At 65.3% G+C, this 55,850-nt stretch carries 59 protein-coding genes and 1 tRNA gene; 16 read left to right on the top strand and 44 right to left on the bottom strand.

What is annotated here, in order from left to right:
- The first annotated feature begins 85 nt into the window (after positions 1 to 85).
- The 6 genes from OXM58_19705 to OXM58_19680 all read left to right on the top strand — a co-directional run bounded on the left by OXM58_19705 (position 86) and on the right by OXM58_19680 (position 5,291).
- Complete coding sequence (locus OXM58_19705; protein ID MDE0150589.1) at positions 86 to 352, top strand: DNA cytosine methyltransferase; 267 nt, start codon at positions 86 to 88, stop codon at positions 350 to 352.
- Positions 345 to 2,516 (top strand): ATP-binding protein, encoded by a 2,172-nt coding sequence (locus tag OXM58_19700; GenBank protein ID MDE0150588.1) that lies wholly within the window; start codon positions 345 to 347, stop codon positions 2,514 to 2,516. Before OXM58_19705 ends, OXM58_19700 begins: the two co-directional genes overlap by 8 nt.
- Positions 2,513 to 3,082 carry a hypothetical protein gene (locus tag OXM58_19695; GenBank protein ID MDE0150587.1) on the top strand — a complete coding sequence of 190 codons (570 nt, stop codon included), beginning with the start codon at positions 2,513 to 2,515 and terminating at the stop codon, positions 3,080 to 3,082. The genes OXM58_19700 and OXM58_19695 overlap by 4 nt, the downstream gene beginning before the upstream one ends.
- Before the next feature lie 28 nt (positions 3,083 to 3,110).
- Positions 3,111 to 3,536: a hypothetical protein gene (locus OXM58_19690; protein ID MDE0150586.1), complete on the top strand. Its 426-nt coding sequence runs from the start codon at positions 3,111 to 3,113 to the stop codon at positions 3,534 to 3,536.
- A gap of 92 nt (positions 3,537 to 3,628) precedes the next feature.
- On the top strand, positions 3,629 to 4,108 hold the full coding sequence (gene vsr / locus OXM58_19685) for a DNA mismatch endonuclease Vsr (GenBank protein MDE0150585.1): 480 nt from the start codon (positions 3,629 to 3,631) through the stop codon (positions 4,106 to 4,108).
- 148 nt (positions 4,109 to 4,256) lie between these two features.
- Positions 4,257 to 5,291: an ABC transporter substrate-binding protein gene (locus tag OXM58_19680; protein MDE0150584.1), complete on the top strand. Its 1,035-nt coding sequence runs from the start codon at positions 4,257 to 4,259 to the stop codon at positions 5,289 to 5,291.
- 57 nt (positions 5,292 to 5,348) lie between these two features.
- Here the strand turns inward: OXM58_19680 and OXM58_19675 are convergent, their stop codons facing one another.
- From OXM58_19675 to OXM58_19665, 3 genes are all read right to left on the bottom strand, one after another.
- Positions 5,349 to 6,155 (bottom strand): ABC transporter permease, encoded by an 807-nt coding sequence (locus OXM58_19675; GenBank protein MDE0150583.1) that lies wholly within the window; start codon positions 6,153 to 6,155, stop codon positions 5,349 to 5,351.
- Positions 6,148 to 6,915, bottom strand: coding sequence for an ABC transporter ATP-binding protein (locus OXM58_19670; protein MDE0150582.1), 768 nt, complete (start codon positions 6,913 to 6,915; stop codon positions 6,148 to 6,150). Before OXM58_19670 ends, OXM58_19675 begins: the two co-directional genes overlap by 8 nt.
- Positions 6,916 to 7,040: 125 nt before the next feature.
- A complete protein-coding gene (locus OXM58_19665; GenBank protein ID MDE0150581.1) occupies positions 7,041 to 8,405 on the bottom strand; it encodes an FAD-dependent oxidoreductase in 1,365 nt (454 codons plus the stop codon).
- A 301-nt stretch (positions 8,406 to 8,706) separates the two neighbouring features.
- Here OXM58_19665 and parC point away from each other — a divergent pair, with 301 nt between their 5' ends.
- The gene (gene parC / locus OXM58_19660) at positions 8,707 to 10,947 is read left to right on the top strand and encodes a DNA topoisomerase IV subunit A (protein MDE0150580.1); all 2,241 of its coding nucleotides are present in this window, start codon (positions 8,707 to 8,709) and stop codon (positions 10,945 to 10,947) included.
- Positions 10,948 to 10,989: 42 nt separating this feature from the next.
- Here the strand turns inward: parC and OXM58_19655 are convergent, their stop codons facing one another.
- The 7 genes from OXM58_19655 to OXM58_19625 form a co-directional block, all read right to left on the bottom strand.
- Positions 10,990 to 13,653 carry a TRAP transporter large permease subunit gene (locus OXM58_19655; protein MDE0150579.1) on the bottom strand — a complete coding sequence of 888 codons (2,664 nt, stop codon included), beginning with the start codon at positions 13,651 to 13,653 and terminating at the stop codon, positions 10,990 to 10,992.
- A gap of 36 nt (positions 13,654 to 13,689) precedes the next feature.
- Complete coding sequence (locus OXM58_19650) at positions 13,690 to 14,763, bottom strand: TRAP transporter small permease subunit (protein MDE0150578.1); 1,074 nt, start codon at positions 14,761 to 14,763, stop codon at positions 13,690 to 13,692.
- 156 nt (positions 14,764 to 14,919) lie between these two features.
- Positions 14,920 to 16,011, bottom strand: a complete 1,092-nt coding sequence (locus tag OXM58_19645) for a TRAP transporter substrate-binding protein (GenBank protein ID MDE0150577.1) — start codon at positions 16,009 to 16,011, stop codon at positions 14,920 to 14,922.
- A 382-nt stretch (positions 16,012 to 16,393) separates the two neighbouring features.
- A complete protein-coding gene (locus OXM58_19640; protein MDE0150576.1) occupies positions 16,394 to 16,612 on the bottom strand; it encodes a type II toxin-antitoxin system HicB family antitoxin in 219 nt (72 codons plus the stop codon).
- 2 nt (positions 16,613 to 16,614) lie between these two features.
- Positions 16,615 to 16,806: a type II toxin-antitoxin system HicA family toxin gene (locus tag OXM58_19635; GenBank protein ID MDE0150575.1), complete on the bottom strand. Its 192-nt coding sequence runs from the start codon at positions 16,804 to 16,806 to the stop codon at positions 16,615 to 16,617.
- 125 nt (positions 16,807 to 16,931) lie between these two features.
- Entirely contained in the window at positions 16,932 to 17,705 is a 774-nt protein-coding gene (locus tag OXM58_19630) for an arginyltransferase (GenBank protein MDE0150574.1), read from the bottom strand.
- Positions 17,706 to 17,833: 128 nt separating this feature from the next.
- Positions 17,834 to 18,976, bottom strand: a complete 1,143-nt coding sequence (locus tag OXM58_19625; protein ID MDE0150573.1) for a PLP-dependent aspartate aminotransferase family protein — start codon at positions 18,974 to 18,976, stop codon at positions 17,834 to 17,836.
- A gap of 152 nt (positions 18,977 to 19,128) precedes the next feature.
- Here OXM58_19625 and OXM58_19620 point away from each other — a divergent pair, with 152 nt between their 5' ends.
- Positions 19,129 to 19,641, top strand: coding sequence for a flavin reductase family protein (locus tag OXM58_19620; GenBank protein ID MDE0150572.1), 513 nt, complete (start codon positions 19,129 to 19,131; stop codon positions 19,639 to 19,641).
- A gap of 3 nt (positions 19,642 to 19,644) precedes the next feature.
- Entirely contained in the window at positions 19,645 to 20,187 is a 543-nt protein-coding gene (locus OXM58_19615) for a DUF962 domain-containing protein (protein MDE0150571.1), read from the top strand.
- Positions 20,188 to 20,220: 33 nt separating this feature from the next.
- On the opposite strand, the gene OXM58_19610 is transcribed toward OXM58_19615, so the two are convergent.
- A complete protein-coding gene (locus OXM58_19610) occupies positions 20,221 to 21,603 on the bottom strand; it encodes a pyridoxal-phosphate dependent enzyme (GenBank protein ID MDE0150570.1) in 1,383 nt (460 codons plus the stop codon).
- A gap of 161 nt (positions 21,604 to 21,764) precedes the next feature.
- On the opposite strand from OXM58_19610, the gene cimA reads away from it, so the two are divergent.
- From cimA to OXM58_19595, 3 genes are all read left to right on the top strand, one after another.
- Entirely contained in the window at positions 21,765 to 23,378 is a 1,614-nt protein-coding gene (cimA, locus tag OXM58_19605) for a citramalate synthase (protein ID MDE0150569.1), read from the top strand.
- Positions 23,368 to 24,123, top strand: a complete 756-nt coding sequence (locus OXM58_19600; GenBank protein ID MDE0150568.1) for an RNA methyltransferase — start codon at positions 23,368 to 23,370, stop codon at positions 24,121 to 24,123. The genes cimA and OXM58_19600 overlap by 11 nt, the downstream gene beginning before the upstream one ends.
- 106 nt (positions 24,124 to 24,229) lie before the next feature.
- Positions 24,230 to 25,027 carry a DUF3800 domain-containing protein gene (locus OXM58_19595; protein ID MDE0150567.1) on the top strand — a complete coding sequence of 266 codons (798 nt, stop codon included), beginning with the start codon at positions 24,230 to 24,232 and terminating at the stop codon, positions 25,025 to 25,027.
- Positions 25,028 to 25,091: 64 nt separating this feature from the next.
- Here OXM58_19595 and OXM58_19590 read toward each other — a convergent pair whose 3' ends face one another.
- The 13 genes from OXM58_19590 to OXM58_19530 form a co-directional block, all read right to left on the bottom strand.
- The gene (locus OXM58_19590) at positions 25,092 to 25,361 is read right to left on the bottom strand and encodes a hypothetical protein (protein ID MDE0150566.1); all 270 of its coding nucleotides are present in this window, start codon (positions 25,359 to 25,361) and stop codon (positions 25,092 to 25,094) included.
- Positions 25,348 to 25,503, bottom strand: coding sequence for a hypothetical protein (locus OXM58_19585; protein MDE0150565.1), 156 nt, complete (start codon positions 25,501 to 25,503; stop codon positions 25,348 to 25,350). The genes OXM58_19590 and OXM58_19585 overlap by 14 nt, the downstream gene beginning before the upstream one ends.
- Positions 25,504 to 25,624: 121 nt before the next feature.
- Entirely contained in the window at positions 25,625 to 26,563 is a 939-nt protein-coding gene (locus OXM58_19580) for an IS1595 family transposase (protein MDE0150564.1), read from the bottom strand.
- 256 nt (positions 26,564 to 26,819) lie between these two features.
- On the bottom strand, positions 26,820 to 27,236 hold the full coding sequence (locus OXM58_19575) for a PaaI family thioesterase (protein MDE0150563.1): 417 nt from the start codon (positions 27,234 to 27,236) through the stop codon (positions 26,820 to 26,822).
- Positions 27,233 to 27,820, bottom strand: coding sequence for a 2-hydroxychromene-2-carboxylate isomerase (locus tag OXM58_19570; protein MDE0150562.1), 588 nt, complete (start codon positions 27,818 to 27,820; stop codon positions 27,233 to 27,235). Before OXM58_19570 ends, OXM58_19575 begins: the two co-directional genes overlap by 4 nt.
- 40 nt (positions 27,821 to 27,860) lie before the next feature.
- Positions 27,861 to 28,625 (bottom strand): SDR family NAD(P)-dependent oxidoreductase, encoded by a 765-nt coding sequence (locus tag OXM58_19565; GenBank protein MDE0150561.1) that lies wholly within the window; start codon positions 28,623 to 28,625, stop codon positions 27,861 to 27,863.
- A 111-nt stretch (positions 28,626 to 28,736) separates the two neighbouring features.
- Positions 28,737 to 29,912, bottom strand: coding sequence for an ABC transporter substrate-binding protein (locus tag OXM58_19560; protein ID MDE0150560.1), 1,176 nt, complete (start codon positions 29,910 to 29,912; stop codon positions 28,737 to 28,739).
- A 90-nt stretch (positions 29,913 to 30,002) separates the two neighbouring features.
- Positions 30,003 to 31,853, bottom strand: coding sequence for a long-chain fatty acid--CoA ligase (locus OXM58_19555; GenBank protein ID MDE0150559.1), 1,851 nt, complete (start codon positions 31,851 to 31,853; stop codon positions 30,003 to 30,005).
- 37 nt (positions 31,854 to 31,890) lie between these two features.
- Positions 31,891 to 32,676 carry an ABC transporter ATP-binding protein gene (locus tag OXM58_19550; GenBank protein MDE0150558.1) on the bottom strand — a complete coding sequence of 262 codons (786 nt, stop codon included), beginning with the start codon at positions 32,674 to 32,676 and terminating at the stop codon, positions 31,891 to 31,893.
- A gap of 4 nt (positions 32,677 to 32,680) precedes the next feature.
- The gene (locus OXM58_19545) at positions 32,681 to 33,442 is read right to left on the bottom strand and encodes an ABC transporter ATP-binding protein (protein MDE0150557.1); all 762 of its coding nucleotides are present in this window, start codon (positions 33,440 to 33,442) and stop codon (positions 32,681 to 32,683) included.
- The gene (locus OXM58_19540) at positions 33,439 to 34,521 is read right to left on the bottom strand and encodes a branched-chain amino acid ABC transporter permease (protein MDE0150556.1); all 1,083 of its coding nucleotides are present in this window, start codon (positions 34,519 to 34,521) and stop codon (positions 33,439 to 33,441) included. Before OXM58_19540 ends, OXM58_19545 begins: the two co-directional genes overlap by 4 nt.
- 7 nt (positions 34,522 to 34,528) lie before the next feature.
- Complete coding sequence (locus OXM58_19535; protein ID MDE0150555.1) at positions 34,529 to 35,428, bottom strand: branched-chain amino acid ABC transporter permease; 900 nt, start codon at positions 35,426 to 35,428, stop codon at positions 34,529 to 34,531.
- A 129-nt stretch (positions 35,429 to 35,557) separates the two neighbouring features.
- Positions 35,558 to 37,219 (bottom strand): sulfatase-like hydrolase/transferase, encoded by a 1,662-nt coding sequence (locus OXM58_19530; GenBank protein ID MDE0150554.1) that lies wholly within the window; start codon positions 37,217 to 37,219, stop codon positions 35,558 to 35,560.
- A gap of 498 nt (positions 37,220 to 37,717) precedes the next feature.
- Here OXM58_19530 and OXM58_19525 point away from each other — a divergent pair, with 498 nt between their 5' ends.
- Together OXM58_19525 and OXM58_19520 are read left to right on the top strand one after the other, a co-directional pair.
- Positions 37,718 to 38,314 (top strand): type II toxin-antitoxin system HicB family antitoxin, encoded by a 597-nt coding sequence (locus tag OXM58_19525; protein MDE0150553.1) that lies wholly within the window; start codon positions 37,718 to 37,720, stop codon positions 38,312 to 38,314.
- Between the two features lie 20 nt (positions 38,315 to 38,334).
- Complete coding sequence (locus OXM58_19520) at positions 38,335 to 38,547, top strand: type II toxin-antitoxin system HicA family toxin (GenBank protein ID MDE0150552.1); 213 nt, start codon at positions 38,335 to 38,337, stop codon at positions 38,545 to 38,547.
- Between the two features lie 34 nt (positions 38,548 to 38,581).
- Here OXM58_19520 and OXM58_19515 read toward each other — a convergent pair whose 3' ends face one another.
- The 11 genes from OXM58_19515 to OXM58_19465 form a co-directional block, all read right to left on the bottom strand.
- Positions 38,582 to 38,950 (bottom strand): FixH family protein, encoded by a 369-nt coding sequence (locus OXM58_19515; protein ID MDE0150551.1) that lies wholly within the window; start codon positions 38,948 to 38,950, stop codon positions 38,582 to 38,584.
- On the bottom strand, positions 38,947 to 39,666 hold the full coding sequence (locus OXM58_19510; protein MDE0150550.1) for an ABC transporter ATP-binding protein: 720 nt from the start codon (positions 39,664 to 39,666) through the stop codon (positions 38,947 to 38,949). The genes OXM58_19515 and OXM58_19510 overlap by 4 nt, the downstream gene beginning before the upstream one ends.
- On the bottom strand, positions 39,659 to 40,420 hold the full coding sequence (locus tag OXM58_19505; protein MDE0150549.1) for an ABC transporter ATP-binding protein: 762 nt from the start codon (positions 40,418 to 40,420) through the stop codon (positions 39,659 to 39,661). Before OXM58_19505 ends, OXM58_19510 begins: the two co-directional genes overlap by 8 nt.
- Complete coding sequence (locus tag OXM58_19500; protein MDE0150548.1) at positions 40,401 to 41,324, bottom strand: branched-chain amino acid ABC transporter permease; 924 nt, start codon at positions 41,322 to 41,324, stop codon at positions 40,401 to 40,403. Before OXM58_19500 ends, OXM58_19505 begins: the two co-directional genes overlap by 20 nt.
- Positions 41,325 to 41,347: 23 nt before the next feature.
- On the bottom strand, positions 41,348 to 42,214 hold the full coding sequence (locus OXM58_19495) for a branched-chain amino acid ABC transporter permease (protein ID MDE0150547.1): 867 nt from the start codon (positions 42,212 to 42,214) through the stop codon (positions 41,348 to 41,350).
- Positions 42,215 to 42,311: 97 nt separating this feature from the next.
- Positions 42,312 to 43,025 (bottom strand): ABC transporter ATP-binding protein, encoded by a 714-nt coding sequence (locus tag OXM58_19490; protein MDE0150546.1) that lies wholly within the window; start codon positions 43,023 to 43,025, stop codon positions 42,312 to 42,314.
- Positions 43,018 to 43,779 (bottom strand): ABC transporter ATP-binding protein, encoded by a 762-nt coding sequence (locus OXM58_19485; protein ID MDE0150545.1) that lies wholly within the window; start codon positions 43,777 to 43,779, stop codon positions 43,018 to 43,020. The genes OXM58_19490 and OXM58_19485 overlap by 8 nt, the downstream gene beginning before the upstream one ends.
- Complete coding sequence (locus OXM58_19480) at positions 43,772 to 44,683, bottom strand: branched-chain amino acid ABC transporter permease (protein MDE0150544.1); 912 nt, start codon at positions 44,681 to 44,683, stop codon at positions 43,772 to 43,774. Before OXM58_19480 ends, OXM58_19485 begins: the two co-directional genes overlap by 8 nt.
- Before the next feature lie 4 nt (positions 44,684 to 44,687).
- On the bottom strand, positions 44,688 to 45,602 hold the full coding sequence (locus OXM58_19475) for a branched-chain amino acid ABC transporter permease (protein ID MDE0150543.1): 915 nt from the start codon (positions 45,600 to 45,602) through the stop codon (positions 44,688 to 44,690).
- 103 nt (positions 45,603 to 45,705) lie between these two features.
- Positions 45,706 to 46,902 carry an ABC transporter substrate-binding protein gene (locus tag OXM58_19470; GenBank protein MDE0150542.1) on the bottom strand — a complete coding sequence of 399 codons (1,197 nt, stop codon included), beginning with the start codon at positions 46,900 to 46,902 and terminating at the stop codon, positions 45,706 to 45,708.
- Positions 46,903 to 47,196: 294 nt separating this feature from the next.
- A tRNA-Gln gene (locus tag OXM58_19465) sits at positions 47,197 to 47,270 on the bottom strand.
- Between the two features lie 214 nt (positions 47,271 to 47,484).
- Between OXM58_19465 and OXM58_19460 the strand changes: the two genes are divergently transcribed.
- Positions 47,485 to 48,522, top strand: a complete 1,038-nt coding sequence (locus OXM58_19460) for a Ppx/GppA phosphatase family protein (GenBank protein ID MDE0150541.1) — start codon at positions 47,485 to 47,487, stop codon at positions 48,520 to 48,522.
- A 99-nt stretch (positions 48,523 to 48,621) separates the two neighbouring features.
- On the opposite strand, the gene OXM58_19455 is transcribed toward OXM58_19460, so the two are convergent.
- The 9 genes from OXM58_19455 to OXM58_19415 all read right to left on the bottom strand — a co-directional run bounded on the left by OXM58_19455 (position 48,622) and on the right by OXM58_19415 (position 54,617).
- Positions 48,622 to 49,023 carry a type II toxin-antitoxin system VapC family toxin gene (locus OXM58_19455; GenBank protein ID MDE0150540.1) on the bottom strand — a complete coding sequence of 134 codons (402 nt, stop codon included), beginning with the start codon at positions 49,021 to 49,023 and terminating at the stop codon, positions 48,622 to 48,624.
- Positions 49,023 to 49,256, bottom strand: coding sequence for a type II toxin-antitoxin system prevent-host-death family antitoxin (locus OXM58_19450; GenBank protein ID MDE0150539.1), 234 nt, complete (start codon positions 49,254 to 49,256; stop codon positions 49,023 to 49,025). The genes OXM58_19455 and OXM58_19450 overlap by 1 nt, the downstream gene beginning before the upstream one ends.
- A 155-nt stretch (positions 49,257 to 49,411) precedes the next feature.
- On the bottom strand, positions 49,412 to 50,203 hold the full coding sequence (locus OXM58_19445; protein MDE0150538.1) for a hypothetical protein: 792 nt from the start codon (positions 50,201 to 50,203) through the stop codon (positions 49,412 to 49,414).
- Positions 50,204 to 50,375: 172 nt separating this feature from the next.
- A complete protein-coding gene (gene hemB / locus OXM58_19440; protein MDE0150537.1) occupies positions 50,376 to 51,365 on the bottom strand; it encodes a porphobilinogen synthase in 990 nt (329 codons plus the stop codon).
- 95 nt (positions 51,366 to 51,460) lie between these two features.
- Positions 51,461 to 52,423, bottom strand: coding sequence for a hypothetical protein (locus OXM58_19435; protein ID MDE0150536.1), 963 nt, complete (start codon positions 52,421 to 52,423; stop codon positions 51,461 to 51,463).
- Positions 52,420 to 52,881 carry a nuclear transport factor 2 family protein gene (locus tag OXM58_19430; GenBank protein ID MDE0150535.1) on the bottom strand — a complete coding sequence of 154 codons (462 nt, stop codon included), beginning with the start codon at positions 52,879 to 52,881 and terminating at the stop codon, positions 52,420 to 52,422. Before OXM58_19430 ends, OXM58_19435 begins: the two co-directional genes overlap by 4 nt.
- Entirely contained in the window at positions 52,878 to 53,879 is a 1,002-nt protein-coding gene (locus OXM58_19425) for a fumarylacetoacetate hydrolase family protein (GenBank protein ID MDE0150534.1), read from the bottom strand. The genes OXM58_19430 and OXM58_19425 overlap by 4 nt, the downstream gene beginning before the upstream one ends.
- Before the next feature lie 115 nt (positions 53,880 to 53,994).
- Entirely contained in the window at positions 53,995 to 54,315 is a 321-nt protein-coding gene (locus OXM58_19420; GenBank protein MDE0150533.1) for a putative addiction module antidote protein, read from the bottom strand.
- A 2-nt stretch (positions 54,316 to 54,317) separates the two neighbouring features.
- Entirely contained in the window at positions 54,318 to 54,617 is a 300-nt protein-coding gene (locus OXM58_19415) for a type II toxin-antitoxin system RelE/ParE family toxin (GenBank protein MDE0150532.1), read from the bottom strand.
- Positions 54,618 to 54,694: 77 nt separating this feature from the next.
- On the opposite strand from OXM58_19415, the gene mnmA reads away from it, so the two are divergent.
- The coding region (mnmA, locus tag OXM58_19410) for a tRNA 2-thiouridine(34) synthase MnmA (GenBank protein ID MDE0150531.1) at positions 54,695 to 55,850 on the top strand (1,156 nt) is incomplete at its 3' end.

Genomic DNA, 55,850 nt, shown 5'->3' with positions numbered 1-55,850 from the left:
CAAGTCGAGGCTTCGGTACGGCTCGCTTCCTCCACACCTGAAGACGCATCGCAATGGGGTTTCGTTCACCGACAGATTCAAGGTGGTGGCCGCAGATCTTCCGTTCTCGCAGACTGTGGTGGCTCACATCTGCAAGGACGGGCACTACTACATACACCCCGACATTGAACAGAACCGGTCGATCACGCCTCGGGAGGCAGCCCGCCTCCAGACTTTTCCGGACGATTACTATTTTGAAGGTGCGAGTGACCGTCCGGCCCGGACCGAAGCGTTCCGGCAGATCGGCAATGCCGTCCCGGTTCTCCTTTCACGCAGAATCGCGGCCAAGATAAGGCAGGACTGGGATGCCTGAGGCTGGCACGTACACGATTCGTCCCGCAGGCAGGCACATTCTGACGATAGGTCGGGACCTGATTCAGGATCCGCACGCGGCCGTGATTGAATTGGTCAAGAACGCCTATGACGCGGACTCGGCGGACGTCACGGTCGGTTTCGAGAGAGGCGAGGACAGACAGTACCGGATTTCGGTGGCCGACCATGGACACGGCATGTCCCGCGACACCGTAATCAACAAATGGATGGTTCCGTCGACCTCCGACAAGGAAGATCGAGGGGGCAAAAGCCCTAGCGGCAGAACCATGCAGGGGCGGAAGGGGATCGGCCGTTATGCCGCTTCGATCCTTGGGACGGATCTGCTGTTGGAGACGACGACGCCGTCTGGCGAGAAGACGACGCTCTACCTGCAGTGGGGAGACTTCGAGGATGCGGACTTTCTCGGCGACGTGGAAATTCTCATAGAAACGACGGAGGTGGACGAGCCGGCTGGCACGACCTTGGTCATAGTGATTGACGAGGATCGTCTGAAGGCTTGGAAGGACTCACAGTTTACGAAGCTTCAGTTCGAACTCAGGAAGCTTATGCCGCCATTTCCGACGATGGCGATGGAGCAGACGTTTGAGGTGATACTGCGCATCACAGAGGTTCCGGGCGTCAATGACATTGACGCGCTCGTGGAACCCTATCCGCTGGTGGAGCACTTCGATTACAGGATCGCCGGGACCATAGAGGCTGGCGGGACCGGGAGCCTCGTGTACTCGCAGCAGAAATCCCGCAACGCATCAACCGAAGAGATTCCAATTAACCTCGGCGGACCCACGGGATGCGGAGACCTCGAAATCGACATCCGCGTCTATGACCGCGATTCCGCATCGATCGAACAGCTAATCCAACGCGGGTTGAAGGACGACGTGGGCAACTACCTGGGCAAACTTCAGGCGCGTCAACTGCTCAATGAGTACAACGGGATCGGGGTGTACCGAAACGGCTTCCGCCTGCGGCCTCTGGGCGATCCCGAATTCGATTGGCTGAAACTCAACGAGCAGCGGATACAGGCGCCGGCGCGTCGGATCGGAAACAACCAGGTCATAGGCTACGTGCAGATCCAGTCGGAAGAGCACTCGCAGCTCATCGAGAAGAGCGCGAGGGACGGTCTCATCGAGAACGACGCTTTCGGAAGGTTGAAAGAGATCACGAAGACGGTAATCGGCCGGCTGGAAGAAAAGCGGTACGTTTACCGCCAGCGCGCGGGTCTCAGCAGAAGGACGCTGAAGGTAGAGCGCGAACTGGAGCGGCTTTATTCCTTCGACACCCTGAAACGCGACGTCCGGTCCACCCTTACCGGAGCCCGGGTGAGTCAGAGGACGACATCCAAGGTGATCGCCCTGATCGAGACGGACGAGCGGCAACGGGGCGAAGCCGTCGGTCGACTGCGTGACGCGATCGCTGTGTACCAGGGTCAGGCCACGCTCGGCAAGATCATCAATGTGGTCCTCCACGAAGGCAGGCGGCCTCTGAGCTACTTCCGCAACCAACATCCGCTGCTCCGCAGGGCTGCGGATGCGTTTGCAGAAACGCGTGACCCAAGCAAGGCTTCAAGAATCGTCGAGCTGGCCGAGGGAATAGCGGACAGCGCGGCCGATTTCGTCACTCTTTTCGGCCGGCTGGACCCGCTCGCCGCGCAACGACGGTCGAAGAAGAAGTCCGAGGCGTTGAGAGCGATCGTCGAGAGGGCGGTGGAGACATTTTCCGGAGAAATGAAGGAAACGGGCGTTACCTGCACGATCAACGGCGACAGGGCCTTCACATTCCTATGTTGGCGACAGGACATCCAGGCGATTTTCACCAATTTGATCGACAACAGCCTCTACTGGTTGGCGACGAGAGAGTTTCCGGAAAGGCGGATTGCCATCAATTTTTCGACGGATGGAGGGCGGCTCCTGCACATCGATTACAGGGATACGGGACCGGGCATCGAGCCAGACCACATCGAAACCGGCGTGATCTTCGATCCCCAGTTTTCGACCAAACCGGAGGGGATGGGCTTGGGCTTGGCGATCGCCGGGGAAGGGGCGACGCGTAACGGCTTGGAGCTCAGAGCGCTGGAACACGACGGTGGCGTGTGGTTCCGGCTACAGCCGGTGGAAGTCGACGGGCCAGCGAAAGGGGAAACGACGTGACGGCACTTCAGTTGCTTCTGGTCGAAGACGAAGACACTCTCGTAAGCCAGTACAAGGATGTATTGGGCGAATACGTCCAGCAGCATGGCAGGGACATCGAGATGCATGTCTGCAGGACGCTGGACGATGCCAAGAGTAGTTTGAATGCCTCTATCGACGCGGCCATCGTGGATCTCAATCTCGGCAAGGACACGACTGAGGGTGGGGAACTGATCGATGAGATTAAGGAGCATTTTCGCGTTCCCGTCGCGGTCTTGACGGGGACTCCGGATGATGCTGACGACAATCCTCCCGTGATCGAGGTGTTCACGAAGGGAAAGGACGGATTCGAAGACGTTCTTCACCGTCTTTGGGAGCCCTACATGATCGGTCTAACGCGGATCATGGGTGGACGTGGACTGCTTGAGGAACGCTTGAACAGGGTCTTTCTCAAGAACCTGCTGCCGACTCTCGACACTTGGATCGGTTACGGACGCTCGAACGCCGACCGAACGGAAAAGGCGTTGCTGCGCTATGCGTTGGGCCACATGGTAGCGGACCTCGAAGGAGACGAGACGCCCACTTAATCCCGAGGAGGTCTACCTTGCGCCTCCCTTGGACCATGCGCTGACGACGGGCAGTCTGGTGAAGCGAAGGAATGACGGCACATGCCATGTCGTCATGACGCCGGCGTGCGATTTGGTGTTACGCAAGGACGGCAGGCCAAACGTCGACTCGATCATCTTGGCGGAAGTCGTGCCGGAGGAGACGGTGTACGTTTCCCTCAAGGCAAATGCGGACCGAAAAAGGAAGCTTAAACGGAACAACGACAAGTCCTGCTATCACTGGTTGCCGAACTCAAAAGTGGCTGACGGCGGTTATCTCGATTTCCGCAAACTTCAGACCGCGCGATTGGACAGGATCGGAACCGAGTACGAGCGTCTGGACGCAAGGATCGCGCCGGGCTTCATCAAGGATATCGTGTCCCGCTTTTCCGCGTTCTATGCGCGGCAGGGTCAGCCTGTGATTGGAGAGACCTAGCCGACGGAAACAAGCGGGCTCAAGTACATCAAGCGTATGGAGGCAAGTACCGCGTACCCATCGCGCTCTTGGCTGTTCTGGAGGCGTCGACGTTGGCTGATACCGTGGATCCCATTACCCGAAGCCGGATGATGGCTTCGGTACGCAGCCGGGACACCGGGCCGGAAGTCGCAATACGAAAGGCTCTGCATAGGCGGGGATTCAGATACCGTACGAACGACCCCAAGCTGCCGGGAAGGCCCGACATCGTATTTCCAAAGTATCGCGCGGCAGTTTTGATTCACGGCTGCTTCTGGCACGGACATGACTGCTCGCTGTTTCGTCTACCGGCCACTCGGCGCGAGTTCTGGGCAAAGAAACTGCAACAGAACAGAGAAAGGGATGAGAAAGTGAGACTGGCGCTGTCCGAAACCGGATGGCGGTGCCTCACGGTTTGGGAGTGCGCGCTTCGGGGACCGGAAAAACGAGACTTTATTGCACTGATTGAGGAGGTTATCCGATGGGTAACTACCGGCAAAACGGCGTATGAATTGCGCGGCGGCGCGCCCTTCGGCCGGAAAGGAGCGGCATGAAGCGTCGAACTTTCGGAGTACAAATCGAGTCTTCCGGCGTTGCCGTTTGAAAACCGGTGCAAAGTCGTTTAACACGCGCGCTTGCAGCCGAAATCGACGACTGTCGATCCGACAGAAATCCGACCGTTATCCAAGGGAGAGAAACGACATGACGATGCGAAACCGCCTCTATTTGCGCCGTGCGCTTCTCGGCGCCGGGGCAGCGCTGATCGCAACAGCGGGAATCGCGCAGACCGCGCTAGCTGCCGACAAGCTGGTCGTCGGCGCCCTGCGCTTCACGTCGCACAGCGCCGGCTTCGTCGCGCTCGAAAAGGGCTATTTCAAGCAGGAAGGCCTGGACGTCGAATTCCGGTTCTTCCAGGCGGCGGCGCCAACCGCGGTCGCCGTGGCGGCGGGCGATGCGGATTTCGCCATTGCCGGCATCACCGGCGGCTTCATCAACCTCGCCGGCAAGGGCGCGATCAGGGCGGTCGGCGGCGTGCTGCACGAGCGCAAGGGTGTCGACGGAATGGCCCTTCTGGCGTCCAAGAAGGCGTATGAGGCCGGGCTCACGAAGCCGGCGCATCTGAAGGGCAAGTCGCTGGCGCTGACCCAGTTCGGCTCCACCTTCCACTATATGGGCGCCGTAACGGCGGAGAAGTTCGGCTTCTCGATCAAGGACATCCGCGTGCGGCCGCTCCAGAAGGTCGGCGCGATGATCGGGGCGCTCAAATCCGGCCAGGTCGACGCCATGTTCATGGTGCCCCATATCGCCAAGCCGCTGGCACGGGGCGGCGCCGCAAAGATCGTCGGCTGGCTGCGCGACTGGCATCCCGACTACCAGATCACGGCGCTCATCACCTCGACACGCAACATCGAGAAAAGACGGGGGCTCGTGGAGAAATTCCTGCGCGCCTACGCGAAAGGCATGGCGGACTTCAACCGCGTCATGCTCGACCAGAAGAAGGACCCGGCGGCGGTTGAGGCGATGGTCAAGACGATCCACAAGTACGTCTATACCTCGCGGCCCTACGCCAAGGCGGCGCGCTCAATCAAGGCCGGCGCCATGTTTCTCAACCCGGGCCTGTCGCTCGACCTGAAGAGCATCAAGCATCAGCTGGAGTGGAACCAGTCCCAGGGCTTCGTGAAAAAGGACATCACGATGGACCAGGTCGTCGACACCAGCTTCGTCAAGACCAACTGACGGCAGCGCCGGCGGACGGCGCAACGGGGCCGGTCCCGCGGGGCCGGCCCTTTTCGTTTACGACCGCCAGCGCAGGAAGTAGCGCTCGGCGCGGCCGATCAGCCAGGATACGACGAGGCCGAGCACCGACAGCATGGCGACTCCGGCGATCAGCTGGTCGGTCGCCGCCAGATTGCCGGCCAGCAGCACATAGGCGCCGATGCCGTATTCCGCGCCGATCATTTCGGCCGCAACCAGCAGGATGATGGCGATCGAGGCGGAAATGCGCGTCCCCGACAGGATCGCCGGCAGCGCCCCCGGCAGGACGATCTTGCGCACGATCGAGAGCCAGCTCAGCCCGAACGACTGGCCCATGCGGATCAGGCTGCGGTCGACATTGTCGACACCCCCGTAGGTGGCGATCACGGTCGGGAAGAAGGTGCCGAACAGGATGGTCGCGATCTTCGAGCCCTCGCCGATGCCGAACCAGACGATGAACAACGGCAGCAGGGCGATTTTCGGGATCGGGAACAGGGCGGCGACCACCGGCACAAGCCCCGATCGCGCGATGGAGAACAGGCCGATCGAGAAGCCGACGGCGACGCCGAGGATCATGCCGGCGCTCCAGCCGATCACGAGGCGCGAGACCGATGCTTCCAAGTGCCGCCAGATTTCGCCGGTCTCGACCAGATAAGCCAGCGCCGCGAAGGCTTCGCTGGGCGCCGGCAGAATCAGCGGCGTAATCCAGCCGATCTGCGAGCCCAGTTCCCACAGCCCGATCACGACGATGAACACCGCCGGACCGAGCGGGCCGACCGGGCGCGGCGCGAAGCCGCCGCCCCGGAACGCAACCGGCCGCCCGGCATGGGTTCGTGCATCAGGCATCGGCAAGCTCCCGGTCGGCGGCCTGCGCCTCCTCGCGCAACATTTCCCACAATCGGCGCTGGATCTGCGCCAGTTCGGCCACCGCGTCGGACCGGTCCTCGAGCGGCATGTCGATCGCCACCTGGTCGCGGATGCGGCCCGGCCGGCGCGACAGCACGACGATCTTGTGGCCCAGGCGCACAGCCTCCTGGAGATTATGGGTAACGTAGACCGCCGTGAAGGGCTCGCGCGTCCACAGGCCGATCAGGTCGTCCATCAGCAGGGCGCGGGTCTGGCCGTCGAGCGCCGAAAGCGGCTCGTCCATCAGGAACACCGCCGGGTTGACGGCGAGCGCCCGGGCGATCGCCACGCGCTGCTTCATGCCGCCGGATAGCTGGCGCGGAAAGGCGTTGCCGAACTCCGACAGGTCGGTCCGCGCCAGCACATCGTCGACGATCCGCCCGGTCTCGCGTTCGCTCAGGCCGTGGTCTTCCAGCACCAGGCTGATATTGCCCCGCGCCGTCCGCCAGGGCAGGAGGGCGAAATCCTGGAAGATGTAGGTCAGCGGGTTGAGGCAGCCCTCGGGCGGCTCGCCGACCTGCCGGACCGCGCCGTCAGTGGGCTGCTCAAGGCCCCCGATCAGCCGGAGCAGGGTGGACTTTCCGCAGCCCGACGGCCCGATCAGGCAGACGATCCGGCCGCTCTCGATCCGAAGATCGATGCCGTCGAGTACCGGCATGTCGCCATAACGGTGGTTCAGTCCGTCAATGTGCAGGTCCATGGTTGCCGGTTTCTCGTGACGAGGTCGGCTTGCTGCCGACTTTCTGGCGATCCATCTGGCCGAAATCTCGCGCAAACAGAAGCCTCAACTGCCGGGAAATGCAAATTTTGTGCATCAAATGAGGATCAGGTGGGAGATACGCCGCTTCCCGAGGCCTCCGGCCCGGTCTCGCTGACGACTTCCCCGGCCCAGGGGTCGGTCGTCTCGAGAGCGAGATTGTCCTTCACGGCGTCCTGGAGGGCGGCCATGTCGATCTGGTGCAGCGAGCCGCTGCGGTTCAGATGCGTTGCCGCGGCGGCGGCACGGCCCATGGCGAAGCACGGTCCCATAACCCGCAGGCTCGCCAGCGCCGCCGGCTCGGCGTCGATGCAGCGTCCGGCGACCACGACATTGTGCAGGCCCTCGGGCAGCATGGCGCCGAAGGGGATGTAGTGGATGTGGTCCTCGTCAAAGATCGTCCAGTGCGCGCCCGCCATGTCGCCGTGCAACTCGATCGGCCAGGTTGTGCGCGCAATGGCATCGGGCGGCCGGCGGCCGGTCGCGACATCGTCCACCGTAACGTGGCTGCGGCCGACGATGGTCCGGGTCTGGCGGATGCCGGCGTTGCCGTAGACCGCAACCTTCGCGTCGCGGAACGCTTCGGGCAGTTCGCGCTTGAACAGGCGGAGCAAGGCGTCGACCTGGCGCCGCCCCTCGATGCCGGCGAGCGCGAGGCCCGCCGTTTCCATCGGCGTTTCGATATGGGTGAGGTTGAGCAGCAGCTTGCGCGTGCCCGGCACGACGAAGACCGGCCCCTCGGCGCGCACCAGGCCGAATTCGCGTCCGTATTTGCGGATCAGGTCGTGATAGAGCGAACGGGGGTATTCCGCGCACAGGCCGGTATCGACGTCTTCCAGGATCGCCATGACCGTGCCGAGCACCTGTTTATCCGATTCCCGCATTGCCTGACCGGCCAGCCAGGGGAGCACGGCGTCGCCGGAGGCATCGATGAACCGGTCGGCCTCGACCCTGGCGTCGCCGAACCGCGTGCTGAGCTGGAGTGCCTCGATGATGCCGTCGCGCTGTTCGACCCGGCGCACGATGGCGCCGGGCAGCGGGACGATGCCGGTCTCGACGATCTGCCGCTCGGCCCAGCGCATCCAGGCGTTCGGCACATAATCGATGATGAAGGTGCCGCGCACCCGGCGCAGGGCTGCGTCGCCCTGGGCGAACAGGGTTTCGAACAGGTTGTCCATGACGCCATGGGTCAGGCGCCGCGGCGCCGGCCCGTTGCGGAACAGGCCGCAGATCGTGCCCAGCGCAGCACCGACCGCCTGGCCGCCGATATGCGGCGCGGCATCCACGATGACGACCTGCCGGCCCAGCCTCGCCGCTTCCAGCGCCGCCGAGAGGCCGCCTGCGCCCGAACCGACCACGCAGACATCGCCGCGGTAAATCTGCGCCGCCCGATGCTGAATTCGGACAGTCTTCATGCCGGGATAGTCGGTCATGGCGGAGAAACCGGTGTCCGATAGTCAACGCTTGTCATTTATCGGCGCGGCGCCGCCATGCCGATTGCGGCTTCCGTTCGCGGAAGTGCAGGCCGAACGCTTCCCGCGGATCATAGGGCCAAATATTTTATCCGTATACTGATAAAACGGACCGCCGGCCGAGACTGTTCGACCCCAAGGGGCCCCACGCCATTCCGGGGGCGCTATCGAGCGCCGAACACGACAGAGGGCGCATTCGGCTACAATTTGTTGACGGTATTTCCAAGTCAGCTACTATATCTGCCACAATCGGGAACGTCAGATGGCCGATACCCCCATAGCTGCGGAAGTCCGCGACACGCCGCTGGCGGATGCGCTGGGCCAGCGCTACCTGTCCTATGCCCTGTCCACCATCGTGTCGCGCTCGCTGCCGGACGTGCGCGACGGGCTGAAGCCGGTCCACCGGCGCCTGCTCTACGCCATGCGCGAGTTGCGGCTCGATCCGGAGGCCGGCTTCAAGAAATGCGCCCGGATCGTCGGCGACGTCATGGGCAAATACCATCCGCACGGCGACCAGGCGATCTACGACGCCATGGTGCGGCTGGCGCAGGAATTCGCCGTGCGCTATCCGCTGGTCGACGGACAGGGCAATTTCGGCAATATCGACGGCGATAACCCGGCCGCCATGCGCTACACCGAAGCGCGGCTGACCGAGGTTGCCGAACGGCTGCTCGAAGGCATCGACGAAGACGCGGTCGATTTCCGCGAGACCTATGACGGCGAGGGCAGCGAGCCGGCGGTCCTGCCGGCGAATTTCCCGAACCTGTTGGCCAACGGCGCCAGCGGCATCGCAGTCGGCATGGCGACCAATATCCCGCCGCATAATGTCGCCGAAATCTGCGACGCGCTGAAGCTGCTGCTGCGCCGGAACCCGGAGAACCGCGGCAAGGTACCGGTCGCCGACCTGATCGAACGGATGCCCGGCCCGGATTTCCCGACCGGCGGCGTGCTGGTCGAGACCCGGGAGGCCGTCACCGCCGCCTACGAGACCGGCCGCGGCAGCCTGCGCATCCGTGCGCGCTGGCAGGCGGAGCCGCGCAAGGGCGGCGGCAGCACGGTCGTCGTGACCGAGATCCCCTACGGTGTCCAGAAGGGTCGCCTGATGGAGAAGCTCGACGAGCTGCTGGCGGCGAAGAAACTGCCGCTGATCGGCGATATCGTCGACGAATCGGCCGAGGACATCCGCATCGTCATCCAGCCGCGCAGCCGCAACGTCGATCCGGCGGTCCTGATGGAATCGCTGTTCCGCGCAACCGAACTGGAAAGCCGGTTCGGTCTGAATTTCAACGTTCTGGACGCCGGGCGGATACCGCGGGTGATGAGCCTGCGCGACGCCTTGTGCGCGTTTCTCGACCATCGACAGGCTGTCCTCGTGCGGCGCACCGGGCACCGCCTCGGCATCATCGCCCGGCGGATCGAGATCCTGCAGGGCTTCATCGTCGCCTACCTGAATCTCGACGACGTGATCCGCATCGTCCGCTTCGAGGACAGCCCGAAGCAGGAACTGATGGGCCGCTACGACCTGAGCGACGTCCAGGTCGAGGCGATCCTCAACATGCGGCTGCGCGCCCTGCACAAGCTGGAAGAAATCGGCATCCGCAGCGAACTGGAAGCGCTGGAGGCCGAACGGGCCGATCTGACCGGTCTGCTCGAGGACGAAGGGCGCCAGTGGAAATGGGTTGCCGACGAGGTCGACCGGCTGCGCGAGACCTTCGGGCCGGAGACCGCGCTGGGGCGGCGCCGGACCGAACTCGGCGATGCGCCGGACGCCGGGATCGTCGATTTCGAAGCCCTGGTCGCGAAGGAACCGTTGACCGTACTGTGTTCGGAGAAGGGCTGGATCCGGACGGTCGGCGGCCATGTCACCGACACCAGCGCCCATCGCTACAAGGAAGGCGACCGGGAGCGCTTCGTCCTGCACGCCACGACCGCCGACCGGCTGGTCCTGTTCGGCACCGACGGACGCTTCTACACCATTCCGGCGGACAGGCTGCCGCGCGGCCGGGGGTTCGGCGAGCCGATCCGCCTTTCGATCGAGCTCGGCAACGATAGCGAGATCGTCTCGCTCATGGTGCACGATCCGGCGCGCAGGCTGCTGGTCGCGAGCAGCGACGGCCGCGGCTTCCTGGTGCCGGAGAAGGACGTCGTGGCCCAGACGCGGGCGGGCAAGCAGGTGCTCAACGTCGCCGGCGACGTCGAGGCCGCGGTCTGCACCGATGGCGCCGGCGACCATGTCGCCGTTCTCGGGGAGAACCGGAAGCTGCTGGTCTTTCCGGCGGCGGATCTGCCGGAGATGGCCCGCGGCAAGGGCGTGATCCTGCAAAGATACCGCGGCGGCGGACTGGCGGACGCCCGCACCTTCACGCTCGCCGAAGGGCTCGAATGCCGGACCGGGGCCAGGACCCGCACCTTTTCGGCAGACGAACTGGCCGGCTGGCTCGGCAAGCGCGCCCAGGCCGGCCGCCTGCCGCCCAGGGGCTTCCCGCGCGGTGGGCGGTTCTAAGCCGGCTGCCGCAGGGGAGGGCGGCCAAGGCGGCCGCCGGTCCTAGAAATTCAGCGAAATGTCCCGGTGATCGGCCAGGCAGCCGGCGACGTCGGTGGCCTGGTCGCTGCTCAGCCGCGGCTGAAGGCGCAGGCCGATGGTCTGGGCGATCGCCGCATCGTATTCGGCAAGCGGAGCGACGAGCCTGGCCTGGGCGGCCGTCCGCCAGGCGACTTCGCCGTCGAGTTGCTTCAGCGCGTCGGCAAAGGATTTGAGCGCCCGGTCGCGCTTCAGCCGGGTCGGCCGCAGATTGCGGCGCGCATCGCGCAGGCGCGAGCGGATCTTGCTGGTGCCCGGCGCCGCGCGCAGTTCCCGCTCCAGCGCCCGCAAGGCGCCGCTGGCCTTCTTCGGGTCGCCGGATTCGATCGCCGGTTTCAGCGCCGCCAGTTTCGGTTTGAGGGCGCTCAGTGCGGCGGCGCCGACGATCAGCTTGCGGGTCTCCACGATCGGCCCATAGGCGTTGTCGACCGTCCGGCGATAGCGCAGTCGGGCCAGACGCTCCTTCTTGGCGAGATCGAGGAACCGCTTGCGCCGGGCCTGCCAGTCGGCCGGCACCTGCGCCAGCAGCGCCTTCTTCTCGGCCTGCAATTCCGCCATGTCCCGCGTGAGATCGTCGATGGCGGCGCGGTCCGGCCGCTCGGCGTTCTGCAGCCGGCGCAGGTCTTCCGCTTCCTGGCTCAGTTTGCCGTCGATGATCAGCACCTGGCGGTTGATCGACCGCACCTTGCGGTGCAGCGGCCGGTAGGTCGGAATGTAATCGGCCACGGTTTTCTCCGCGGCGCGGACGTCGCCGATCCGCACAAAGGTGTCCCGTGCATCCTTGAAGGCCCGGTTCAGCGTTCCGCGCCGTTCGGCCGGGAGATAGGAAATATCCGTCTTCGATACCTTGTCGATCGCTGCCGTGAGGGCTGCACGCTGCTCCATCATCAGCGCAAAGTTGCGCTCTTCGATGCAGGCCTGGAGCCGTGGATTTCGCGGCGGCGGTGCATTCTCGCCGCTGAGCGAGATGCGGTTCGGCAGGTAGTTCACCAGCGACGGGTACAGGCCGACGATGCCGAGGGCGACCAGCTGCAGGGTGATGAACGGGACCACGCCCTTGTACATCGAAATGGTCTTGACCGATGCCGGCGCCACGCCGCGCAGGTAGAACAGGGCGAAGCCGAAGGGCGGCGTCAGGAAGGATGTCTGGATGTTGACGCCGATCATCACCCCGAGCCACACGGCGGTGACGTTGGCCGACGGATCGGCAAGCAGGATCGGCGCGATGATCGGCACCACGACCACGGCGATCTCGATGAAATCGAGGAAAAAGCCGAGGATGAAGATCACCGCCATGACCAGCGCAAACTTGGCGAGGAAGCCGCCCGGCAGGCCGAACAGGAAATCGCGGACCAGATCCTCGCCGCCGAAGGCCCGGAAGGCGGAGGTCAGCATCGCGGCGCCGATCAGGATGATGAAGACCAGCGACGTGGTCTTTGCCGTCTCGACCATGACGTAGCGCAGCGTGTCATCGGTCTTGTAGACCCGCCAGCCGCTCCACACGAGCGACGCCAGCAGGGCGAAGACGGCGACCGACGCCAGGATGAGCGCCGTCACGTCGTCGGCGGTGACGACATTCTTGACATTGATCGTGTAGATCGAGAGCAGAAACAGGATCGCGCCGATCGACAGGACGGCGAGCACGGCCGGGTAGAACGCGCTCCTCCTGCCCTGGTAGAGGCGGTAGCCGGCCATGATCATGGCGCCGGAGGCGCCGATGGCGCCGGCCTGGTTGACGGTTGCGATACCGCTCAGGATCGAGCCCAGCACGGCAAAGATCAGGGTCAGCGGCGGGACCAGGACGATCAGCACCCGTCTGGCGAAGGCCGCATCGAATTTCCCTTCCCGCGCTACGGGCGGCGCGAGCGCGGGCCGCATCAGCGCCGTCACCAGGATGAACGCGATATAGAGCCCGACCAGCACCATGCCGGGCAGAAAGGCGCCGAGGAACATGTCGCCGGCGCTCGCCGAGGTCAGGCCGTAGTCGCCGGGCATGGCGCTCGATCCGGTGCCGGCCTTGTATTCCGCCTTGCGCAGGGTCAGCGCCTGGTCGGTCGCGTTCGAGAGCTGGTCCGCCAGGATGATCAGCACGATCGACGGCGGAATGATCTGTCCCAGGGTGCCGGACGCGCTGATCGTGCCGGTGGCGAGCGCCTGGCTGTATCTGTTGCGCAGCATCACCGGCAGGGAAATCAGCCCCATGGCCACGACGGTCGCGCCGACGATGCCCGTCGTCGCCGCCAGCAGGGCGCCGACGAAGACGACCGAGATGCCGAGGCCGCCCGGGATCCGGCCGAACAGCTGGGCCATGGTTACCAGCAGGTCCTCGGCGATCTTCGACCGCTCGAGCATGATGCCCATGAACACGAACAGCGGAATCGCGATCAGCGTGTCGCGGTCGGGATCCCAATAGACGCCCCGGAAGTTGGAGACGCCCGAATTCAGCCATTCGATGGGCCCGCCGGTATGGAAGAAGCTGCCCTCGTCGCCGGTGAAGATGAGGCCGGCGACAGTCGCGAGCAGGATGGTGAGGATGGCCGAGCCGGGCAGGGCGAAGGCAACCGGATAGCCGGACGCCAGCGCGCCGGCCATCAGAAGCACCAGAAGCAGCAGGAAGAAGAATTCCATCAGCCGCCGCCCTGCCGCGCCGCCCTGCTGCGGCCCCTAATGGTGCACATCGCTCTCGCCCGTGCTCTTCGGCGCGTCCGCTTCCTCCAGCAGCACGCCCGCGTTGGACAGCAGCGACGCCATGAATTCCAGCAGCATCGTTACGGCAAAGACCAGGAGATACCCGGCCAGCATGTATTTGACGTAGAGGCCGAAGCCGGCCTGCGTGACTTCGAAGCTCAAGAGCGGACCGCTGACGACGCTGAACTTGTTGGCGAGGCCCATCGTCATCACGATCCAGCAGACCGGCGCGCCCAGAATCGCCGCGCCCACCGCGTTGACCCAGGCGCGCCGGCGCGCGCCGAACCCGGAATACAGCACGTCGACCCGGACATGGCCTTCGTGGAGCAGCGTATAGGCGCTCGCGAACAGGAACAGGGCGGCGTACCAGAAGCGCACCAGGTCGGCCATGAAGGCCTGTTCGTAGGAATAGAGGAAACGCAGGATGACGATCTGGAGTTCGGCGACCACGACCAGCAGCGCGAGCCAGGTGAAGCCGACGGACCGGGTGAACAGCGAGATCGCTATGGCGACCGCCATCAGGGGCAGGTGCATCACCTGGGCGCGGAATGCCGACTTGCCGAGATCCTGCGCCAGGCTCTTGCCGACGACGTCTACGAGCAGCCCCTCGACCCGAAGGAAGGAAACGACCGCGTCGGCAAGACCGACCAGAAGCACGCTCCAGAAGGCGGCCCGGGCGATGAACGCACCGATGGCACTCAGGCGTTGTGCGTCCGAATAAAGGGTGCGCTGCCGCGTCCGCAAGACGTAGACGACGATCGCAACGACGGTAAGCGGATAGAGCGCGATCTGAAGGAAGGCGAGGGTGACGCTGCCGCCGAGCGGCTCTTTCGGCGCAACGAAACCGAGCATTCCGGCATCGCCGAGCAGGGCGACGACGCCGGGCCATTCGAGCCAGAAAACCAGATAGGCGTTCGCCAGATAGACGAAGCCGAGATAGGAAACGGAGAGCGCCAGGATGCGCAATGCCGGCTGCATCCGGCCGGACGCCGCCGCTGCCGCCGTCAGATCCGACAGGGTGCCGGAACCGGCCGTCGCCGCAGTGCTCATGCAGTGCTCATGCTGGTTCGCTCGACAGGCTGGGCCGTCTGCCCGGCGCCCGTTCAGCGCGTCACCGAACGGGGCGTTACCGAACGGGGCCGAAAGAACCGGGAGCAGCCGATGGCGCCATCGGCTGCTCCCGATCCTGTCCGGACGACGACTCGGCTAGAGGCCGAGCACGCGGTTCCGCTGGGCCAGATAGGCCTGGTCGGAAATCTGCGTCCAGGCGCCGAGTTCGGCCCGCGCGGCGCGGAAACCGTCGTCGACTTCCTTGGCGAGCGGGCTGTGCGAGCGGGTCGCCTCGAAGACTTCCTCGGCCGCCTTGCCGAACGCGTCGTAGACATCGTCGTTGAACTGGCGCAGCTTCACGCCGTGATCCCGGAGGAGTTCCTTCAACGCCTGTCCCGACTTGGCGTTGTATTCCGCCATCATGATGTCGTTCTCGGCGGCTGCCAGAGCTTCGATGATCGTCCGATCATTGCTGCTCAGCTTGCCCCACCAGGACGCGTTCATGCCCAGCGCCAGCATCGAGCCCGGCTCGTGCATGCCGGGATAATAGTAGTAGCTGGCCGCCTCGTAGAACTTCATGAACTTGTCGTTCCACGGGCCGACCCACTCGGTGGCGTCGATTGCGCCGGAGACCAGGTTCTCGTAAATCTGGCCGCCCGGCAGGGACACGGGCGATGCGCCCAGCTTGGCCATGACGTCGCCGCCCAGGCCGGGGATACGCATCTTCAGGCCCTTGAGATCGTCAGGCGACTCGATCTCCTTGCGGAACCAGCCGCCCATCTGGACGCCGGTGTTGCCGCCACGCACGCATTTAAGGCCGAATTCGCCGGCGACCTTGTCCCAGAGCTGCTGGCCGCCGCCCCACTGGATCCAGGCGTTCATCTCGGTATAGGTCAGGCCGAACGGCACCGCCGTAAAGTAGGCCCAGGCCGGGTGCTTGCCTTTCCAGTAATAGTCGGCGGCGTGATAGATCTGGGCCTTGCCGGAAGCGACCTCGTCGAACGAGGCAAAGGCGCCGACCTTCTCGCCGGCGGCGTAGTAGGTGACCTTGATCTTGCCGTCGGTGGCATCGTTGATTCGCTTGGCGAGGCGCTGCGCACCCGTGCCGAGGCCCGGGAAGTCGCGCGGCCACGTCGTCACCATGACGGCTTCGACCTTTTTCTGCGCCAGCGCCGGCTTCGGCAGTGCGCTGGCGGCAACGGTGGCGCCGGCCGCAGCCGCGCCCGACAGGAAAATTCGACGTTTCATGAAGCGTCCTCTTAGACTGGTGTGGCTCCCTTGCGCCTCCTGACTATCCGGACGGGCAGGATCAGGCTCACAGGTGCCGGATAGTCGGCGGCGGCGGAAATCCGGTACAGGCGCTCCACCGCCCGGCGGCGTAGCGGCATTATATGCGCACAACACGCATTGGCAACATGCGCGCTATTGGCCGGTGACTTCTCGAAACTTCGATCTGGCGGATTTCCTGCAATTCGTCCGGGCTATTGCAACACCGAGTGCCGACCGCCGTTCCGGGGGCTTGCGGCGGCGCGCCCCGGTCACCATTCCTGCGGCTCCTGTCGGTCGCTCCGCAGCCGACAGGGCAGGTGTCGAGTCGCCACTCGTCGCGAAGATCGGTCCTGGTGGCCAGTCATGCGGCGACTTCCACCACCGCCGCCGAACATTGCGGCGCCGGAACCGGCTCTCCGTGCTCGCGCAGGCTCTCAATGTGCAGAGCGATGGCCATTCCGATCTCCCGGATCGCTTCGTCGCGGGTTGCCCCGGTCGCCACGCATCCGGGCAGATCGGGTACATAGGCGGCGTAGTTCTCCGGCGCCTTCTCGATCATGACCGTGTATTCCATCTCCATCCTCACTTCCTCAACCCTGCCTGCTTTACGATGCTGGCCCAGGTTCCTGGCGGAAGGTCGTCCCGAGCCTTGCCGGCGATGGTCACGGTCCCCGGTCTCTCGGGATGCCGGTACTGGCGATGGCTGCCCCGAATCCGGACCAGCGACCAGCCCTCCCGTTCGATGAGGCGGATTGCATCACGCACCTTGGGCATTGGATACAGACATCGACTGCGGCATATGACGTAGTCCCGCGCCCGGGTCCCGGGCTTTGCCTCTCGTCAACAAACTGCGCCGTTCCGGGCAGCCGACGCAGCAGGGTCCTGCGGTTTGCGAATCTTCAGGCCGCGAAGAGATCCCGTTCTTCGGCCGGGCGCAGGTCGAGCGGGCGCCAGCCGTCCGAAGTCAGCCCTTCGAGCGGCCGGAAACGCCATTTGTAGGACATCTTCGGGCTGCCTTCGATCCAGTAGCCGAGATAGAGGTAGGGCAGGCCGAGCCGCCGCGACTTTGCGATCAGGCGGACGATCGTGAGCGTACCGAGGCTGCGCTGGTCGAGGGCCGGATCGAAGAAGCTGTAGACCGCGGAGAGGCCGTCTTCCAGCCGGTCGACAAGGGCGCAGGCGCGCAGCCGGCCCCGCGGGTCGCGGAACTCGGTGACGAAGGTGCGCAAGGGGCTGTCCTGCACCATCGCGGCATATTCCTGAAAATCCATGCCGGCCATTTCCCCGTCGCCGTGGCGCGAGGTTACGTAGCGCAGGAACAGTTCGTATTGCTCGGCCGTCGCCCGGGCCGGCAAATCCTGTTCGGTAAGGTCGCTGTTGCGCCGGGCAATGCGGCGCAGACTGGCGCCCGGTGCGAAAGACGGCGCGACGACCCTGACCGGCACGCACGCCCGGCAGCCGGGACAGGCCGGCCGGTAGGCGACGTTGTGGGACCGCCGGAAGCCCGATTGGGTCAAGGCGTCGTAGAGGCCGGCCGTGTCGGGACCGTTCAGCTCGGTGAAGATATTCTGCTCCGTCCGCCCCTTGAGATAGGGGCACGGCCGGGGCGGCATGCGGTAGAAGAAACGGGGCAGCCGGGCAGGTTTCGCTGTTATCGCAGTCGGTCCGGCCAATTTCCCGTCCAATCCGTCAGTCCGCTCAATCGCGGGCATGATGGCCAAGATGCCCGGCCATTGCAAGCCGGCCGCCGCGGGCCGGCCGTAACATCTTGAGCAGGAAATCGCCGCCGCGCCGCGCCGGCTCAGGCTCCGGCCAGCGCCCGGTCGAGGTCGGCCAGGATATCGTCGCAATCCTCGATGCCGACCGAAAGGCGGACCAGCCCGTCGGTCAGGCCGCGGGCGTGGCGTTCCTCCGCCGGCACCTCGGCGTGGGTCATGGTCGCCGGGTGGGTAATCATCGTCTCGACCGCGCCCAGGCTCTCGGCCAGCGCGCACAATTCGACCGAATTCATCAGCGCCTTGCCCGCCGGGATGCCGCCTTTCAGTTCGAAGGAGATCATGCCGGAGAAGCCATCCATCTGGGCGGCGGCGATGTTGTGCTGCGGATGCGAGGGCAGGCCCGGATAGCGCACCCGGGCGACCTTGTCGTGGGCCTCCAGAAAGCGCGCGATTTTCATGCCGCTGTCGTTGTGGCGGGCCATGCGCAGGTGCAGCGTCTTCAGGCCGAGCAGCACCAGCCAGCAGTCCATCGGGCTCGGCACGGCGCCGATGGTTTTCTGGATGAATTTCATCTCCTGGAAGATGTCTTCCCGGTTGGTCAGCACCGCGCCGCCGATGATCTGGTTGTGGCCGGAGAGATATTTGGTCGTGCTGTGGACCACGATGTCCGCGCCGAGTTCCAGCGGCCGCAGGAACACCGGCGTGGCGAAGGTGGAATCGACGCCGAGCAGGAGGTCGTTCTCTTTTGCGATTGCCGCCATCGCCGCGAGGTCGGTCACCTGGAGCAGCGGATTGGTCGGTGTCTCGACCCACAGCATCCGGGTTTCCGGGCGGATCGCCGCGCGCACGGCGTCGGGGTCGGCGGTGTCGACGTAGGTGAAATCGAGGCCGTAGCGCGACAGCACCCGGTTGAAGTGCCGCGAAACCCCGCCGTAGACGTCGTTCGAGGAAATCGTGTGATCGCCGGCCGACAGCAGCTTCATGACGCTGTCGACGCTCGCCATCCCGCTGGAAAAGCAGATGCCGTATTGCGCGCCTTCGATGGCGGCGAGGTTGTCCTCCAGCACCTGGCGCGTCGGGTTGGACGACCGCGTATAGTCGAACCCCTTGTCCCGGCCGACCTCCTCCAGAACGAACGTCGCCGTCTCGTAGATCGGCGGCAGGATGGCGCCGGTGGTCGGATCGGGCGAAATGCCGGCGCGGACGATGCGGGTGTCGAGCTTCACGGATCGGGCCTCCGGGCAGGGATGGATCGACGTCGGGCGGCGTCTAACTGGCACAGCGGAGCCGTCATGGCCAGACTGCGCGCGTGCCGTTTTGACGCCCGCCTGCCGGGCCGCTAGGCTGATGCGCAGGCCGGAAATTCAGGAGCGAATGCGTGACTGCCGCCAGGGATTCCCTCGATTATCGGAGCGCGCTGGGGACCTTCGCGACCGGCGTGACCGTCATCACCACCATGTCCGAAAGCGGCGAGCCGGTCGGCTTTACCGCCAATTCTCTCAGTTCCGTTTCCCTCGAGCCGCCCCTGCTGCTGTTCTGCCTCGACCGGGGCAGCTATTCCTTCAACCATTTCGAGAAGGCGAAGCATTTCGCGGTCAACGTGCTGACCGATCGGCAACAGGACGTGTCCGCCCATTTCGCACGGCCGTCGGAGGATAAATGGCGCCACGTCGGCTATGACCTGTGCGGCGTCGGGTGCCCGGTGTTTGCGGAAACGCTGGCGGTCTTCGAGTGCCGGACCCACGCCGTTCACGACGGCGGCGACCATATCATCATCGTCGGCGAAGTCGTGCGCTTCGTCCACGAGGCCGGGGGCGATCCGCTGCTCTACTATCGCGGCCGGTACGCCCGGATCGCGCCCGAAGACGATCCCGGTAACGCCGGGCGTTGAGCGATGGGCGCCTGGTTCGTCGAGCAGATTTCGCGCTATTCGTCCTACCACCGCGACGGCCGGAACAAGGCGATCCATTTCATCGGCGTGCCGGCAATCGCCGTCTCGCTGCTCCTGCCTCCGGCGCTGGTGAAATTCGGCACGACGGGCTGGTACGATATTTCCCTCGCGACGGCGTTCGCGGCGGCCGTCTGGGTTTACTGGATCGCCCTGGACCGGCCCTTCGGCATCGTCACGTCGCTCGCCTTCCTCCCGGCGTTGCCGTTTGCCGACTGGCTGGCGGCGCAGGGTGAGGCCGCCGTCGGGATCGTCTTCGCAATCCTGTTCGTCGGCGGCTGGGCCGTTCAACTGGCCGGCCATGCTTTCGAAGGGCGCAAACCTGCCCTTGTCGACAATTTCATCCAGGTCTTCATCACGCCGATGTTCCTGATTGCCGAAGTCGCCTTTGCGCTCGGACTGCGCAAGCCGCTCGCCGCCGAGGTCGAGGCCCGCTGGCGGGACTATCTGCCCGAAAGCGCGAAAAGCGACACGGCACAGGCGTTGTAACCGGGGCAGGCGGCGTAACCGGCCCGGCCCGGTTCAGGCGGCGCGCTGGCGCAGGTAATTCAACAGGTCGATCCGCGTGATCAGGCCGAGGAAACGGTCGCCCTCCATCACGATGGCGACCTTGTCGCCGGCGAACAGGCCCGGCAGGGCATCCACGGGCGCGGCCGGATCGATGGTCTCCAGGTTCGCGGTCATCGCGTCGCGCACCGGCCGCTCGAAACGGGCCGAATCCTCCAGCACCGACAGCAGGATATCGCTCTCGTCGATGATGCCGGCGATCTTCCCGCCGTCCATGACCGGCAACTGCGAAACGTCGTGCAGCTTCATCCGGGCGAACGCCGCCGCCAGGGTTTCGCCGGGCTCGACGGTGACGACCGCGCGCTCGGCGTGCTTGCGGCCGATCAGGTCGCGCAGGTCGCCCGCCGGCTCGGTGCTCAGGAAGCCCTGATCGGCCATCCAATAGTCGTTGTAGGCCTTCGAGAGATATTTGGCGCCGCTGTCGCAGACCAGCGTCACGACCCGTTTCGGTTCTGTCTGTTCGCGGCAGTAGCGCAACGCCGCCGCGATCAGCGTGCCCGACGACGTGCCGGCAAAGATGCCGTCTTTCAGCAGCAGGGTCCGGATGGCCGCGAATGCCTCGGAATCCGGGATGGAATAGGCCCTGCCCGCCAGGCCGAGATCCGCGACCGGCGGGACGAAATCCTCGCCGATCCCTTCGACCAGCCACGCGCCGGGCTCGTTGCCGAGCGTCCCGCTGGTGACATAGTCGGCCAGGATCGACCCTTCGGGATCGGCCAGCACCATCTCCGTTTTCGGCGAGTGCGCGGCCATGAACCGGCCGATGCCGGTGATCGTTCCGCCCGAGCCGACGCCGCACACGACGGCGTCCACATCGCCGCCCATCTGCTCGAATATCTCCGGCCCCGTGCCGGTCTCGTGCGCTGCGGGGTTTGCCGGATTGCCGAACTGGTCGGCCCACCAGGCGCCGGGGATTTCCTTTACCAGGCGGGCCGCGACATCCTGGTAATAGTCCGGATGGCCCTTGTTGACGTCGGAGCGGGTCAGGCGGACATCGGCGCCCAGGGCCTTGAGATGAAAGATCTTCTCCTGGCTCATCTTGTCCGGCACGACCAGAACGCAGCGGTAGCCCCGAAGCACGCCGATCAGGGCGAGGCCGAGACCGGTGTTGCCCGCCGTCGCCTCGATGATCGTGCCGCCGGGCTTGAGCTGGCCGGCGTCCTCGGCGGCGCGAATCATCGAGAGGGCGACCCGGTCCTTGATCGAGCCGCCCGGATTCTGGCTCTCCAGCTTGAGGAACAGGCGGCACGGCCCGGTGTCGAAGCACGCGGCCTCGACCAGCGGCGTGTTGCCGATCAGGTCGAGAACGGAAGTAACGGGCGCGGGGGCTTCGGGCATGGGACCGGTGGCGGCGGAGTCTCCTGGCCCGCTACTTAGCAAGGCGGCCGCAGCGGGGAAAGCCGAGCCGTCAAACGCGCCCTGTGAGGCCGTGTCGCAGCATTTCGGCCGCCTGCCGGTGGTAACTGTCCGGCCTGACGGTTTCGGTTCGGAGAGCCGGTGTGAGCGCCGACGACACGCGCATCTATCTGTTCGACACCACGCTGCGGGACGGCGCCCAGACCCGGGGCGTCGATTTTTCGGTGCGCGACAAGACGACGATCGCCGAAGCCCTGGATACGCTCGGCGTCGATTACATCGAAGGCGGCTGGCCGGGCGCCAACCCGACCGACGACCTTTTCTTCGAGGCGCCGCCGGCCCTGAAGACGGCGAAATTCACTGCCTTCGGGATGACCCGCCGGCCGGGGCGTAGCGCGGAGAACGATCCGGGGCTGACCGCCATCCTGACGACGAAGGCGCGCACCGTCTGCATGGTCGGCAAGACCTGGGATTTTCACGTCGATATCGCCCTCGAAACGACGCCCGGGGAAAACATCGCGATGATCGCCGAGAGCATCGCCCTGGCGACGCGGCGGCTCGACGAAGCGATGTTCGATGCCGAGCATTTCTTCGACGGCTACAGGGCCAACCCGCAGTTCGCCCTGGATTGCCTGAAAGCCGCCTACGACGCCGGCGCGCGCTGGATCGTGCTGTGCGATACCAATGGCGGCGCCCTGCCGGACGAGGTCTACCGCGTCGTCTCCGAGGTTGCGCGGCATATCCCCGGCTCGCATCTCGGCATCCACGCCCATAACGATACCGAGAACGCCGTCGCCAATTCGCTGGCCGCGGTCGAGGCGGGGGCGCGGCAGGTCCAGGGCACGATCAACGGGCTGGGCGAGCGCTGCGGCAACGCCAACCTGATCTCCCTGATCCCGACCCTGGCGCTGAAGACGGACTACGAGACCGGCATTGCGCCGGCGCAGCTCGAACGGCTGACCTCCGTGTCCCACATGCTCGACGAACTGCTCAACCGCAGCCCGGACCGCAGCCAGGCCTATGTCGGCGAAGGCGCGTTCAGCCACAAGGGCGGGCTGCACGTCTCGGCCGTCCAGAAGGACCCCCGGACCTACGAGCATATCGACCCGGCCCTGGTCGGCAACCGGCGGCATATCGTGGTATCGGATCAGGCCGGCCGCTCGAACGTCCTGGCGCGGCTGGCCGATGCCGGGATCGAGATCGCCGCCGACAACCCGAAGATCGGCCGGCTGGTCGAGGACGTGAAGGCGCGAGAGCACGACGGTTATGCCTATGACGGCGCCGAGGCGAGTTTCGAACTGCTGGCCCGGAAGCTGCTGCAGGGCCTGCCGAAATTCTTCACCATGGAGAGCTTCCGGGTCGAGACCGAGCGCCGCTACAACGCGCGCGGCAGCCTGACCACGGTGTCCACCGCCGTGACCAAGCTGGATGTCGGCGGCGAGCCTTTCCTGGAAGCGGGCGAGGGCAACGGGCCGGTCGACGCGCTGGACGACGCCATGCGCAAGGCCCTGCTGCGCGCCTATCCCGAACTCGCCGATATGCGCCTGACCGACTACAAGGTGCGCATCCTGACGCCGCAGGAGGGCACCGCCGCGGTGACGCGGGTGATGATCGAATCGACCGACGGCAGCGGCCTGCGCTGGTCGACCGTCGGGATTTCGGCGAACATCATCGAAGCCTCCTACGAGGCGCTGCGCGACGCGATCTACTGGAAGCTGCTGCGCCACGCCGACAGCCGCAACGGGAATGGCCGATAGCGAACCCCCCGCGATCATCCTGGTCGAACCGCAACTTGGCGAGAATATCGGTACGGCCGCGCGCGCCATGATGAATTGCGGCCTGTCCGACCTGCGGCTGGTCAATCCGCGGGACGGCTGGCCCAGCGAGACCGCCGTTACGGCCTCTTCCGGCGCCGAACCAATTCTGGAAACGGCCCGGCTTTATGAGTCTGCCGCTGCGGCGCTGGACGGCCTGCACCATGTCTATGCGACGACCGCCCGGCCGCGCGACATGAACAAGCCGGTGCTCGGCCCGCGCGAGGCCGGCATCGCGATGCGCCGGGCCGAAGCGGCGGGCGCGCGCAACGGCATCCTGTTCGGCAAGGAATCCAAGGGGCTGCACAACGACGACGTCGTCCTGGCCGGCACGATCATCGAGGCCCGGCTCAATCCGGCGCACACGTCGCTCAACCTCGCCCAGGCCGTGCTGCTGGTCGGCTGGGAATGGTGGAGCGCCGGTCCGGCGGCAGCGGAAGCGGCCAGGCCGGGTTCGGGTGCCGGGACGCCCGACGGGCCGGCGCTGCAAAGCGATCTGCTCAACATGTTCGCGCATCTCGAAGGCGCGCTCGACGAGGCCGGTCATTTCATTCCGGCGGAGAAACGCCCGGTCATGGTGCGCAACCTGCGCAACATCTTCCACCGGGCGGAGCTGACCGATTCGGAAGTCCGCGGCCTGCGCGGCGTCATCGAATCCCTGTCGCGGGAACGCAAGCGCCGGCGGTAGGGCGCTTCGCCCGGGATGCGCTGCCTGCCCTTTCCGTCATTTCGACCGGAACCCCGGATTCAATCGGCAACGTTACACTTGCCGTACCAAATCCGGGGAGAGTAAAATGAATTTACCATTGGTGCGAGCGTTTGACGGCTCGCCATTAGCGGGGCGGCGGCTCGTGCGCGTTGTCTACTTGGATGAAAGCGGCACTTCAAGGAAGGAGCCGTTGGCCGTGGTCGCTGGCGTTATCGTTGACGGCGACCGCCAGATGATCGCTGTTGAAGAACATCTGGCATATCTAGTTAGAAAGCATATACCGGAAGCGGATCGAGACAGTTTTTTCTTTCACGCCACTAACATTTGGAGTGCAACGAAATACTTTAAGGATCGTGATGTGTGGCCTCTTGATCGTCGGCTCGAAACTTTGCTCGACCTAATCGAGACCCTCGGAAGATTCGACCTGCCGGTTGTTTATGGCGATTGCCCGCGCGACGAACTAATTGCGACGCCGCCAGATGTTACTATTAACGAACGAGGGCGTGACGCTGTTGTCCACTCTCTTGCATTTTTCCAGTGTGTGTGTGTGGTTGAAAAAGTACTAAGAGACATTTGGCCCGACGAAATCGCGCTCCTTATTGCGGAAGATCGCCCTGAAGTTAAGAAAGTTGTACGTGACGTTCAGTTATGGGCGCAAAATAAAACCTTATCACGCCGCGGCTGGCACAGGAAGTATTTACCCCTTCGCCACATTCGGGATACGGTGCATTGGGCAGAAAAGAAACAATCTCCGCTTCTTCAACTAGCGGATATCTGTGCCTTTGTCATAAGGGGCCACTTAATCAATCATCCTCATAATCCGCCGCTATACGACAAACTGTCTCCTATGATGGTTGCACATCCGAAGACCGATTACCAATAGACTATCGGCGTCTTGGGTATTAAGGAAAGTCCCGGCTCAGTAAACGTTTGCCGACGGATGATCGTTAGCAGCCATCGATAATGCCCAACTCAAGGTTGGCCAGCCGCTTCTTGGTATCCCGGAGGGCGCGCGCCGTTGCCTCAAGTTCCTCATGGGAGGGGCTGGACATGGGGCGCTCGACGCCGTCGCCTTCGGCCTCAAACCAAGCGATCCATTTCCGAAGCGTTCGGAGGTGCTGCGCCGCGTCGCACTGTGCAGTCTTCAGATCCTGCTCGGTCTCCGCTCTCAGGCGAATCAAGCGGCCAACGGCCATATCCCTTTCATCGTCTGTCATGGGCGGCAATCTCTGCGAGGGCTTTGTCCAGTACCTCAGCGTCGCCATCTGCCTCGACCTCTTTGGCGGTTTCGATAAACCGTCTGTATTGTTCGGGATCGTCGGGCTTCGGGCGCGGCTTCGGTGTGGGTTTCTTGCTCATGGCGAGACAATACCCGACAGCCCTTCAGTCCTCAAGGACGAAGAAGAAAGCCATCTGCGGGTCTTGCGCCGGCAGCCGCGCCCATGCGCGCCAGTACCGGGTTTTCTCGTTCGGCGATCGCTTACGCGTTAGCTGTTTCGTAGGTGAGGCGCTTGCCACGGAAGCCCTTCAGCGCCGCCTCGGCGCGCGCCGTATCGTCCACACCCAAGCCCTCGCGGTTGCTGTACCGGAAATCGAACTCTGCCAAATAGCGATGCAGGTGCGCTTCGCTGACATGGAAATAGCAGCCGGTGATTCCGCGCTTCAGGATGCTGAAATAGTTCTCGACGGTATTGGTGTGCGCGTCTCCGCGAACGTATTCCTTGGCCTTATGGTTCACATGCTCATGGGCGAAATCCCGGCCCATGTGGCGATACTGGCCTGCGTCGTCGGTGTACAGTTTCGATTTGCCGTCAACCTGGCCCACCAAGATCGGCCGCAGATTAGCGGCGGTGACGCTGGCAACGTGCATGGAGCGGACGCGGCCGTTGCGCTCGACCAAGGACAGGACGGTTTCCTTGCCCCAACTGCCGCCGAGGCGGACATTGGCGCGCTTGCTGCGATGGCGGTTCTTTTCCTTGCCGCCGATAAAGGTTTCGTCGGCTTCGACGGCCTTGCCTTCGCCACCCAGCCGTCCAAGCGACCCGTCTTTCATGGCCTCGCGGATACGATGGGTCAGGAACCAAGCGGTTTTCATGCTGCACTTAAGCATCCGCTGTATCTGTCGGGTCGAAATACCCTTTTTGCTGGCGCACATCAGATGAATGACCTGCAACCACATGTGTAAGGGCAGGTGCGACGACTCGAAGATCGTCCCGATCCTGACGGTAAACGGCTTCCGGCAGGCGTAGCACTTGTGCAATCCCTTCCGGGTCGTCTTGCCCTTCAACCTGCGGATATGATCGCCCGTAGCGCCGCAGCGCGGGCAATAGGGGCCGTCCGGCCACAGGGTCTTTTCAACGTATGAGAAAGCCGCATCTTCGTTGTGGAAGTGAGGGGCGGAAAGGATTGAACGGGCCATAGGTGACTACCTCCTGACCCTAATATGGGGTTATTTTTGGTATGTCAAGTGTAACACTGCCGATTCAATCCGGGGCGGAGCGGAGAAATCCTTTTCCTTCGGCGCGCCGGTCCCGGCATCGCGGGTGAAAGATTTCTCCACTCGCTTCGCTCGGTCGAAATGACGGGAAGGAGGGTAGGCGCTCCGGTCGAAACGACAGACAGAGGAACCGCCTCCGGCGGACACGAAGCGTCAAACCGGAACAAGACCCGCCGCGTTACTCCCCTTCCGGGTACAGCACCATCTGGGTCTGGGTAACCAGCGCCGCCAGCTTGCCGTTCTCGCCGGTCAGCCTTGTCTGCCAGACCTGGGTCGTGCGGCCCTTGTGCAGCGGCGTCGCTTCGGCGGTGAGCGTCGAGCCGACCGGGATCGCCCGGAAGAAGTTGGTCTTGCTCTCGATGGTGGTGGTGCGCGCGCCGCGCGGCATGTTGGCGACCGTGCCGATGGCGCCGAGCGTATCCGCCAACGCCATGATCGCGCCGCCGTGCATGGCGTCTGCCGACGTGCTCAGCTCTGCGCGCGCCTCGACCTTTGCGACGACCCTGTCGGGATCGACATCGACCAGTTCGATTCCGAGGGTCCGCGCCATCGGGACGGTATGCTCGGTGAACAGCTTCGTCAGTTCGGCGCTCACGCCGCCAGTTCCTCTTCGACCCAGTCCAGCCGGTCCTGGCCCCACCACATCTTGTCGCCGACGAAGAAGGTCGGCGCGCCGAACACGCCTTTCCCGACCGCCTCCTCGGTGTTGGCGATCAGCCTGTCCTTCACGGCCTGCTGCTGGATGCCTTCGACATAGGCGCCGGCGTCCATGCCGGCCTCTTTGAGGGTCTCGACGATGACCGCCGGATCGCCGAGATTTTTCGCGTCGCGCCAGATGCCGTAGAAGATCGTGTCGTTGTAGAGATCCAGCTCGCCGCGCTGCTGGGCCAGAATCGCCCCGCGCATAAGGGGCAGCGAACTGAAGACGAAATAGGGATTGGACTTCAGCGGCACGCCGTATTTCCGCGCGTAATTAAGCATGTCGAAGAACATCCACTTGCCCTTGGGCTTGACGTTGACCGGCGTCTGGTTGCCGGTCGCCTTGAACACGCCGCCCAGCAGCATCGGCCGGTAATCGATCGTGGCGCCGGTGCGCGCGGCGATTTTCTTCAACTGCCAGTGGGCCAGGTAGGCCGTGGGGCTCTGCACGTCGTACCAGAATTCGACGGTCTTGCTCATGCGTGCGGTCTTTCCTTTTCTGCAGGCCTTTTCTGCGGGGCTACCAGGGTTCGGCCCAGGGCCGCATGTCCATCTCGAAGGTCCAGGCCGTCCGCCGCTGGCAATGGATCTGCCAGTACATTTCCGCGATATGGTCGGGCTGCAACAGGTTGTCGTCCCAGTCCCGCTCGGCGATCAGGTTCGGCATCAGTTCGCGGGTCCAGGGCGTGTCGATCGGGCCGTCGATCACGGTGTGGGCGACGTGGATGCCCTTCGGCCCCAGTTCGCGCGCCATCGCCTGGGCCAGCGCCCGCTTGGCCTGCATGGCGCCGGAGAAAGCGGCGAAGCCGGCGGCGCCGCGGACGCTCGCCGTAGCGCCGGTGAAGACGATCGTGCCGCGGCCCCGAGGCACCATCCGTTGCGAGACCTCGCGGCCGAGCAGGAATGCGCTGAAGGCCGCCATTTCCCAGACCTTGTAATAGACCCGGGAGGTCGTCTCGCCGATATCGAAGCGCACATTGGCGCCGATATTGTGAACGCAGACCTCGATCGGGCCGACGGTGCCCTCGATCGTGTCGACGAGTTCGACGACCGCCTCTTCCTTGCGGGCGTCGGAGGCGAAGGTGTGGATTTTGGCGCCGAGCGCTTCGATGTCGGCGGCCAGGTCCTTCAGGCCGTCCGCCCGGTCGCGCCGGGTCGCGCAGATGGTAAAGCCCTCGCGGGCGAAGCGCCGGGCGATGGCGCTGCCGGTCGCCACCCCGGCGCCGACGATCAGGGCGACGCCGGATTGGGCGGCTTGGGGGCCGCCGGCCTGCGGATCGGTCATGGTTCCTCCGCTGCGTAATGGAAGCGCGGCGGAGAGTAGGGGCCGCCGCCGGCCGGATCAACCGGCCGGCGGCGCTGCGTCAAGCCGCATGCGCGGGGCGCAGGGCGGGCGTCAGTAGGAGAGCGGCCTGGTCAGCGTCTTCCAGCGCGCGTTCTCCACGACGGCCAGGTAGGCGTCGGTCGAACCCTGGTGGTCGTTCGGACCGAAGGTGAGCGGCGGGCCGCCGAGCGTCATCTCGAAGCTCTTGATGCTCTCCATCGCCTTGATGAAGCCGTCGGTCGTCAGGTTCCTGCCGGCGCGTTTCAGGGCCTCCAGGAACAGAATGCCGCTGCCGTAGCCGAGCTGGGCCGCGCCGTTGTGCGGTTTGCCGGCGTATTTCTGGTAGGCGTCGGCCCACGCCTTGTGGTCCGGGTTGGTCGTGTCCGGATAGATCATCTCGAAGGATGTCATGGCGTAATAGCCGTTCATCAGGCCCTTCTTGAAGCCCGAGACGATCAGGTCGTAGGTCGCGATGTTGCCGACGAAGGTCGTCTTCCAGCCAAGTTTCTTCGCGGTCAGGAACGGGCCGATGGTGTCGGTGATGATCGTTCCCATCATGGTGACCTGGCAGCCCGCCTTGCGCAGCTTGGTGATCGCGCCGACGAAGGACTTTTCGCGCGGGCTGTGCGCGGACTCGCCGGCGAGCTTCAGCTTCAGCGCCTTCAGCTCATCGTTCACCGCCTGGGAGATTTCGCGCCCGTAGTCCGTGTCCTGGTACATGGCGCAGACTTTGTTGAAACCTTTTTCCTTGACGAAATAGTTCGTCGCGGCGCGCATCTGGTCGTAGTAGCTCGCGAAAGCCAGGAACTTCATCTTGTGAAAGGGGTCGATCATCTGCCGGGACGCCGTGAACGGCACGAAATTCGGCACGTTCGCCTTGATCTGGCGCGGCAGGACGGCGTTGTTCATCGGCGTGCCCAGCGCGCCGACCATCGCAAAGATATTGTCGCGGTTGAGCAGCTTGTTGGCGGCCTGGACGGCCTTCGGCACCTGGTAGCCGTGGTCCTCGACGATAAACCTGATCTTGCGGCCGTGGACGCCGCCTTTCGCGTTCGCTTCATCGAACGCCATCCGCGTGCCGGTGGTGGCGCCGACGCCCCAGGGCGCGACCGGGCCGGTGAGCGCCGTATGGCTGCCGACGACGACTTCCTTGTCGGTCACGCCGCGGGTCTGCGCGGTGGCGCCGGCGGAGGCGACCAGCGCGACGCCGGAAACACCGGCCAGCAACGCTTTCATCCTGATTTTCATGATGTTTCTCCCTGTGGCAGGCTTGTTCAGGAGCGGGCGGCGCAACGGTTCGCTCGGCCGGATTTCGCCGCACGGTCTGCGGTTTTCAGGTTACGCCGCCTCATACATCGAGTCGATCAATTCCTTGTATTTGGCGCTCACGAAACTGCGCTTGAGTTTCATGGTCGGCGTCAGCTCGTCGTCCTCCGGCATCAGCACCTGTTCGATCAGCCGGAAGGCCTTGATCTGCTCGACCCGGGCGAAATCCCGGTTCACGGCGTCGATCTCGGCCTGGATCAGCCGCTGCACCGCATCGGCGCGGCACAGGCTGGCGTAATTCGAGAAGGGCACGTTGTTGTCCTGCGCGAATTTCATCACCGTGTCCTCGTCGATCATCACGAGGCAGGACAGAAATTTGCGCTGGTCGCCGACGATAACCGCGTCGGCGATATAGGGCGAGAATTTCAGCTGGTTCTCGATTTCCGACGGCGTCACATTCTTGCCGCCGGCCGTGATGATGATGTCCTTGATGCGGTCGGTGATGCGGAAATAGCCCTGGTTGTCGACCGAGCCGACGTCGCCGGTGTGCAGCCAGCCGTCGACTACGGTTTCCGCCGTCTTTTCCGGGTTGTTCAGGTAGCCCTTGAAGACGTGGGGCCCCTTGATCAGGATCTCGCCGCGCTCGGAGATTTTCACTTCGGTGTTCGGCAGGGCCAGGCCGACGGTGCCGACCTTGAATTCGTCGGGCCGGTTGCTCGTGGCGACCCCGGTATTCTCGGTCTGGCCGTACAGTTCCACCATGTTGATGCCGAGGGCGAGATACCAGCGGATCAGGTCCGGCGAGATCGGCGCCGCGCCGGTGGCGGTCCAGCGCGTGCGGCGCAGGCCGATCATGGTCTTGACGTTGTTCAGCACCAGAAATCCGGCAATCGCGTAAAGCAGGCGGTCCCGGACGCCCGGCGCCGTGCCCTCGATCCGGTGTTCGGCCATGCGCATGCCGACGCCGATCGCCCAGTCGTACAGTCGCTTGCCGGTCCAGGTCGCGTCCTGCATCCGGATCGTGAAGGTGGAATAGAATTTTTCCCACACGCGCGGCACGGCAAACAGGTAGTGCGGCGCCACTTCGCGGACGTTTTCCGCCACGGTTTCGGGGCTTTCGGCGAAATTGACGACCGTCTTGTAGGCGATCGACAGGAACATCGAGAAGCCGCGCTCGGCAATATGGCACAGGGGCAGGAACGCCAGCTGGTTGTCGCCCTCGCGGAAGTGCAGCATCGCGTTCGCGTTGCTGACCTGGAAGATGACGTTCCGGTTGGAGATCATGGCGCCTTTCGGCGGGCCGGTCGTCCCGGACGTATAGACCAGGATCGGCGTATCGTCCGGCGCGGAGCCGTCGATCCGTTCGTCCCAGGCGGCCGGGTTGTCGCGTCCGAATTGCCGGCCGAGTTCGAGCAGCTCGTCCCAGCTCATGGTCATCGGATCGTCGAAATCCCGCAGGCCTTCGAGATCCATGATGATGACCTTCCGCAGCGTGGGCACCCGGTCCCGGACCTGGAGGTACTTGTCGAGCTGCTCCTCGTTCTCGACGAACAGGAAGGCCGAGCTTGAATCGTTGACGATATATTCGAGTTGCTTGGCCGAATCCGTCGTGTAGACGCCGCTGCTCGACGCGCCGGCGCAGATCGCGCCCAGATCGGCGAACATCCATTCCTTGTTGGTTTCGGACAGGATCGAGACGACGTCGCCGCGCGCCAGCCCCATCGCCATCAGGCCCTGGCCGGCGTTGCGGGCCGCCTCGCCATAGTCCGCCCACGAGATCGAGCGCCAGATGCCGAGGTCCTTCTCGCGCATTGCGACCTTGCCGGCCTCTCCCGTGTAGCGCTTGCGGAACAGTCCGGGCAGCGTATCGCAGCCGTCGAAGACGATGCTCTCTGGTGTCGTCGTACCGGTTGGGCCGTCCATGTCGTCCTCGTCTGTCGTCCTCGTCCGCCGCGCCGGCTCAGCGCCAGGTTTTCTTGCGGCGCCAGCGTTTCTTGCCGCGCACCGCGTCTTTCTTGACGCCGAGATAGAACTCCTTGATGTCGTCGCTCTCGAGCAGGCGGCCGCATTCGTCGTCCATCACGATGCGCCCGAGTTCCAGCACATAGCCGTAATTGGCGGTCTGCAGGGCCATGTTGGCGTTCTGCTCGACCAGCAGCATCGTCACACCCTGTTCCTCGTTCAGGCGCCGCACGATCCCGAAAATCTCCTTGACCAGGATCGGCGACAGGCCGAGCGACGGTTCGTCGAGCAGCATGAGCCGGGGACGCGCCATCAGGGCCCGGGCGATGACGAGCATCTGCTGCTGGCCGCCGGAAAGATAGCCGGCCTGCTGTTCCGACCGCTCCTTCAGGATCGGGAAGTAGCCGTAGACCATGTCCAGGTCTTCGGCGACGGCCGGACGGTCGGAGCGGGCGAAGGCGCCCATCAGCAGGTTCTCGCGCACCGTCAGGAAGGGAAACACCTCCCGGCCCTCGGGGACATGGGCGATGCCGCGGCGCGCCACCCAGTCCGGGTCGCGGCCCTGGATTTCGGCGCCTTCGAAGGTCACGCTGCCCTTTTGCGGGTCCATGACGCCGCTGATCGTCTTCAGGATCGTCGTCTTGCCGGCGCCGTTGGCGCCCAGGACGGTGACGATCCGGCCTTTCGGCACGTCGAGGCTGACGCCGCGGATCGCCATGATCGGGCCGTAGTAGGTCTCAATATTGCGTACGCTCAACAGGGGGTCGGGCAGGGCTTCGGCCATCGCCTCAGGCTCCCAGATAGGCGCGCAGCACATCGGGGTGGTTCTGGACCTCGTCCGACGTGCCTTCGGCGATGGTCCGGCCGTCGTTCATCGCCATCACCCGGTCGGAAACCTCCGTCACCAGCGACATGTCGTGTTCGACCATGAGGATCGCGATTCCCAAGTCGTTCTTGATGTCGTCGATCCAGAAGGCGACGTTTTCCGTTTCCTCGACGCTGAGGCCCGAGGCCGGCTCGTCGAGCAGCAGCAGCTTCGGTTCGGTGCACAGCGCGCGCGCCAGCTCGACGACCTTGCGCACGCCATAGGGCAGGTTGGCGATATACTGCTCGCGGTAGGGCTGGAGATCGAGGAAGTCGATCACCTCCTCGACCTTCTCGCGATGCTCGTATTCGGCCCGGCGCACCTTCGGCAGGAAGGCCAGTTCCTCGAACACGTTGGTCCGGCTCTTGCAGTGGCGCCCGACCAGCAGGTTGTGCAGCACGGTCGCGTGCTCGAACAGTTCGATATTCTGGAAGGTCCGGGCGATGCCGAGGCCGGCGATCCGGTGCGCCGGCATTTCGGTGATGTCCTCGCCGCCGAAGCGGATCCGGCCCTCGGTCGGGTCGTAGATCCGGCTGATCAGGTTGAAGATCGTCGTCTTGCCCGCGCCGTTCGGGCCGACGATCGTGTAGACCTCGCATTCGCGCACCTCGAACGACACGCTGTCGACCGCGGTCAGGCCGCCGAAGCGGATCGTAAGATCGTCGGCCGACAGAACCGCACTCACCGCATCCGCTCCGTCTTCAGGTAGGCCTTCTGACGCCGGAACGTCGCCTTGCGGTAGACCGGGAAGATATCGAAGAACAGCTTGATCTTGCGCCAGCGGCCGTAGATGCCCATCGGCTCGAACAGGATGAAGGCGACCAGGATCAGGCCGAAGATGCCGGGCTCCAGGCCGGGCTGGTGGCCGATCGACGGCGGCAGGTAATCCTTCATGATCGTGATCGCCTGGGGCAGCAGGATCACGACCAGCGCGCCGAGAATCGCCCCCTGCAGGGAGCCGAGCCCGCCGACGACGATCATCAGCAGGAAGGTGATCGAGATGATCAGGTTGAAACCGTCGGGCGCCAGATATTGCAGCTTGTGGGCGAACAGGGCGCCGCCGAGGCCGGTGATCGCGGTGCTGATTCCGAAGGCGGTGATCTTGGTCCGGGCGATGTTGACGCCCATGCTGCGCGCCGAGACCTCCGAATCGCGCACGGCGACCATGGCCCGGCCGGTCGGGCTGCGCAGAAGGTTGGCGCACAGCGCCAGCACCAGGATCAGGATCGCCAGGGCGACATAGTAGAAGTCCCAGCTGTCCGGGTTGAACTGGTAGCCCATAAGGGAGGCCGGTTCGACCGCCTTGCCGTCGAACCCGCCGGTGACCGATTTCCACGACTTCAGGATCTGCTCGAGCACGATGGACAGCGCCAGCGTCCCGATGGCGAGATAGATGCCCGTCATGCGCAGGAGCGGGATGGCCAGCAGGAAGCCGACGATGCCGGTGAAGACGGCGGCGATCGGCATGGCGACGAGGAAGGCGATGTCGAAGGTGGCGAGCAGCCAGGCCTGGGCGTAGGCGCCGATGCCGAAAAAGGCGGCGTGACCGAGGCTGACCTGGCCGGTGAAGCCCACCAGCAGCATCAGGCCCAGCCCGGCGATGGCGAAGCTGATCGCCTGGGTCAGCTCGGAGATTTCGAAATTGCCGAGATAAAGCGGCGCGGTGACCGCGGCGATGAACAGGAAGCCGTAGGATTGCCAGTAGCCCGCATGCTTGAAAAAGCGGACGTCCTGGTCGTAGTCGGTCTTGAAGACGAATCGCATGGGCCGGCTACACCTTCTTGCGCTGGATCTGCGCAAACAGGCCGTCGGGCCGGATCAGCAATACGACCAGCAGGATGATGAAGCCGGAAATCGGCGCGATGCTGCGGGCGTATTCGCCGGGCAGGTAGGCCTGGGCCAATTGCTCGGTTATGCCGATGATGAGGCCGCCCAGAACGGCGCCGGGCAGGCTGCCGAAGCCGCCGATCACCGCCGCCGCAAAGGCCGTGATCGCCAGAAAGCCGACGTCGGGATCGAAGGTGGCGATCTTCGGCGCCAGCAGGATGCCGGCGATGCACGAAACCGCGGCGCTGATGCCCCAGATCAGCGAAATCACATACTTGACCGGGATGCCCATATAGTAGGCCGCAAGCTGGTTCTGCGACGACGCCTGCATCGCGACGCCGATCCGGGTGAAGCGGAAAAAGGCATAGAGCGCGCTGACCAGAACGACGGTGCCGAGGATGATCGCCAGTTCGGCGACGTCGAGGACCGTCCGGCCGGTCTCGTTCTCGTCGATCGTGATGACCATGCCGCCGTAGGGCGTGTCGAAGGAAACCGGATCGGCGCCCCACACGCCGCCGGCGACCGACCGGAAGATGAACCCCACGGCGATCGTCAGGATGATGACGGCAAACTGGGGCTGGCCGATGATCCGGCGCAGCACGGCTGCGTCGAGGAGGAAACCGAACAGACCCGTTATCGCGATGCCGATAAGCGCGCCGAGCCACCAGGGAAAGCCGGCGATCGCGATCAGCGTGAAGGCCGCGAACATGCCGAGCATCATGATGTCGCCCTGGGCGAAATTGACCTGCTCGGTCGCCTTGTAGATCAGCACGAAGCCGAGCGCGATCAGGCCGTAGACACAGCCTTGCGCAATTCCGGCAACCAGAACCTGGATCAGTTCCAAACAAGCGCCTCCCGATACGGCCGCCGCGGCGTTGTCGGGCCCGCCGGTGCAGCGCGCGCAATTAAGCCGAGGCCACCGGCACTGTCTAGGGCAGTTTCGGGGGCAGCGGAGCGGCCAACGGGATTGTGACTACGGCTTTGCCGCCGGCGCCTTCCGGAATCCCGGACGCTCGTCGAACGGGTGGCCGAATGCGGCTTCGTAGTCGGCTTCGTCCCAGATGCCGATCAGGATGTTGCGCGGTTCCCCGCCGGCGATCCGGTCGAGTTCGGCATGGGTCTTCGTGGTGCGTGCGTGGAAGCGGGTGGCCCACTCCAGGATCGCTTCGGTCATGCGGGCGCGGACCTCGGCATGGTCCGGGTCGCCGCCCAGATCGACCAGTTCCTTCGGATCGTTCTCCAGATCGAACAGGATCGGCCGGTGCGCCTTGCACCAGACGAATTTCCAGCGCGCATCGCACACCATGACGAGCCGGGAGTCGTTCGCATGTTCGCCCAAGGCAACACGGGCCGGGCGGGTGGCATAGTCGTATTCGGCGAAGGCGTATTGCCGCCACGGTGCCGCCGCGCCGCGCAGAAGCGGCGACAGCGAGCGGCCTTCGAGGATATGGGGCAGCTCCGGGCCGCCGAAATATTCCAGGAAGGTCGGGACCAGGTCGATCCCTTCGACGAGGGCGCTGCTGGCGCTGCCCCGGGTCGCGTCCGCCTCCGGGCGGGGATCGTAGAGAATGAGCGGCGTGCGGATCGACGGCTCGTGGAACAGGTCCTTTTCGCCCATCCAGTGGTCGCCCAGATAGTCGCCGTGATCGGAGCAGAACACGATCATCGTGTTCTCCATCAGGCCCTTTTCCTCCATCCAGGCGAACAGCCGGCCCAGTTCGTCGTCGATCTGCTTGACCAGGCCCATATAGGCCGGGATGACCGCGCGCCGGACCTCGTCGCGCGCCATCGTCTGGCAGATGCGCGAATCCTGATAGGCCCGGTAGAGCGGATGGTCGGTCTGCCGCTCGGCGTTGGAGCGCACCGCCGGCAGGATATCGTCGGCGCTGTACATGTCGTGGTAGGGCGCCGGCGCGATATAGGGCCAGTGCGGCTTGATGAAGCTGAGATGGAGCAGCCAGGGCCGATCCGGCTCTCTTGCTTCCGCTTCCGCCATGAACTCCATGGCGCGGTTCGTCATGTAGGCGGTTTCGGAATGCTCGGCCGGGATGCGCGCGGGCAGGCCGGAGTTCTTCAGCAGCCAGCCCGAGAGAATCTCGCCGTCCGGCCCCTCGCCGGAATTGGCCCATTCCTCCCACGGATTGTCGGCCTCGAAGCCGAGCCGGCGCAGATATTCGTTGTAATCCGGCGCCTTGTCGACCGAGGCGAAGGGGTGCAGCCCGTCATCGCGCTCGAACGGCTCGAAGCCGCATTCGGCGATGCTGCGCCCGATCGGCGAGTCCGGGTCGATGCCGAAGCGCGCCATTCCCTCCCGGTCGGGAACCATGTGGGTCTTGCCGACCAGGGCGCAGCGCACGTCCAGGTCGCGCAGATGGTCGCCGAGCGAGGGTTCGCCGACGCGCACCGGAAAACCGTTCCATGTCGCGCCGTGGGACCGGCAGTAGCGCCCGGTGTAGTAGCTGGCGCGCGACGGGCCGCAGAAGGGCGACTGGACATAGGCGCGGTCGAAACGGACGCCGCGCGCGGCGAGCGCGTCCAGATGCGGCGTGTCCAGCGTCGGGTGCCCGGCGCAGGACAGATAGTCGAACCGCAACTGGTCGGCCATGATCCACAGGACGTTGCGTTTTCCGCTCATGGGCGCCCTTCGGGTCGGTCGTCGGGAAACGTGGCAGGGCCGGCAATCGCACCTTCGGCCGGGAAGGGCAAGGGCGCGTATGGCGCCGGTCCCCGACCGGTTCGGCAAATGAGAAGAGTCGAGCCGGCCGGTCGTGTGTAGGTTTGAAAGAACAGAGTGTGCGGCGGCACGAAAACGCTCGCCCCTCCGCGCCCCGCCCCGTCATTTCGACCGGAGCGGCGCAGCCGCCCCCTACCCGTCATTTCGACCGGAGCGGCGTTGCCGCGCAGCGGAGAAATCTTTCCAGATCAGTGCCTTGGACCGGGCTCCGCAGGTGAAAGATTTCTCCGCTCCGCCCCGGATGAATCCGGGGCTGCGGTCGAAATGACGGATAAGGGATCGGCTCCGGCCGATGCTGAAATCCAAACCGGTGCACGACCGGGCCGGCCGGTGACTTGTAAATTTATATTACATGTTGTAAATAATGCGGGTTCAGTTTTCCTTTCGACCGGAGGCGTTATGGCCGATCGCATCGGAACCGGAACCCGGAACCCGCCGATCCATGCCGAGGTGCTCGCCGCGGCGCAACTCTTGTGCGGGACGGCGGATTGGACATTCAGGCTTGTCGATGTCGTTCGCGCTCTTTCCCACCTGAACGAACGCTCGGTCCGCACGCATGTCGCCAGCCGGTGTTGCGAGAACGCGCCGGAGAATCATGCCCACCGCTGGCCTTATTTCCGCCGGGTGCGCAGGGGCGTCTACGAGATCCTGCCGGCGTATCGCGGAAGCGCGCCCGGCGGCCCGGTAACCTATGACCGGTCCGCAACCGGCGACCGAACGGGCGATCCGCTCACAGCGCGCGATTCGGCGCAAAGCGAGGGCATGTCGGCGATCCACGCCGTCGTCGCAGAGAGCGAGGGATGGTTCGTCGTCGAATGCCTCGAAGTCGCGGTCGTAACGCAGGGCCGGTCGCTCGATGAAACGCTGGCGAACCTGCGAAGCGCGTTGGCGCTCCATCTCGACGAGGAAGAACTTGCGCGGACCGGCCTCTCCCCGGCGCCGCGTCTCGTGGTCAGTTACGAAACCTCCGCCTTCGCTCCCGAATGGCGCGCCTGAGGCGGCTGACTTCGCGGGCGGTGCTGCGCATCCTCCGCGGCTTCGGTTTCGAGATCGTTTCGATCCGTGGCAGCCACGCCAAGCTGGTGCGGGTGACGGCATCGGGGCAACGGCAGGTGTTGACGGTTCCGGTCCACGCCGAATTGCAGGTCGGCACGATCCGGGCGATCTACCGGCAGGCTTCCCGGTTCATCGATAGCGCGGAATTACAGCGCAAATTCTATTCCGGTTGAGCCGCGGCAGCGCCCGGCGGTTTTGGGCCGGCGGCTATTTCCGGAACTCGATCTTCTGCACGACGATGTCGCGCAGCGGGCCGGTGACGGTCACCTTCAGGGCCCAGATGCCGTACATGTCCAGCTTCATCCGGAAGCCGTAGGCGCCGGGCGTGCCGGCCGGGGTTGCGGTCGACGCGCGGATATTGTGGGCGCCGGGCATGGTCGGCATGTCGGGTTTCACGGCCACCCTGGCGCCTTCGACAGGCTTCTCGCTCTTCTTGCCGCTCAGGTGCAGCATGCAGTCGTAGACCAGGCTCGTCTCGGTTTCCTTGCACTCGATCTTCACCGCGGCCCGCTCCTTCGCAAGAGCCGGGCCCGTCACAAGGGCGGCGGCGGCCAAACCCGCAAGAACGAATCTCATGATAAATCCTCCCTGCTGACGCCGAGATAGGCGTCGTGAAGACGGCGGTCGGCGGCCAGTTCGGCGGCCGTGCCCTGCAGGACGATCCGGCCGCTCTCCAGCACATAGGCGCGGTCCGCGATTTTCAGGGCCTGGCGCAGATTCTGTTCCACCAGCATGATCGTCAGACCGTCGGCGCGCAGCCGGCGAATGATCGCGAAGATTTCGCCCGCCGTCTTGGGCGCCAGACCGAGCGTCGGCTCGTCCAGCATCAGGAGGCGCGGCCGGGCGATCACGCCGCGGGCCAGCGCCAGCATTTGCGCCTGACCCCCGGAAAGTTCCGAGCCCGGCGCATCCAGCCGGTCCTGCAGGATCGGAAAAAGGGCGGCGACCTCGGCGATGGCGGCGTCAATCTCGTCGGCCGAACGCAGATAGGCGCCGAGGCGGAGGTTCTCGCGCACGCTCAGCCGGCCGAAGATCTGGCGGCCTTCCGGCACCTGGGTGATCCCGGCGGCGATGATCTCGTGCGGCGGGCGGCCGGCGATGTCCCGGCCCTCGAAACGGATCGTGCCCCCGGTCGGCTTCTCGATGCCCGAGATCGCCCGGAGGGTCGAGCTCTTGCCGGCGCCGTTGGCGCCGATCAGGGCGACGATCTCGCCCGCCGCGACGTCCAGGTCGATGCCCAGCACCGCCCTGATGTTGCCGTAGCTGACGGCGAGGCTGCGGACCTCAATCATCGCCGTCCTCGCGGCCGAGATAGACGTCGAGGACTTTCGGGTCGCTGAGCACGCGGCCGGGCGGGCCCTCGGCGATCTTGCGGCCGAAATCGAGCACGCACAGCCGGTCGCAGATTTCGGCGATCAGGTCCATCTTGTGCTCGATCACGATCAGCGTCCGTCCCGGCGCCGCCACCGTGCGGATCAGGTCGGCCATCTCGCGGGTTTCCAGCGGTGTCATGCCGCCGGCCGGTTCGTCGAGCAGCAGCAGCCGCGGCTGGCGGACCAGGGCCCGGGCGATCTCCAGCCGGCGCTGGTCGGGCAGGGGCAGGTCGCCGGCGAAGGTATCGCGCCGGGCGGCCAGGCCGGTCTGTTCCAGCAGCGCCTCGACCTCGCCGCGGCGCGCGCGCTCCTTGCGTCCGCCGACGGCGAGGATATCGCGCATCCCCATGCCGGGGCGCCGGTGCTGGGCCAGCCAGACATTGTCGAAGGCGCTCATATGCGGGACCAGGCGCAAATTCTGAAATGTGCGGGCGAGGCCCATTCCGGCGATGCGCTCGGGCCGGACACCGCCGATCGGCGCGCCGTCCAGGCGGATTTCCCCCGCGCTCGGCGGATAGACTCCGGTCAGCACGTTGAACAGGGTGGTCTTGCCGGAGCCGTTCGGCCCGATCAGCCCGAAGACTTCGCCTTCCTCGACACTGAGGTCGATCGCGTCAAGCGCCTCGACCGCGCCGAACCGCCGGCCGATCCCGCTAATTTCCAGCAGCGCCATGGGTTTCGGCCCGCCATCCGCGCAGCATCGTCCGCAGCCGGTGCACGCGGCGCTCGTCGAGGATCCCGCGCGGCATGAAGATCAGAAGGACGGCCACGAGTCCGCCGAACACGATCATCCGGTAGCCCTGGACCCATTCGACGGCTTCGAGAAACCCGACGTCGAGCAGCACGCCGAGGATCGGTCCGACCGCCGTGCCGAGGCCGCCGATCAGCCCGTAGGCGAGGCTGTGCACGCCGAGCATGACATCGAAATTCTCGGGATAAACGGTCGTCTGGATATGGGCGTAGAAGGCGCCGCCGATCGCCGCAATGGCGCCGGCAAGCCCCGCCACCAGGATCTTGTACCGCGTCACGTTGATGCCCTGGGTCTCGGCCAGCAGCCGGTCCGCCCCGATGGTCCGGACGATCGAGCCGAGGCGGCTGCGCTCCATCAGGAAGAAGAGAAGCAGCACGATGCCCAGCGAGCCGTAGATCATCCACAGGAAGTCGACCGGCTCGTATTCGTTGTCGAAGCCCCAGCGGATGTTGCCGAGCCCTTCCGAGCCGTTCGGGCCGACCGGTTCGCCGTCGACCTCGACCTGCCAGGTGGTCGCGACCAGGATCAGGCGGATCGTTTCCGCAAACGCAAGGGTCGCGATGGCGAAATAGAGGCCGCGCAGGCGCAGCGTCAGGCCGCCGACGAGGGCCGCCGCCAGCCCCGAAACGATCATGGCGAGCGGCAGGGCGAGCCAGAAGCTCATGCCGAACATGGCCGTCATGACCCCGGAGGCATAGGCGCCGATGCCGTAGAACGCCTGCTGGCCGAAGGAAATCTCGCCGCTGAGCAGAAGCAGATAGGCGGACAGCGCGATGAACGAAAATCCGCCGATATTGTTCAGCACCGTGATGACATGGTCGTCCATGACCCGGCCCTGCGCCTGTCGCCCTACACCCGCCTGAGCGCGGCCAGGTCGCGGGCCGCCGCCCCTTGCGCGAGCAGGCCGCCCGGCCGGAAGATCAGGAACACGAACAGCAGCATGAAGGCGGCGATGTCGCGCCAGACCGCGCCGGCATACCACTCCGCCTGTTTCTCGACGACGCCGAGCAGCAGCCCGCCGGCGATGGCGCCCGGCACCGATCCCATGCCGCCCAGCATCATGGCGATCAGCCCCTTGAAGGTCGCCTGCAGGCCGAATTTCGGCGTGATGACCTCTTCGGTCGCCATGATGAAGTAGCCGGCGACGCCGCCGATAGCCGACGCCAGGATGAAGGCGAGAAAGATCACCCGCCCGGTGTTGACGCCCATGAAGAGCGCGGCATCGGGATCCTCGGAGACCGCCCGCACTGCCAGACCGAAGCGCGTGCGGAAGAGCAGCTGGTGCAGCGCGAAGACGAGGAGCGCCGCGATGCCCAGCATGATCAGGTGCTCCTGGCGGACCGAAAGCTCTCCCAGCTCGATGAGCTCGAAATCGCCCAGCGCGGGAAATTCGTAGGTCCGGTCGGGAAAGGCGATGGTGACGGCCTCTTCGAGCTGCATCCAGACGGCGAAGCTCGAGACCATCGAGGCCACAGCCGCGCCCTTCTTGATCGCCCAGAAGCACAGGCGTTCGACATAGGCGCCGGCGATCACCGCGCCCAAGACGGTCGCCACCAGCACGGAGTACCAGCCGGCCTGGAACTGGAGGAACAGGAAGGTCCCGAAGAACACGCCGACCATGATCGACGGGCCGTAGGACAGGTTGAGGCGGCGCAGGACGCCGAAAATCAGCGTGAAGCCGATGGCAAGCAGGGCGTAACCCGAACCTACGGTAATGCCGTCGAGGGTGTTCTGGATGAAATCGAGAATCCGGTTTCTCCCCCGCCGGTTTCTCCCCGCCGGCTACTCCCCATCCCCCGGGGCTGCGCCCGCGCTATGTCTGTTCGGCCGACCCCAGATAGGCCCGCTGGATCACCTCGTCTTCCTCGAGGTCGCCGGGCGATCCGCCGAAGGTCACGCGGCCCTGTTCCAGCAGGTAGAAATGGTGGGCCACCTTGAGCGCCTGGTGGACATTCTGCTCGACGAGGAAGATCGACACACCTTCGGCGTTGAGATCGCGGATGATCCGGAAAATCTCCTCGACGATCAGCGGCGCGAGGCCGAGCGACGGCTCGTCCATCAGCAGCAGCTTGGGCCGGGCCATCAGGGCGCGGGCGACCGCCAGCATCTGCTGTTCGCCGCCCGAAAGCGTCCCGGCATGCTGCAACTGGCGCTCGTGCAAGCGCGGGAACCGTTCGAACATGTGCTCGATATCGTCTTCGATCTCGTTGTCCGAACGGCTGTAGGCGCCGGTGCGCAGATTGTCGTGAACCGTCATGTCCGGGAAGACCAGCCGGTTTTCCGGGACCAGGGCGATACCGCTCTGCACGATATGGCCGGGATCGCGCCCGGTGATGTTCCGCTCTTCGAACGTGATGTTCCCGCGGCGCGGCTTCAGCAGGCCGGAGACGGTCATCATCGTCGTGGTCTTGCCGGCGCCGTTCGGGCCGAGCAGGCAGGTGATCTTGCCAGGCGCAACGGAAAGGGAAACCCCTTTCAGCGCCTCGATCTTGCCGTAGGAGGTGACGATATCCGTGATCTCAAGCATCGGACCCGCCTTCGCCGGCGCCGAGATAGGCGTCCATCACGGCCTGGTTCTGTTGCACCTCCGCCGGAGTGCCCTCGGCGATCTTGCGGCCGAAATTGAGCACGGCAATCCGGTCCGTGACCTCCATCACCAGCTCCATGACATGCTCGACCAGCAGGATCGTGACGCCGCGGTCCCGAAGCACGCGCAGGCGCTCGTCCAGTTCCTTGACCTCTTCCAGGTTCATGCCTGCGGCCGGCTCGTCGAGCAGCAGGAATTTAGGCTGCGCAGCGAGCGCCCGGGCCACCTCGAGCCGGCGCTGCTCGCCGAAAGCCAGGTTGCCGGCCAGTTCGTCGCGCTTGTGGGCGAGGTTGGAAAAGTCGAGATAGTCCTCGACCGCAGCGGCGGCGCGTCGCGACCCGCCCATCCAGCGCGCGAGCGGATTGCCGGTCCGCTTCTGCTCGGCCGAGTTCTGGGCGACCCAGAGATTTTCCCAGACCGTCATGTTGTTGAACAGGCGGATATTCTGGAAGGTCCGCGCGATGCCGGCGTGCAGCGTGACGTGCGGTGGCGCTTCCGTGATGTCCTCGCCGTCGAAGAAGATCTTGCCGTCGGTCGGCGCGAAGATACCGGCGATCATATTGACGGTCGTGCTCTTGCCCGAACCGTTGGGGCCGATCAGGCCGAAGATTTCCCCGGCCTCGACCGTGAAGTCCAGTTCGTCGACGGCGCGCACGCCGCCGAAATGTTTGGAGAGGTTGGCGACTTCAAGCATCGGACGTCTTCCCGGCGCCGATCCATTCCTTCAGCTTGCGCACCACCTGGGCGCTGAACAGGCCCCGGGGCAGGAAGTTCATCACCAGGATGATCAGCGCACCGAACATCAGGTTTCGAACGTCGCCAAGGTCGCGGAGCACTTCGATAACGATCACCTGGATGAAGATCGCGGCGAACAGCGTACCCCAGACATTCGCGAGGCCGCCCAGGATCGGATAGGCGATCGCGAAAGTCGCCATGAGGATGTCGAAGTTCAGATGCTCGATGTGGGTCGTGTAGTGGGCATACAGGGCGCCCGCGGTCCCGGCGATGAAACCGCCGGCGGTAAAGGCGGACACCTTCACCACGGTCAGGTTGATGCCCACGCTCTGGGCCGCCATCTCGTCTTCGCCGACTGCGCGCAGCACCTTGCCGGCGCGCGAACGGTCCATCCACCAAAGGGTGGCCAGGATGATCGCGGCGACAATCCATATGAAGGCTGCAACGTCCTGGGTCGTCCATCCGTTTTCCGGGAAGAAGCGGATCTGCTTGAAGCCCTCACCGCCTTCCGGGCCGACGATGATATCGCCCTTGGCGATCCGGTAGTCGAAGTTGAACCAGAACAGGCGCACGAATTCGCCGAACGCGATGGTCGCGACGACCAGCATGAGCCCGCGGACCCGCAGCGCGGGGAAGCCGACGATGCAGGCCAGCACGGCCGCAGCGAGCCCGCCGGTGATCATGGACGGAACGATGTGCCATTCGGCGAGCACCGTGAGCATGCCGGCGACATAGGCGCCGATCGCCACGAAGCCGGCCTGGGCCATCGAGACCTGGCCGGTCAAAAGGATCACATAGGCCGACAGGCCCAGGATGGTGTGGACCCCGACGATCTGGACCAGGCCCCAGGTAAAGTCGTCCATCGCCTCAGTCCCTCAACACCTTCTTGCCGAACAGCCCCTGCGGACGGAACGCAAGGAACAGGAACAGCAGGAGCATGACATACATGTCGCGCTCGGTGATGCCGCGCAGGGCAAGAAACACATTTTCCAGCCCGCCGACCAGCAGGCCGGCGACGATCGCGCCCGGAATGCTGCCCAGGCCGCCCATCACGGTGACGATCAGGCCCTTGACGGTTAGCGGAACGAAGAGCAGCGGCGACAGGACGCCGACAGCCGCGCCGATCATGGCGCCGGCCAGGCCGCCCAGAACGCCGGCGATGATGAAGGTCGTCGCGTTGGTCCGGTCGACGCTGATGCCGCAAAGCTGCGCTGCGGTCCTCTGCTGCGCGACCGCCCGGGTCGCCAGGCCGAGCTTGGTCCGGTACAGCAGCGTGAGCAGCAGCCCCATCGCGATCAGGGCGAGCAGGAAGATCGTCAGCAGGTCGCCGCGGACCGCGAAGGCGTCGCTGAATTCGATCATCGGGTCTTCGATGATGCCCTGCAGCACCTCCGGGAAATCCATCGGTTCCCCGTCGGTGGCGTGGACGGCGATCTCTTCGATCAGGAAGAATGCGCCGACCGTCGCCATCAGCGTGGCGAGTTCGTAATGGTCCGGCGTGAATCGGAAGCAGATCGTATAGACGACCCAGGCGAACAGGCCCGCGGCGATCGCCGATACCAGGAACATAAGCAACGGCGGCAAGCCGAAATCGTCGCCGGTGCCGATCAACGCCGCGACGCCGAGGCTGGCGTAGGCGCCGCCGAACGCCGCCGCTGCATAGGCCAGGTTGATCTTGTTCATCACGCCGAAGATCAGCGTGAAGCCGATTCCGATGAGCGCGTAATACGCGCCCTGCATCACGCCGTCGGTGACCGCCTGAAGATAATCGACAAATTCCACGGGGCCGCCCTTCTTCCCGAACGGGAGCGGATGGAGTGGAGATTAAATGCGAGAGAAATCCGCCGGCGCCGCACGGGCGCCGGCGGGATTCTAGACCGTCAGCCTATTTGCGCGGGTCGTGGAGGATCTTCCACTCTTTCCCTTGCGCATGGACATAGACATACGGCTTGACGGCTTCGCCTTCTTTCGTGCGCTGGATGCCGCCGATCAGGCCGCCGGTCGACTTCAACGCGGCCAGTCCGTCGCGGATCTTGCGGCGGTCGGCCTGCACCGTGTCGCCCTTGGCCATGACGCCGGTTTTCTCGATGACGCTCTTCAGGATGAACATGTTCTCCCAGGCCGCGGCGCTGTGCAGGTCGGCGCTGCCGTTATACTTGGCTGCTCCGGCTGCCGCTTCCTTGGCCGCCGGGGTTACCGGCGCGTAGCTGGTCGGGATGATGATTCCGGCAGCTTGGCGCGAGCAGCCCCTGAGGGTCTCCATGCTCGACGAGCTGGTAAGGCCGATCAGCATCTTATACTTCACGCGCTGGCGCTTCATCTCCTTGAGCACACCGCACAGGGTGAAGGGGTGCGAGGAAATGGAGATGACGTCGGCCTTGGCCTTCTTCATCTGCCGCACCTGGGTGGTGAAGTTGGTGTCGTTGAGCAGCCACTTGACCCGGCCCTTAACCTCGAAGCCGGCTTCCGCGGCGCGCTTTTCCATGACCTGGTACCAGGTGAAGCGCGAGTGGGCGAAATCCTCTTCCACGCCGCCGAAGACGGACTTGAAGCCCGGATTCGTCTTCTTCACCCATTTGAACAGGCTCTGATACATCTGGCTTTCGTTCGGCACGTTGCGGAACGCCCATTCCGAAATCTTCGCCAGGCCGCCCTTGATGGCCGTGTCGGTGAAGATCGGGAACTGGAGGCCCGTATCCGAAGCGTCGCCGGCCTTCTTCTGCAGGACGCCGAACAGCGGCTCGGCCACGTTCGAGCAGGTCGGGCCGATCGCCACGACGGCCTTGCCCGACGCGATGCGGCGGACGACGGAGATGCCTTCCTCGGCCTTGCAGCGGTCGTCGTAGAAGGTGACGACTACCTTGCCCTTCGTGCCGTCGCCGAGCTTGATTCCGCCTTCCTTGTTGATCTTCTCGGCCGCGGCGAGCATCACCGCTTCGGTGTTGACGCCGAACGAGCGGACGACGCCGGACTTGGCGCCGAAACCGGCGACATGGACTTCGCGATCGGCCGACACGGCGGCGCCTTGCGTTCCGACGAACGCGAGCGCGGCAGTGGCGGCAAACATGATTGGATATTTCACGATGTTCCTCCCTATTCCATCGGGCGCCGGCGTGTACGTTGCCATCGGCACCCAGAATTGAGTCGGCAATGCAGCCCGGAAACCGGAACGGACCCCGTGCAGCCGCCTGCCACCATAGGGATGTCGGTGTGGCGGGTCAATCGCAAGCGGCCGGCCGCACGGTTCCGGCGCCGACGGGCCCGGTTTCCGGGCCGGGCCGAAGTTGCGGATACACCGTCCTGCAGGCGGAATTGCTGCCGGTTGCGCCGTAGAAAGTCGGGTGGCGGAGGGACGGTTTCGGATTTGTGCGGGACGTGGCTGGGGAACCTGGATTCGAACCAGGACCGACGGAGTCAGAGTCCGCTGTTCTACCGTTAAACTATTCCCCAACCGGAAGGGCGGGGCGCCCTCGGTCCGGCCAGATAAGGCGGGTGAGGCCGCTTCTCAAGCCCCCATCCAAAGCCCCTTGGCGATCCCGCGCCGCGGGGGCCGGCGGATTCGGTGCGGCGGAGCGGGCGGCTGTCACGACTTCGTCATCCCAAGTTTGAATTTCCCGGTTCAAACCATTAGATTTTCGGCAACAGGCCGGGTCGGAGAACAAGAATGACAAACCCGCGGGTGCGGCAGCCGTTCAGGAAAAGGGACCATCCGCCCCGCACGCGACGGGCCAACCGGCCGGCCTACGCCGCCGTCGATCTGGGTACGAACAATTGCCGCCTGCTGGTCGCGGAGCCTTCGGCCAAAGGCTTCCGGGTCATCGATTCCTTCTCGCGGATCGTCCGGCTGGGCGAAGGCGTTGCCGCGACGGGCCGGCTTTCCGAAGCGGCCATCGACCGGACGATCGACGCCCTGCGCATCTGCGCCGCCAAGATGCGCCGGGCCGACGTGATCCGCGTGCGCAACGTGGCGACGGCGGCCTGCCGCCAGGCCGCCAACCGCGACCGGTTCGTGGAGCGCGCCCTGACCGAAACCGGCCTGGATTTCGAAATCATCTCGCCGGCCGAGGAAGCGCGCCTGGCGCTGAGCAGCTGCACGCCGCTGTTCGACCCGAAGATCCCGGGCGCCATGGTGTTCGATATCGGCGGCGGCAGCACCGAAATCGTCTGCCGCCCCGGCCGGGACGCCGCCATCCGCGTCCTCTCGGTGCCGCTCGGAGTCGTCAACCTCTACGAACGGTTCGGCGGCGACCGGATTTCGGACGAAGACTTCGCCGCCATGGTCGGGGAGACGACGGGCCTCCTGGAAGACTTCGAGCAAGAGCAGCAGCTCGCGCCGCGCATTGCGGCCGGGCAGCTCCAGATGGTCGGGTCCTCCGGCACGGTAACGACGCTGGCGAGCGTGCATCTCGGTCTGCGCCGGTATGTCCGCTCCCGCATCGACGGCGCCACCATGCGCTTCGACGATCTGCTGCGCATCGGCCGGATGCTGGCCGGATTGAGCCGCGACGAACGCGCGGCCATCACCTGCATCGGCGCCGAACGGGCCGATCTGGTCGTCGGCGGCGTGGCGATCCTGGAGGCCATCATCCGCATGTGGCCGGTCGGGCGCATGCGCATCGCCGACCGCGGCCTGCGCGAAGGCATCCTGCTCGGCCTGATGGCGCAGGACGGCCACAGGATCGGCGAGCGGGTGGTGCACTGATCGGCCGGATCGGCAGTCGAGTGGCCGGAATGAGATTCTGGTGTTGAAACCGAGGCACCCCGGTTAAGGGGCTTAGCCGGTTTTGTGGCGTAGTCTCGATCAATGGATAACGGATACACCCTCGGCGATGGCGGCGGTTGCCAAAGACCGGTCCAGCGTCGCCAGGATATCTCCGCGGCGCAGTGCGCATTCCAGATAAGCGGCGTCGTACGCGCTTAGAGTATGCGAACGCGCGAGTCCCATGACTGACTCTTCGTCATGATCGTCGTCATGGTGCAGACGAAGATTCCGGAGACGCATCAGGAATCGCGCGCTATCCGACGGGTCAATTCTTGCGCGCCTTTCGTTGACGATCAGCACATTGCGAATCTCATGCCAGAAAAGTGCCGGGATCGCACCGCCGACCCGAGGCAGATCGTTCAGGACCCTATCGGACGCCGTGGCCTGTTCATCCTCGAAACACCACGAAGCAGCGATCGACGCATCGATGACGATCGCCATCAGGCGCGCCCCTGATCCCTGGCCGCGCGGATTTCCGCAGCCGATACTCTCGGCCGCCGGGCCCGCTCCGCACGGATAAGCGCAACTGTTTCAGCAACCGGGCTGTTCAGCGCTACGATCCGGGCAGCCGGTACGCCGTGACGCGCGATGATGACGTCTTCGCCGGCCTCAGCCTGCGCAATGAGATGCGAGAGTTTGGCCTTCGCGTCCGCAACATTGACCGTAAGGGACATCGGATAAGTTCCTGATAGCGGTTTCCGAATGTCGATTTCCTAATGTATATTGCTTATTTGGTCAACACTTGGTCCAAGTTTTCGCTTTAGATAGATTAGGTGCCGGCTCGCCGAAAGACATCGGCACCCGATATCGCATCCTCCGGAAGCGGCGGCTACGGCCCGGCCCGGCCGTAAAATCCGAGCCTTTCCTCTGCCGTGAACGCAACGTCCGGTTCCTCGAAATAGGAGAAGACGGCGACGATGCGCGCGCGGCCTCCTTCGACCGGCGTGACCCGGTGGGCGGTGTTCTTCCCCTTGAAGACGTTGAGCGTGCCCGGCGCCAGCGGCAGCGACCGGACGAAACCGTCCTCCCCGGCGAGCAGGCGGCCGACGCCGTCGTAGTTCGGGTCCGCGTCGCTCCGCAGACCGCTGCGATACTGGAACACGCCGCCGGCGAGCGGCGCCTGGAGCAGGCAGGTCGTGGTGAATTCCGCCCGGTCGAAATGCCAGTTGAGTTGCTCTCCCGCGCCGTAGGTCATGACGTTGATTCGCGCCAGCGGGTCGGCCATCTCGTAAAGGCGGGTTTTTTCCAGCGTTGCTGCAAGGAAGTCGATCAGTGGCTGCCACCCGTAAATCTGCGCGATCGGGCTTTGCGGGATCTGGTCGGCGCAAACCGTATGGTTGATCGTGTCGAAGCGGCGCAGGGCAGGGTGGTCCGGCGGCACGTCGCGAATGGCATCGTCGAAATAGATGTTGTGTTCGCGGCAATGGGTGAACGCCGAGGTTTCGAACAGCGGTCCGAGTTCGTCGATGCAGCGCTCCAGCGCCTCCGGCAGGATCAGGCCTTCGAGGCTGAACATGCCGGCGCCCTGCAGTTCCTGCCGGCATCTGGCAAGCAACGACCGCCCCCGGGCGCTGTCGGGCGTGTCGAGGGGAAAGCGGTCAAGGTCGAGCAGATGTTTCATAGGAACGGCCATATCGAATCCCGGCGGCGCATATAGGCCGTCGCCGCCGGGTGGCCAGAGACTTTTCGAAAAAATGCAATCCGGCGCTATCGAAGACCCTCGTCGCTCATTGCGGGTCCGAAATTTTCGCGTTGCCGGCAAACGGCCTCGTTTCGGCCTGGCAGGCTGCTTGCTACCCGTTCAGCCGGCGCGCGGCGTCGACGGCGAAATAGCTCAGCACCCCGTCGGCGCCGGCGCGCTTGAAGGACATCAGGGCTTCCAGGATCACCCGGTCGCCGTCGAGCCAGCCCCGGTCGACGGCGCCGCGCAGCATCGAATATTCGCCGCTCACCTGGTAGGCGTAGGTCGGCACGCCGAACCGGTCCTTCACCCGGCGCACGATGTCCAGATAGGGCAGGCCGGGCTTGACCATCACCATGTCGGCGCCTTCGGCGATATCGAGCGCGACCTCGCGCAGCGCCTCGTCGCCGTTCGCCGGATCCATCTGGTAGGTTTTCTTGTCACCCTTGAGTGCGCCGATAGACCCGATGGCGTCGCGGAACGGCCCGTAGAAGCCCGAGGCGTATTTCGCAGCGTAGGACATGATCTGGACCCGGTCGAAGCCGTCGCCGTCGAGCGCGGCGCGGATTGCGCCGACCCGGCCGTCCATCATGTCCGACGGCGCGATCACGTCGCAGCCGGCATCCGCCTGCACGATCGACTGGCGGCACAGCACCTCCACGCTCTCGTCGTTGGCGACATAGCCGTCGCGGATCACGCCGTCATGGCCGTGGCTGGTGAACGGGTCGAGCGCGGCGTCGCAGATCACGCCGATGTCCGGATGCGCCGCCTTCACCGCCCGGATCGCGCGGCAGACCAGATTGTCCGGATTGGTCGCCTCGGTGCCGTCCTCGTCCTTCTTCTCCGGCGGGGTCTGGGGAAACAGGGCGATCGCCGGAATGCCCAGGGATTTCGCCTCGCCGGCGGCCCTGGCGACCCGGTCGGCCGAAAGCCGCTCGACGCCCGGCATCGCGGCGATCGGCTCGGCCCGGTCCCGGCCCTCGCAGACGAAGACCGGCCAGATCAGGTCGTCCGGCGTCAGGGTATTTTCGCGGACCAGGCGGCGGGACCAGTCGTGCCGCCGGTTGCGCCGCAGGCGGGTCGTCGGGAAGGAGGCGGTCATGGCGGATGTCCGCGGCGGTGGCAGATAACGGCCACAGGCTAGGCGATCGGGCGCCTGCCGGAAATTAAGAGCGCTGTCGCACGCCTCGACCCGGGTCAGCCCGGCGCGCCGCTGACCATGCCGAAGCCGATGCCGTATTCCAGCGTGTCGGCATAAACCGCGGTCTGCGGACGCCCGCCCCCGGCTTCGGCGTGGGCGGCGGCCGCGGCGATCCAGGTGTGGAGTTCGAGGCTGCCGACGCCCGCTTCGGCCATGACGTCTTCCGGTCTCCAGGCGTCGAACGAGTCCAGGTTGCCGTTCGTCAGGACATCGAGAAAGAATCGGTCGAATTCCGGATTGAGGCAGATGTCTTCGCGGGTCCGGCTGCCGTCCACCAGCATTTGCGCGCCTTCCAGATGCATTACGCGCAGCCGCTCCAGCCATTCGGCCTCGGTAAATGACCCGCCGCGCTCGCCGGCGAGCTGCCAGCGCGTCACTTCGTCGGAGCCTTCCCCGATCATGGGAAAATAGCGGGTCGGATGGTGGGACATGCCGCCCGAGCCCATCAGCAGCACGCGCTTGCCCTCCAGCGCCGGCGCCGAACCGATGGCCTGGCCGAACCGGCGCGACCGGGAAAAGCGCTGCAGGGGCGGCACCATCACGTTGATGAAAACGGGGATCACCGGATAGGCGTCGAGCGCGCCCAGGATGCGATGCGCCGGCTGGGAAAAGCCGTGATCGACGGTCATGGTGTGGGAAACGCCGGGATCGAACCCGGCCGCGCGCAGATGATCGATCAGGGCGAGCGCTTCCGTGTGCGGCACGTCGAACTGGCCCGGAAAGCCGCCGATGTCGTTCACCGCCCGGCAGCTCAGCCCGATGCAGGTCGCCGGCATCCGGTCGAGATGGAAGCCGCTGTAGTGATCGGTGCCGAACAGGACGACGAGCTCGGGATCGAACGCCCGCACCCGCGCGGCCTGTTCGGCGTAGACCGCCTGGATCGCCTCATGCTCCGGCGGTTCCTTGGCGTAGCACATCAGGATCGGCGAATGGGGCAGGCAGAGAAGGTAGCTGCTCATGCGGACATCCCCAGCGGCAGGACCGGCGCGAAATTCTCCCCGACAAACACCTTTGCGACCGACCGGCTGGCGAACAGCCATCGCCCGTCGAGCCGCCGGTAAGTGTCGTCGTAATCCTGCACCAGCAGCGGCACCGCCGGGTGGGGCGGCGGACCGTCGGCGGCGAACAGCAGCAGGATACAGCTCCCGGCGGCGCTGTCCTCGCCGGTCCGTTCCAGGCGCAGGTTGGTGAACAGGTGGCGGGCGGTGCGGACGCCCGCGGCGGCCTCGCGCCCGGCCCGCGCGGCATAGGCGGCCCGGATGGCGCTGCGGCCGACGCTGCGCGCGCCGCTCTCGCGGCCGTACCAGCCGTCCGGCGTGAACAGGTCGGCCACGGTCGCCGGGTCGCCGCGGTCGATGCGCCAGGCGAATTCGGCGATCAGCGCCTCGATCTCGAGGCGGAGCAGGGGATCGGTCATCGCGCCAGCCGCCAGTCCGTCGCCGGCGCCGGATCGCGCCGCACCGGGTTCGACAGGCGGCCCAGCCCGGCAATCGTCACCTCGACCGGGCCGTCGAACCGGCTGAGATCGGCGGCATGCAGCGGCCGGCCGCCGGCTTTCGCGGCGCGGAAGGCGGTGCCCATGGAGATCATGTCGCCGGCTTCGAGGGTCATGAAGCGGGAGATGAATGCCAGCACTTCCTCGACCCGGTAGGTGTAGTGGCGCGTGTTGTCGTCGGTGAAGACCTCGCCGGCCAGGCTGCAGGAAATGTCGAGATCGTGCGGGTCGGGCACCTCGTCTGCCGTCACGAGCCAGGGGCCGGCCGGGCCGAAGCCGTCGGCGCCCTTGTAGCGCGCGGCGTAGGAGAGATGCTGCTCGACCTTCCGGACGGAATCCGGGTCGTCCGGATCGGGATAGAGCGCCCAGTAATGGACCCGGTCTTCGCCGCGCATGTCGTTGCCGGTCATGTCGTTGAAGATGGTGTAGCCGAAGACGTGGTCCATCGCCCGGGCCGGGTCGATGTCCTTGCCGTCCCGGCCGACGATGACCGCCAGCTCCGGCTCCGGATGCAGCCGGCCGTAGTGCGGGCGGACCGGGACCGGCGCGCCGTGGCCGATCAGGCAGGTCGCCGGCTTCATGAAGATCGTCGGATGGTCCGGCGCGCTGATCTTGCGGTCGTCGGCCGCCGAGTTGTTGAGCGCCACGCCGATAATCTTGCCCGGCCGGCGCACCGGTGGCTGCCAGGTGACCGCATGGGCGGGAATCGTCGGAAGGCTGCCCGGATTGTCCCGCATCCGGTCCACGGCGTGCCGGGCCCGGCGGAGCGCTTCGGGGCCGCCACGGACGAGGTTCAGCATCGAACCGAAAGCCGGGCTGCCGGTCGCTTCCAGCGCCATGTCGAGGTCGATCAGCGCGTCCTCGCCGGCCGCCGCCGCGATCCGGTCCTGTCCGTCCCAATGGATACTGGCGAGGCGCATGATGGGCCATCCGGTCTATCGGAGCGGCCGGATGCTTTCCGCATGGCCGTCCGCCTGTCAAGAATCGCCTGTCAAGAAGCGGGTCCCGGTCGCCAGGCGGCGGCCGGGCACCGGGCTATCCGGTCGAGGGCCGGGAATCGCTGCCGGCCGCCAGCACGGGCGCAACGGAGAGCCTGTAACCGAGCGCCTTCATCACGCTGGCTAGGGTCGCAAGCGTCGGATTGCCGCCCGGCCGGAATGCTTTGTACAGCGCTTCGCGGCTGACGGACGCGGAACCGGCGACCGACGACATTCCGCGCGCCCGTGCGACATCGCCGATCGCCGCGACGATCAGATCGGGGTCGCCGTCTTCGAAGGCCGCTTCGAGATAGGCCGCCTGGGCTTCCGGGGCGGATAGCCGGACGGCCGGATCCCAGGGTTCGGTTTCAAGCGCCATCGTCAAGTTCCTTCGCCATTTGCCTCGCCCGCGCAATGTCCCTTCGTAATTTCGGGGCGCTGCCGCCTCTTGTCGCCGCCGCACAGGAGGATGACGGTCCCGTCCGGACGCTGCGTAAAATAGACCCGGTAACCGGGTCCGACATCGACCCGCAATTCGCTCACACCGCCGCCGACCGGCCGCACATCGCCGGGATTGCCCAGCGACATTCGGCGGATTCGCAGGTCGATCCGCGCAACCGCCTGTAAATCCCGAAGTTTTTCCAGCCAGTCGGAGAAGGCGCGGGTCTGCCTGATTTCCATTGAATGTAAGATATAGTACACAGACGGTCGGTGCAAACTGCGTTGCGTTCCCCCGCGCTCCGCTTATATCCGGCTTCATGGCTGCGCAGATCAACAGTCTCGGCTTTGCCAGGGCGCCCGCGCGGACGCGGGTCGTGGTGGCGATGTCCGGCGGTGTCGACAGTTCCGTCACCGCCGCGATGCTGCACGCCGGGGGCTATGAGGTCATCGGCGTCACCCTGCAACTCTACGACCACGGCGCCGCCGTCAGCCGGCCGGGCGCCTGCTGCGCCGGGCAGGACATCCGCGACGCCCGCCGGGTCGCCGAAGAGGCCGGGTTCCCGCACTATGTCCTCGACTACGAAACCCGGTTCCGCGAGAGCGTGATCGACGATTTCGCCGACAGCTACCTGCGCGGCGAGACCCCGCTGCCCTGCGTGCGCTGCAACCAGACGGTCAAGTTCACCGACCTCATGGCGATGGCGCGCGACCTCGACGCCGACTGCCTCGCGACCGGCCACTATGTCCGCCGGATCGAGGCGGCCGCCGGGCCGGAACTGCACAGGGCCGCCGATCCGGCCAAGGACCAGAGCTATTTCCTGTTTGCCACGACCCGCGAGCAGCTCGGCTATCTGCGCTTTCCCCTGGGCGGCCTGTCGAAGGCAGAGACCCGCCGCATGGCGCGGGAACTCGATGTGCCCGTCGCCGAAAAGCCGGACAGCCAGGACATCTGTTTCGTCCCGAACGGCGACTATGCGCGGGTGGTCGAGAAGCTGCGGCCCGGCGCCTGCGATCCCGGCCGGATCGTCGATCTCGACGGCAACGAACTGGGCGCCCACGACGGCATTATCCGCTTCACCGTCGGCCAGCGCCGGGGCCTCGGCGTCGGCGGCGCGGCGGAGCCGCTCTACGTCGTGCGCATCGACGCGGAGAGCCGCGAGGTCACGGTCGGCCCGCGCGAAGCCCTGGCGCGCCGCACCATCGCGATCGGCCGGCTGAACTGGCTGGGCGACGGGGCGCTTGAAGGCGGTATGCTCGAAGACGGGGCGCCGGAGGGCAGGGCGATCCGCGCCGAAGCCCGCATCCGCAATACCGGCGCCGCCATGCCCTGCCGGGTCGAGGCGGACGGCGGCGGCGGCGCGACGCTGACCTTCGACGCGCCGCAATACGGCGTCGCCGCGGGCCAGGCGGCGGTGCTCTACGACGATACGCGGCTGCTCGGCGGCGGCTGGATCGCCCCGGCGCGAGACCCGG

The sequence above is a fragment of the Rhodospirillaceae bacterium genome, from assembly GCA_028819475.1.
Taxonomy (GTDB): domain Bacteria; phylum Pseudomonadota; class Alphaproteobacteria; order Bin65; family Bin65; genus Bin65.
Note: the sequence above shows the minus strand (reverse complement) of the source record. Positions and strands in the feature narration are given on the sequence as shown.

Excerpts from the sequence above, each read along its gene's own strand:
- OXM58_19700 (MDE0150588.1), top strand. The coding sequence starts at position 345 with ATGCCTGAGGCTGGCACGTACACGATTCGTCCCGCAGGCAGGCACATT.
- OXM58_19680 (MDE0150584.1), top strand. The coding sequence starts at position 4,257 with ATGACGATGCGAAACCGCCTCTATTTGCGCCGTGCGCTTCTCGGCGCC.
- OXM58_19675 (MDE0150583.1), bottom strand. The coding sequence starts at position 6,155 with ATGCCTGATGCACGAACCCATGCCGGGCGGCCGGTTGCGTTCCGGGGC.
- OXM58_19670 (MDE0150582.1), bottom strand. The coding sequence starts at position 6,915 with ATGGACCTGCACATTGACGGACTGAACCACCGTTATGGCGACATGCCG.
- OXM58_19665 (MDE0150581.1), bottom strand. The coding sequence starts at position 8,405 with ATGACCGACTATCCCGGCATGAAGACTGTCCGAATTCAGCATCGGGCG.
- parC (MDE0150580.1), top strand. The coding sequence starts at position 8,707 with ATGGCCGATACCCCCATAGCTGCGGAAGTCCGCGACACGCCGCTGGCG.
- OXM58_19655 (MDE0150579.1), bottom strand. The coding sequence starts at position 13,653 with ATGGAATTCTTCTTCCTGCTGCTTCTGGTGCTTCTGATGGCCGGCGCG.
- OXM58_19650 (MDE0150578.1), bottom strand. The coding sequence starts at position 14,763 with ATGAGCACTGCGGCGACGGCCGGTTCCGGCACCCTGTCGGATCTGACG.
- OXM58_19645 (MDE0150577.1), bottom strand. The coding sequence starts at position 16,011 with ATGAAACGTCGAATTTTCCTGTCGGGCGCGGCTGCGGCCGGCGCCACC.
- OXM58_19640 (MDE0150576.1), bottom strand. The coding sequence starts at position 16,612 with ATGGAGATGGAATACACGGTCATGATCGAGAAGGCGCCGGAGAACTAC.
- OXM58_19635 (MDE0150575.1), bottom strand. The coding sequence starts at position 16,806 with ATGCCCAAGGTGCGTGATGCAATCCGCCTCATCGAACGGGAGGGCTGG.
- OXM58_19615 (MDE0150571.1), top strand. The coding sequence starts at position 19,645 with ATGGGCGCCTGGTTCGTCGAGCAGATTTCGCGCTATTCGTCCTACCAC.
- OXM58_19610 (MDE0150570.1), bottom strand. The coding sequence starts at position 21,603 with ATGCCCGAAGCCCCCGCGCCCGTTACTTCCGTTCTCGACCTGATCGGC.
- OXM58_19600 (MDE0150568.1), top strand. The coding sequence starts at position 23,368 with ATGGCCGATAGCGAACCCCCCGCGATCATCCTGGTCGAACCGCAACTT.
- OXM58_19595 (MDE0150567.1), top strand. The coding sequence starts at position 24,230 with ATGAATTTACCATTGGTGCGAGCGTTTGACGGCTCGCCATTAGCGGGG.
- OXM58_19590 (MDE0150566.1), bottom strand. The coding sequence starts at position 25,361 with ATGACAGACGATGAAAGGGATATGGCCGTTGGCCGCTTGATTCGCCTG.
- OXM58_19585 (MDE0150565.1), bottom strand. The coding sequence starts at position 25,503 with ATGAGCAAGAAACCCACACCGAAGCCGCGCCCGAAGCCCGACGATCCC.
- OXM58_19580 (MDE0150564.1), bottom strand. The coding sequence starts at position 26,563 with ATGGCCCGTTCAATCCTTTCCGCCCCTCACTTCCACAACGAAGATGCG.
- OXM58_19570 (MDE0150562.1), bottom strand. The coding sequence starts at position 27,820 with ATGAGCAAGACCGTCGAATTCTGGTACGACGTGCAGAGCCCCACGGCC.
- OXM58_19565 (MDE0150561.1), bottom strand. The coding sequence starts at position 28,625 with ATGACCGATCCGCAGGCCGGCGGCCCCCAAGCCGCCCAATCCGGCGTC.
- OXM58_19560 (MDE0150560.1), bottom strand. The coding sequence starts at position 29,912 with ATGAAAATCAGGATGAAAGCGTTGCTGGCCGGTGTTTCCGGCGTCGCG.
- OXM58_19555 (MDE0150559.1), bottom strand. The coding sequence starts at position 31,853 with ATGGACGGCCCAACCGGTACGACGACACCAGAGAGCATCGTCTTCGAC.
- OXM58_19550 (MDE0150558.1), bottom strand. The coding sequence starts at position 32,676 with ATGGCCGAAGCCCTGCCCGACCCCCTGTTGAGCGTACGCAATATTGAG.
- OXM58_19540 (MDE0150556.1), bottom strand. The coding sequence starts at position 34,521 with ATGCGATTCGTCTTCAAGACCGACTACGACCAGGACGTCCGCTTTTTC.
- OXM58_19530 (MDE0150554.1), bottom strand. The coding sequence starts at position 37,219 with ATGAGCGGAAAACGCAACGTCCTGTGGATCATGGCCGACCAGTTGCGG.
- OXM58_19525 (MDE0150553.1), top strand. The coding sequence starts at position 37,718 with ATGGCCGATCGCATCGGAACCGGAACCCGGAACCCGCCGATCCATGCC.
- OXM58_19515 (MDE0150551.1), bottom strand. The coding sequence starts at position 38,950 with ATGAGATTCGTTCTTGCGGGTTTGGCCGCCGCCGCCCTTGTGACGGGC.
- OXM58_19510 (MDE0150550.1), bottom strand. The coding sequence starts at position 39,666 with ATGATTGAGGTCCGCAGCCTCGCCGTCAGCTACGGCAACATCAGGGCG.
- OXM58_19505 (MDE0150549.1), bottom strand. The coding sequence starts at position 40,420 with ATGGCGCTGCTGGAAATTAGCGGGATCGGCCGGCGGTTCGGCGCGGTC.
- OXM58_19500 (MDE0150548.1), bottom strand. The coding sequence starts at position 41,324 with ATGGACGACCATGTCATCACGGTGCTGAACAATATCGGCGGATTTTCG.
- OXM58_19490 (MDE0150546.1), bottom strand. The coding sequence starts at position 43,025 with ATGCTTGAGATCACGGATATCGTCACCTCCTACGGCAAGATCGAGGCG.
- OXM58_19485 (MDE0150545.1), bottom strand. The coding sequence starts at position 43,779 with ATGCTTGAAGTCGCCAACCTCTCCAAACATTTCGGCGGCGTGCGCGCC.
- OXM58_19480 (MDE0150544.1), bottom strand. The coding sequence starts at position 44,683 with ATGGACGACTTTACCTGGGGCCTGGTCCAGATCGTCGGGGTCCACACC.
- OXM58_19460 (MDE0150541.1), top strand. The coding sequence starts at position 47,485 with ATGACAAACCCGCGGGTGCGGCAGCCGTTCAGGAAAAGGGACCATCCG.
- OXM58_19455 (MDE0150540.1), bottom strand. The coding sequence starts at position 49,023 with ATGGCGATCGTCATCGATGCGTCGATCGCTGCTTCGTGGTGTTTCGAG.
- OXM58_19450 (MDE0150539.1), bottom strand. The coding sequence starts at position 49,256 with ATGTCCCTTACGGTCAATGTTGCGGACGCGAAGGCCAAACTCTCGCAT.
- OXM58_19445 (MDE0150538.1), bottom strand. The coding sequence starts at position 50,203 with ATGAAACATCTGCTCGACCTTGACCGCTTTCCCCTCGACACGCCCGAC.
- hemB (MDE0150537.1), bottom strand. The coding sequence starts at position 51,365 with ATGACCGCCTCCTTCCCGACGACCCGCCTGCGGCGCAACCGGCGGCAC.
- OXM58_19435 (MDE0150536.1), bottom strand. The coding sequence starts at position 52,423 with ATGAGCAGCTACCTTCTCTGCCTGCCCCATTCGCCGATCCTGATGTGC.
- OXM58_19430 (MDE0150535.1), bottom strand. The coding sequence starts at position 52,881 with ATGACCGATCCCCTGCTCCGCCTCGAGATCGAGGCGCTGATCGCCGAA.
- OXM58_19425 (MDE0150534.1), bottom strand. The coding sequence starts at position 53,879 with ATGCGCCTCGCCAGTATCCATTGGGACGGACAGGACCGGATCGCGGCG.
- OXM58_19420 (MDE0150533.1), bottom strand. The coding sequence starts at position 54,315 with ATGGCGCTTGAAACCGAACCCTGGGATCCGGCCGTCCGGCTATCCGCC.
- OXM58_19415 (MDE0150532.1), bottom strand. The coding sequence starts at position 54,617 with ATGGAAATCAGGCAGACCCGCGCCTTCTCCGACTGGCTGGAAAAACTT.